58 protein-coding genes (2 of these 58 only partly in view) are annotated in these 55718 nt (G+C 70.9%); 12 read left to right on the top strand and 46 right to left on the bottom strand.

The window, feature by feature from the left end:
- The 10 genes from pheT to infC form a co-directional block, all read right to left on the bottom strand.
- Nucleotides 1–1638, bottom strand: the 5' portion of a protein-coding gene (pheT, locus tag AYL44_RS10430) for a phenylalanine--tRNA ligase subunit beta (RefSeq protein WP_064003218.1). It extends 873 nt beyond the left edge of the window; only the first 1638 of its 2511 coding nucleotides appear in the window; its start codon is at nt 1636–1638; its stop codon lies off the left edge, out of view.
- Nucleotides 1638–2678 (bottom strand): phenylalanine--tRNA ligase subunit alpha, encoded by a 1041-nt coding sequence (gene pheS / locus AYL44_RS10425; RefSeq protein ID WP_064003217.1) that lies wholly within the window; start codon nt 2676–2678, stop codon nt 1638–1640. The genes pheT and pheS overlap by 1 nt, the downstream gene beginning before the upstream one ends.
- Nucleotides 2679–2737: 59 nt before the next feature.
- On the bottom strand, nt 2738–3655 hold the full coding sequence (locus AYL44_RS10420) for an amino acid ABC transporter permease (RefSeq protein WP_064003216.1): 918 nt from the start codon (nt 3653–3655) through the stop codon (nt 2738–2740).
- Nucleotides 3652–4308: an amino acid ABC transporter permease gene (locus tag AYL44_RS10415; RefSeq protein WP_064003215.1), complete on the bottom strand. Its 657-nt coding sequence runs from the start codon at nt 4306–4308 to the stop codon at nt 3652–3654. Before AYL44_RS10415 ends, AYL44_RS10420 begins: the two co-directional genes overlap by 4 nt.
- Nucleotides 4309–4376: 68 nt before the next feature.
- Nucleotides 4377–5285 carry a glutamate ABC transporter substrate-binding protein gene (locus tag AYL44_RS10410; protein ID WP_064003214.1) on the bottom strand — a complete coding sequence of 303 codons (909 nt, stop codon included), beginning with the start codon at nt 5283–5285 and terminating at the stop codon, nt 4377–4379.
- 60 nt (nt 5286–5345) lie between these two features.
- Nucleotides 5346–6065 (bottom strand): amino acid ABC transporter ATP-binding protein, encoded by a 720-nt coding sequence (locus AYL44_RS10405; protein WP_197471643.1) that lies wholly within the window; start codon nt 6063–6065, stop codon nt 5346–5348.
- Between the two features lie 164 nt (nt 6066–6229).
- The gene (locus AYL44_RS10400; RefSeq protein WP_064003212.1) at nt 6230–7027 is read right to left on the bottom strand and encodes a TrmH family RNA methyltransferase; all 798 of its coding nucleotides are present in this window, start codon (nt 7025–7027) and stop codon (nt 6230–6232) included.
- Nucleotides 7028–7123: 96 nt separating this feature from the next.
- Nucleotides 7124–7504, bottom strand: a complete 381-nt coding sequence (rplT, locus tag AYL44_RS10395; protein WP_064003211.1) for a 50S ribosomal protein L20 — start codon at nt 7502–7504, stop codon at nt 7124–7126.
- Nucleotides 7505–7536: 32 nt separating this feature from the next.
- The gene (rpmI, locus tag AYL44_RS10390) at nt 7537–7731 is read right to left on the bottom strand and encodes a 50S ribosomal protein L35 (protein ID WP_064003210.1); all 195 of its coding nucleotides are present in this window, start codon (nt 7729–7731) and stop codon (nt 7537–7539) included.
- A gap of 47 nt (nt 7732–7778) precedes the next feature.
- The gene (gene infC / locus AYL44_RS10385) at nt 7779–8441 is read right to left on the bottom strand and encodes a translation initiation factor IF-3 (protein ID WP_082886179.1); all 663 of its coding nucleotides are present in this window, start codon (nt 8439–8441) and stop codon (nt 7779–7781) included.
- Nucleotides 8442–8651: 210 nt separating this feature from the next.
- Between infC and AYL44_RS10380 the strand changes: the two genes are divergently transcribed.
- Entirely contained in the window at nt 8652–9050 is a 399-nt protein-coding gene (locus AYL44_RS10380) for a DUF1844 domain-containing protein (RefSeq protein ID WP_064003209.1), read from the top strand.
- Nucleotides 9051–9053: 3 nt separating this feature from the next.
- Here the strand turns inward: AYL44_RS10380 and AYL44_RS10375 are convergent, their stop codons facing one another.
- Genes AYL44_RS10375 through AYL44_RS10350 form a run of 6 tightly spaced genes read right to left on the bottom strand, consistent with a single transcriptional unit; the run spans nt 9054 to nt 13399 of the window.
- A complete protein-coding gene (locus AYL44_RS10375) occupies nt 9054–9830 on the bottom strand; it encodes an SseB family protein (RefSeq protein WP_064003208.1) in 777 nt (258 codons plus the stop codon).
- Nucleotides 9814–10560, bottom strand: a complete 747-nt coding sequence (gene priA, locus AYL44_RS10370; protein WP_064003207.1) for a bifunctional 1-(5-phosphoribosyl)-5-((5-phosphoribosylamino)methylideneamino)imidazole-4-carboxamide isomerase/phosphoribosylanthranilate isomerase PriA — start codon at nt 10558–10560, stop codon at nt 9814–9816. The genes AYL44_RS10375 and priA overlap by 17 nt, the downstream gene beginning before the upstream one ends.
- Nucleotides 10561–10613: 53 nt before the next feature.
- On the bottom strand, nt 10614–11258 hold the full coding sequence (gene hisH / locus AYL44_RS10365; RefSeq protein WP_064003206.1) for an imidazole glycerol phosphate synthase subunit HisH: 645 nt from the start codon (nt 11256–11258) through the stop codon (nt 10614–10616).
- Complete coding sequence (gene hisB / locus AYL44_RS10360) at nt 11255–11866, bottom strand: imidazoleglycerol-phosphate dehydratase HisB (RefSeq protein ID WP_064003205.1); 612 nt, start codon at nt 11864–11866, stop codon at nt 11255–11257. The genes hisH and hisB overlap by 4 nt, the downstream gene beginning before the upstream one ends.
- A gap of 54 nt (nt 11867–11920) precedes the next feature.
- Nucleotides 11921–12994 (bottom strand): histidinol-phosphate transaminase, encoded by a 1074-nt coding sequence (locus AYL44_RS10355; protein WP_064003204.1) that lies wholly within the window; start codon nt 12992–12994, stop codon nt 11921–11923.
- 27 nt (nt 12995–13021) lie between these two features.
- A complete protein-coding gene (locus AYL44_RS10350) occupies nt 13022–13399 on the bottom strand; it encodes a LysM peptidoglycan-binding domain-containing protein (RefSeq protein WP_064003203.1) in 378 nt (125 codons plus the stop codon).
- Between the two features lie 277 nt (nt 13400–13676).
- On the opposite strand from AYL44_RS10350, the gene lexA reads away from it, so the two are divergent.
- Complete coding sequence (lexA, locus tag AYL44_RS10345; RefSeq protein ID WP_064003202.1) at nt 13677–14342, top strand: transcriptional repressor LexA; 666 nt, start codon at nt 13677–13679, stop codon at nt 14340–14342.
- A 57-nt stretch (nt 14343–14399) separates the two neighbouring features.
- Here the strand turns inward: lexA and metE are convergent, their stop codons facing one another.
- Together metE and AYL44_RS10335 are read right to left on the bottom strand one after the other, a co-directional pair.
- Complete coding sequence (metE, locus tag AYL44_RS10340) at nt 14400–16724, bottom strand: 5-methyltetrahydropteroyltriglutamate--homocysteine S-methyltransferase (protein ID WP_064003201.1); 2325 nt, start codon at nt 16722–16724, stop codon at nt 14400–14402.
- Nucleotides 16721–17677, bottom strand: a complete 957-nt coding sequence (locus tag AYL44_RS10335) for a methylenetetrahydrofolate reductase (RefSeq protein WP_064003200.1) — start codon at nt 17675–17677, stop codon at nt 16721–16723. Before AYL44_RS10335 ends, metE begins: the two co-directional genes overlap by 4 nt.
- A 210-nt stretch (nt 17678–17887) precedes the next feature.
- Between AYL44_RS10335 and AYL44_RS10330 the strand changes: the two genes are divergently transcribed.
- A complete protein-coding gene (locus AYL44_RS10330; protein WP_064003199.1) occupies nt 17888–19786 on the top strand; it encodes a S9 family peptidase in 1899 nt (632 codons plus the stop codon).
- 12 nt (nt 19787–19798) lie between these two features.
- On the opposite strand, the gene hflX is transcribed toward AYL44_RS10330, so the two are convergent.
- Entirely contained in the window at nt 19799–21313 is a 1515-nt protein-coding gene (hflX, locus tag AYL44_RS10325; RefSeq protein WP_064003198.1) for a GTPase HflX, read from the bottom strand.
- Between the two features lie 78 nt (nt 21314–21391).
- On the opposite strand from hflX, the gene AYL44_RS10320 reads away from it, so the two are divergent.
- Nucleotides 21392–22033: a class I SAM-dependent methyltransferase gene (locus AYL44_RS10320; RefSeq protein ID WP_064003197.1), complete on the top strand. Its 642-nt coding sequence runs from the start codon at nt 21392–21394 to the stop codon at nt 22031–22033.
- A 14-nt stretch (nt 22034–22047) separates the two neighbouring features.
- On the opposite strand, the gene dapF is transcribed toward AYL44_RS10320, so the two are convergent.
- The 18 genes from dapF to thyX all read right to left on the bottom strand — a co-directional run bounded on the left by dapF (nt 22048) and on the right by thyX (nt 39870).
- On the bottom strand, nt 22048–22914 hold the full coding sequence (dapF, locus tag AYL44_RS10315) for a diaminopimelate epimerase (protein WP_064003196.1): 867 nt from the start codon (nt 22912–22914) through the stop codon (nt 22048–22050).
- 38 nt (nt 22915–22952) lie between these two features.
- Nucleotides 22953–23879 carry a tRNA (adenosine(37)-N6)-dimethylallyltransferase MiaA gene (gene miaA / locus AYL44_RS10310; RefSeq protein ID WP_064003195.1) on the bottom strand — a complete coding sequence of 309 codons (927 nt, stop codon included), beginning with the start codon at nt 23877–23879 and terminating at the stop codon, nt 22953–22955.
- Nucleotides 23880–23883: 4 nt separating this feature from the next.
- Nucleotides 23884–25440, bottom strand: a complete 1557-nt coding sequence (miaB, locus tag AYL44_RS10305) for a tRNA (N6-isopentenyl adenosine(37)-C2)-methylthiotransferase MiaB (protein WP_064003194.1) — start codon at nt 25438–25440, stop codon at nt 23884–23886.
- 48 nt (nt 25441–25488) lie between these two features.
- The gene (locus AYL44_RS10300) at nt 25489–26367 is read right to left on the bottom strand and encodes an ABC transporter permease (RefSeq protein WP_064003193.1); all 879 of its coding nucleotides are present in this window, start codon (nt 26365–26367) and stop codon (nt 25489–25491) included.
- Complete coding sequence (locus AYL44_RS10295) at nt 26364–27284, bottom strand: ABC transporter ATP-binding protein (protein ID WP_064003192.1); 921 nt, start codon at nt 27282–27284, stop codon at nt 26364–26366. Before AYL44_RS10295 ends, AYL44_RS10300 begins: the two co-directional genes overlap by 4 nt.
- An 83-nt stretch (nt 27285–27367) precedes the next feature.
- Entirely contained in the window at nt 27368–28075 is a 708-nt protein-coding gene (locus AYL44_RS10290) for a regulatory protein RecX (RefSeq protein WP_064003191.1), read from the bottom strand.
- 2 nt (nt 28076–28077) lie between these two features.
- Nucleotides 28078–29136 (bottom strand): recombinase RecA, encoded by a 1059-nt coding sequence (gene recA / locus AYL44_RS10285; protein ID WP_064003190.1) that lies wholly within the window; start codon nt 29134–29136, stop codon nt 28078–28080.
- A gap of 226 nt (nt 29137–29362) precedes the next feature.
- A complete protein-coding gene (locus tag AYL44_RS10280) occupies nt 29363–29584 on the bottom strand; it encodes a DUF3046 domain-containing protein (protein WP_064003189.1) in 222 nt (73 codons plus the stop codon).
- A gap of 7 nt (nt 29585–29591) precedes the next feature.
- Nucleotides 29592–29912 (bottom strand): helix-turn-helix domain-containing protein, encoded by a 321-nt coding sequence (locus tag AYL44_RS10275; protein ID WP_064003188.1) that lies wholly within the window; start codon nt 29910–29912, stop codon nt 29592–29594.
- A 149-nt stretch (nt 29913–30061) separates the two neighbouring features.
- Nucleotides 30062–30598, bottom strand: coding sequence for a CinA family protein (locus AYL44_RS10270; RefSeq protein ID WP_064003187.1), 537 nt, complete (start codon nt 30596–30598; stop codon nt 30062–30064).
- Complete coding sequence (pgsA, locus tag AYL44_RS10265) at nt 30598–31164, bottom strand: CDP-diacylglycerol--glycerol-3-phosphate 3-phosphatidyltransferase (protein WP_064003186.1); 567 nt, start codon at nt 31162–31164, stop codon at nt 30598–30600. The genes AYL44_RS10270 and pgsA overlap by 1 nt, the downstream gene beginning before the upstream one ends.
- A gap of 33 nt (nt 31165–31197) precedes the next feature.
- Nucleotides 31198–33894, bottom strand: a complete 2697-nt coding sequence (locus AYL44_RS10260) for an FtsK/SpoIIIE family DNA translocase (RefSeq protein WP_064003185.1) — start codon at nt 33892–33894, stop codon at nt 31198–31200.
- A gap of 68 nt (nt 33895–33962) precedes the next feature.
- The gene (locus tag AYL44_RS10255; RefSeq protein WP_064003184.1) at nt 33963–34454 is read right to left on the bottom strand and encodes a GNAT family N-acetyltransferase; all 492 of its coding nucleotides are present in this window, start codon (nt 34452–34454) and stop codon (nt 33963–33965) included.
- A 21-nt stretch (nt 34455–34475) separates the two neighbouring features.
- Nucleotides 34476–36152 carry a ribonuclease J gene (locus tag AYL44_RS10250; protein WP_064003183.1) on the bottom strand — a complete coding sequence of 559 codons (1677 nt, stop codon included), beginning with the start codon at nt 36150–36152 and terminating at the stop codon, nt 34476–34478.
- Nucleotides 36149–37126 (bottom strand): 4-hydroxy-tetrahydrodipicolinate synthase, encoded by a 978-nt coding sequence (dapA, locus tag AYL44_RS10245; protein WP_064003182.1) that lies wholly within the window; start codon nt 37124–37126, stop codon nt 36149–36151. Before dapA ends, AYL44_RS10250 begins: the two co-directional genes overlap by 4 nt.
- 164 nt (nt 37127–37290) lie before the next feature.
- Nucleotides 37291–38136, bottom strand: a complete 846-nt coding sequence (locus tag AYL44_RS10240) for a type IV toxin-antitoxin system AbiEi family antitoxin domain-containing protein (protein WP_064003258.1) — start codon at nt 38134–38136, stop codon at nt 37291–37293.
- Between the two features lie 219 nt (nt 38137–38355).
- A complete protein-coding gene (locus AYL44_RS10235) occupies nt 38356–39105 on the bottom strand; it encodes an SDR family NAD(P)-dependent oxidoreductase (protein WP_064003181.1) in 750 nt (249 codons plus the stop codon).
- Between the two features lie 21 nt (nt 39106–39126).
- Complete coding sequence (thyX, locus tag AYL44_RS10230) at nt 39127–39870, bottom strand: FAD-dependent thymidylate synthase (protein WP_064003180.1); 744 nt, start codon at nt 39868–39870, stop codon at nt 39127–39129.
- Between the two features lie 82 nt (nt 39871–39952).
- On the opposite strand from thyX, the gene AYL44_RS10225 reads away from it, so the two are divergent.
- The 4 genes from AYL44_RS10225 to AYL44_RS10210 all read left to right on the top strand — a co-directional run bounded on the left by AYL44_RS10225 (nt 39953) and on the right by AYL44_RS10210 (nt 42352).
- Nucleotides 39953–40390, top strand: a complete 438-nt coding sequence (locus tag AYL44_RS10225; RefSeq protein ID WP_064003179.1) for a TlpA family protein disulfide reductase — start codon at nt 39953–39955, stop codon at nt 40388–40390.
- Entirely contained in the window at nt 40383–40949 is a 567-nt protein-coding gene (locus AYL44_RS10220) for a DUF4395 domain-containing protein (protein ID WP_064003178.1), read from the top strand. Before AYL44_RS10225 ends, AYL44_RS10220 begins: the two co-directional genes overlap by 8 nt.
- 94 nt (nt 40950–41043) lie before the next feature.
- Entirely contained in the window at nt 41044–41469 is a 426-nt protein-coding gene (locus AYL44_RS10215; protein ID WP_064003177.1) for an OsmC family peroxiredoxin, read from the top strand.
- Nucleotides 41462–42352: a TIGR01777 family oxidoreductase gene (locus tag AYL44_RS10210; protein WP_064003176.1), complete on the top strand. Its 891-nt coding sequence runs from the start codon at nt 41462–41464 to the stop codon at nt 42350–42352. The genes AYL44_RS10215 and AYL44_RS10210 overlap by 8 nt, the downstream gene beginning before the upstream one ends.
- Before the next feature lie 4 nt (nt 42353–42356).
- Here AYL44_RS10210 and AYL44_RS10205 read toward each other — a convergent pair whose 3' ends face one another.
- The 6 genes from AYL44_RS10205 to AYL44_RS10180 all read right to left on the bottom strand — a co-directional run bounded on the left by AYL44_RS10205 (nt 42357) and on the right by AYL44_RS10180 (nt 48601).
- Nucleotides 42357–42806: a tetratricopeptide repeat protein gene (locus AYL44_RS10205; RefSeq protein ID WP_064003175.1), complete on the bottom strand. Its 450-nt coding sequence runs from the start codon at nt 42804–42806 to the stop codon at nt 42357–42359.
- The gene (locus AYL44_RS10200; RefSeq protein WP_064003174.1) at nt 42803–43615 is read right to left on the bottom strand and encodes a 4-hydroxy-tetrahydrodipicolinate reductase; all 813 of its coding nucleotides are present in this window, start codon (nt 43613–43615) and stop codon (nt 42803–42805) included. Before AYL44_RS10200 ends, AYL44_RS10205 begins: the two co-directional genes overlap by 4 nt.
- 9 nt (nt 43616–43624) lie before the next feature.
- Entirely contained in the window at nt 43625–44446 is an 822-nt protein-coding gene (locus AYL44_RS10195; protein ID WP_064003173.1) for a sulfite exporter TauE/SafE family protein, read from the bottom strand.
- Nucleotide 44447: 1 nt separating this feature from the next.
- Nucleotides 44448–45047 (bottom strand): histidine phosphatase family protein, encoded by a 600-nt coding sequence (locus AYL44_RS10190; RefSeq protein ID WP_064003172.1) that lies wholly within the window; start codon nt 45045–45047, stop codon nt 44448–44450.
- A 65-nt stretch (nt 45048–45112) separates the two neighbouring features.
- Entirely contained in the window at nt 45113–46132 is a 1020-nt protein-coding gene (locus tag AYL44_RS10185; protein WP_064003171.1) for an aldo/keto reductase, read from the bottom strand.
- A gap of 204 nt (nt 46133–46336) precedes the next feature.
- Nucleotides 46337–48601: a polyribonucleotide nucleotidyltransferase gene (locus AYL44_RS10180; protein ID WP_064003170.1), complete on the bottom strand. Its 2265-nt coding sequence runs from the start codon at nt 48599–48601 to the stop codon at nt 46337–46339.
- 294 nt (nt 48602–48895) lie between these two features.
- Between AYL44_RS10180 and AYL44_RS10175 the strand changes: the two genes are divergently transcribed.
- A complete protein-coding gene (locus tag AYL44_RS10175; protein WP_064003169.1) occupies nt 48896–49078 on the top strand; it encodes a DUF5302 domain-containing protein in 183 nt (60 codons plus the stop codon).
- Nucleotides 49079–49150: 72 nt separating this feature from the next.
- Here AYL44_RS10175 and AYL44_RS10170 read toward each other — a convergent pair whose 3' ends face one another.
- The gene (locus AYL44_RS10170; protein ID WP_064003168.1) at nt 49151–50590 is read right to left on the bottom strand and encodes a cation:dicarboxylate symporter family transporter; all 1440 of its coding nucleotides are present in this window, start codon (nt 50588–50590) and stop codon (nt 49151–49153) included.
- 126 nt (nt 50591–50716) lie between these two features.
- On the opposite strand from AYL44_RS10170, the gene AYL44_RS10165 reads away from it, so the two are divergent.
- On the top strand, nt 50717–51982 hold the full coding sequence (locus AYL44_RS10165; RefSeq protein ID WP_064003167.1) for a sensor histidine kinase: 1266 nt from the start codon (nt 50717–50719) through the stop codon (nt 51980–51982).
- Nucleotides 51979–52659, top strand: a complete 681-nt coding sequence (locus AYL44_RS10160) for a response regulator (protein ID WP_064003166.1) — start codon at nt 51979–51981, stop codon at nt 52657–52659. Before AYL44_RS10165 ends, AYL44_RS10160 begins: the two co-directional genes overlap by 4 nt.
- A gap of 10 nt (nt 52660–52669) precedes the next feature.
- On the opposite strand, the gene AYL44_RS10155 is transcribed toward AYL44_RS10160, so the two are convergent.
- Nucleotides 52670–54622, bottom strand: a complete 1953-nt coding sequence (locus tag AYL44_RS10155; protein ID WP_064003165.1) for a glycosyltransferase — start codon at nt 54620–54622, stop codon at nt 52670–52672.
- Nucleotides 54623–54772: 150 nt separating this feature from the next.
- Between AYL44_RS10155 and AYL44_RS10150 the strand changes: the two genes are divergently transcribed.
- Complete coding sequence (locus tag AYL44_RS10150) at nt 54773–55369, top strand: DedA family protein (RefSeq protein ID WP_064003164.1); 597 nt, start codon at nt 54773–54775, stop codon at nt 55367–55369.
- 5 nt (nt 55370–55374) lie between these two features.
- On the opposite strand, the gene AYL44_RS10145 is transcribed toward AYL44_RS10150, so the two are convergent.
- A protein-coding gene (locus tag AYL44_RS10145) for an FMN reductase (RefSeq protein ID WP_064003163.1) crosses the window boundary here: on the bottom strand, nt 55375–55718 show its 3' portion. 301 nt of this gene lie beyond the right edge of the window; the window shows 344 of its 645 coding nt (coding positions 302–645); its start codon lies off the right edge, out of view; it ends in the stop codon at nt 55375–55377.

Below are 55718 nucleotides of genomic sequence, written 5' to 3'. Positions count from 1 at the left end.
GACGTGCTCCCCCGTCGCCGAGCCGTGGAGGTCGTTCTGCTCCTCGGTGGTGAACGGGAACGCGACGACCTCGACGAAGCCGGCCGCGGCGAGGGCGTTCGCGACGCGCCGGCGTCCGCGCTGGTGCGGCGTGAGTCCGCGCCCGGACGGCGGCGTCGGGAGGATGGAGGGGATGCGGTCGAGCCCGTGGATGCGGGCGACCTCCTCCGCGAGCGTCCAGCGGTCGGTGAGGTCGGGACGCCAGGACGGCGGGATGACCTCCCAGGCCGTGCCCTCATCCGCGACGTCGCATCCGATCGTCTCGAGGGCGCCGACGACCTCGTCGTCGGAGTAGTCGACGCCGATCAGGCCGGCGGTGAAGGTCTTCGGCAGCTCGATCGACGGGATGAACACCTCGGCGAACAGTGCGCCGCCGGTCTCGGTGTCGAGGGTGCCGCCGGCGAGCTCGACCATGAGGTCCGCGACGCGGCGGGCGGCGACGAACGGGATGAGCGGGTCGACGCCGCGTTCGAAGCGTCGCGACGCCTCGCTGGGCAGCTTGTGCCGGCGGGCCGTGCGCGCGATGGACACGGTGTCGAAGATCGCCGCCTCGATGAGGACGTTGCGCGTGGCATCCCCCATCTCGGTCCTGCCGCCGCCCATGACACCTGCCAGGCCGATCGGGCCGGACGCGTCGGTGATGAGCAGGTCCTCGGCGTGGAGCCGACGCTCCTTGCCGTCGAGGGTGGTGAGCTTCTCCCCCGCGGCCGCGCGACGGACGGTGATGCCACCGGTCAGCGTGTCGAGGTCGTAACCGTGGATCGGGTTGCCGAGTTCGAGCATCACGTAGTTCGTGATGTCGATCAGGATGCCGAGGGAACGGATGCCGGCGAGCGTGAGCCGCGCGGTCATCCACGGCGGCGTCGGGCGGGAGGGGTCGACGTCGCGCACGATGCGGACGACGAACTCGCTCGCGCCGGGGTTGCCGTGGATGGGCGCCGCGTCGTCGATCGCGACGGGGAATCCGCCGGTCGGCTGCTGGAGCTCCTCGAAGTCGCGCAGACCCGGGTCGCGGAAGGCCGCTCCCGTGGCGTGGGCGTATTCGCGTGCCACGCCGCGGATCGACAGCGCGTACCCGCGGTCGGGGGTGACGTTGATGTCGACGGCCACGTCGTCGAGCCCCAGGAGGGCGATCGCGTCGGTGCCGACGTCGGGGTCGAGACCGAGCTCGGTGAGGCGCAGGATGCCGGAGTGCTCGTCGCCGAGGCCCAGCTCCTTGGCGGAGGCGATCATGCCGTCGGAGACATGACCGTAGGTCTTGCGTGCCGCGATCGGGAAGGGCCCGGGAAGGACCGCACCGGGCAGGGTCACGACGACCTTGTCGCCCTCGAAGAAGTTGCCGGCACCGCAGACGATGCCGCGGATGCCGCCGTGCGCCTCACCGACGTCGACCTGGCACCACCGGATGGTCTTGCCGTTGGACTGCGGTTCGGCCTCGAACGAGACCACACGGCCGACGACGATCGGGCCGCTGAGGTCGAACGTGTGCACGTCCTCCTCCTCGAACCCGACCGAGACGAGCGACGCGAGGACGTCCTCGGGGGTCGTACCGGGCGCGACGTCGACGTACTCGCGCAACCAGGAGAGCGGGACGCGCATCAGACCACCATTCCGAACTGCTCGCTGAAGCGGACATCGCCTTCGGCCATGTCGCGCATGTCCTGCACATCGCTGCGGAACATGAGGGTCCGCTCGATGCCCATGCCGAAGGCGAAGCCCGAGTAGACCTCGGGGTCGATGCCCGCGGCGCGGAGGACGTTGGGGTTCACCATCCCGCATCCGCCCCACTCGATCCAGCGCGCGCCACCCGGGAAGGTCGGGTGCCACAGGTCGAGCTCGGCGGACGGCTCGGTGAACGGGAAGTAGTTGGTGCGGAACCGGGTCTTGGCCTCGGCTCCGAAGAGGACCTTCGCGGCGTGGTCGAGCGTGCCCTTGAGGTTCGCCATCGTGATGCCCTCGTCGATCACAAGGCCCTCGAACTGCGTGAACGCGGGCAGGTGGGTCGCATCGAACTCGTCGGTCCGGTACACCCGTCCCGGGCAGAGGATGTAGATCGGCACCTCGCGTTCGAGCATGGAGCGCACCTGGACGGGGCTTGTATGCGTGCGCATGACCAGGTGACGCGCCACCGGGTCGACGAAGAAGGTGTCCTGCATCTGACGCGCAGGGTGGTCGGGGGCGAAGTTCAGGGCGTCGAAGTTGAACCACTCGTGCTCGAGCTCGGGACCCTCCGCGATCTCCCACCCCATGCCGACGAAGAGGTCGGCAATCTCCTCCTGCAGGAGCGAGATCGGATGCCGCGCCCCGACGCGCGTCGCGGGGACGATCGCGGTGATGTCGACGCGCTCGGCCTCGAGCTTCGCCGCCGTCTCGGCCGCGGCGAGCTCGGCCTCACGGGCGGCGAGCGCCTGGTTCACACGACCGCGGGCCTGACCGACGAGCTTGCCGGAGGCGGCCTTCTGATCGTTCGGGACGTTCCGCAGCTCGGCGTTCAGACGCGCGAGCGGCGACCCCTCCGCAGTGTGGGCCGAACGGGCGGCTTTGAGCGCCGTGGTATCGGGAGCGGCGGCGAAGGCGGCCAGCGCCTCGGCGACGGCGGCATCCACCGCCTCGGGGGTGATCTGGGGTGCGTCGGACACGAGAGACGAGTCTACCGGCGGGCCGGAGTGCGGCCCGCCGGTAGGACGGCGTCAGAGGCTCAGCCGCCGCCGCCGGCACCCGGGTTGAACTTGCCGAGTCCCTTCTGAGCGGCGATCAGTTCGGTGTCGGTGGTCTCCTGCACCGGCCGCGCAGGTCCGACGGCGCTCTTCGGGATGCGGCCGAGGCGTTTCTCGACAACCCGAGCGAGACTCGACAGCGCGAGGCACAGCCCGATGTAGATGGCACCGGCCACGAGGGTCGCCTGCACGATGGGCCTTTCGAGCGAGTTCTGCGAGCCCAGGTACTTGGCGTAGAAGAGCAACTCTTCGTAGGTGATGATGAAACCGAGCGCAGTGTCTTTGAGCGTCACGACCAGCTGCGCAAGGATCACAGGCATCATGGCGCGGATGGCCTGAGGCAGCAGGACCAGACGCATCACACCGGACTTCGTGAGCCCCAGCGCGTATCCCGCCTCGGATTGGCCGCGGGGCAGCGATTCGACTCCCGCACGGATGACCTCGGCGAGAACGGAGCCGTTGTAGAGGATGAGCGCGACGACGACCACCCAGTACCCCTCCATGCGCACACCGACGACAGGGAGTCCGTAGTACAGGAGGAACATCATCACGAGGACGGGGACAGCGCGGAGGAACTCCACGACGGCCCCGACCGGCCAGCGCAGCCAGGCGTGGTCGGAGAGACGTCCGATCGCCAGGACGAACCCGAGGATGAGTGCCCCGACCGCGGCAGCCGCGAAGGCGGCGAGCGTGCGGCCGGCGGCCAGGAGGAACTGCTCCCAGATACGCGTGTAGGTGAAGGCGTTCCACTTCTCCGCCGAGAACTGTCCGGTCGCGGCCAGCCGCCACACGAGGAAGGCCACCACGGCGGCCACGACCAGGATCGTCACGACCCCGATCACGCGGTTACGTGCGACGGCGCGGGGACCAGGGACGTCATACAGCACACTGCTGCTCATCGCGCCACCTTCCAACGGTTCTCGAGCGATCGCTGACCCCACGAGAGGAGCAGGACGAGCGCGACGAAGATCACCATGACCCACAGGATGACGACGAGCTGATTCTCACCACGCTCGCTGAGCCAGTCGCGAGCCGATCCGAGGTTCATCACAGAGAACCCCGCGGCGACGGTCGTGTTCTTGAGGAGGGCGATGAAGACGCTCATCATCGGTGGGATCACCGAGCGGAAGGCCTGCGGCAGGACGACCAGGGACATGACCTGGCCGAACGTCAGGCCCAATGCACGAGCCGCTTCCGCCTGGCCGACGGGGACCGTGTTGATTCCGGATCGGACGGTCTCCGCGACATAGGTGGCGGTGTAGATCCCGAGGGCTGCGACCGCGAAGATCACCTGCACTCCCCCGCTCGATCTCACCTCGAGAAGAGGAGGGAGCGTGAAGGCGAACCCGAAGAAGACGAGGGTGAGCGGGGTGTTCCGGATCGTATTGACGTAGACGGTGCCCACGGCCCGCGCGATCGGTACGGGCGACACCCGCATCGCCCCGACGATGATGCCGAGGATCAGCGCGAGCAGCCCTCCGCCGAAGAAGAGCACGAGCGTGCCCCGGAGCGCTTCACCCCAGAAATCGAGGTTGTCGGTGATGACGCCCATGCGGTCCTTTCGAACGTCTCAGGTGGGGGAAGCCCGGGAGGCGCATACGCGCCTCCCGGGCGTGACGGTCAGTCGACCTCGGGCTGCTCGGCCTTCACGCCAGCCGGCTCGAGGTACTTCTCGTAGAGCGCGGTCCAGACGTCGCCGCCGTCGGTGAACAGCGTGTTGATGTGGTCCTTCAGCACGGTGTCTCCGTCGGCGAGGCCGACGCCGTAGCGCTCCTCGCTGAACGGCTCGCCGGCGAGCTTGAGGTTGTCCGGGTCCTCCGCGACGTAGCCGGCGAGGATCGCCTCATCGGTCGTGATCGCGTCGACCTGACCGTTGAGCAGCTGCTCGACGCACTCGGAGTAGGTCTGACGCTCGGTGACCTCGCCGTTGTACTCGTCACGGATGCGCTGCAGCGGGGTGGATCCCGTCACGGAGCACGTGACCTTGTCGGCGAGGTCTTCCGGCCCGTTGATCGAGTCGTCGTCCGCGGCGACCAGCAGGCCCTGCCCGGTGATGAAGTAGGGGCCGGCGAAGTCGATGACCTCGTCGCGCGCGTCCGTCATCGAGTAGGTGCCGACGTAGTAGTCGATGTTGCCGTTGACGATCTCCTGCTCACGGTTGGCAGAGGGGATCGTCTGGAAGTCGATCTGGTCCTCGTCGAAACCGAGCGAAGCGGCGATCCACCGTGCGATGTCGACGTCGAAGCCGGTGCGCTCACCGGACACCGCGTCCTCGTAACCGAGACCGGGCTGGTCGCTCTTGACACCGACGACGATCTTGCCGGCCTCGGAGGCGCGGTCGAAGGTGGGGCTGCCGTCGAGCGACACGTCGCTGGCGACCTCCCAGAGGGCCTCGCTGCCCTCGGTGCCTTCGCCGCCGGTGCCGCCCTCGGCGCCGGGAGCGGTGGGGCTGCCGCTGTTGCAGCCGGCGAGCGCGAGCGCCGCGATCGCGATGCCGGCGAACGTGCCGGCGAGTCGAGTCTTACGCATGTGATCCTCCTGGTTTCGTGTCGTGCTTCGTTCGTCGCGCCGGTGCAGGGCGCGGACGTCTCAGTGGGTGATGAGCTTCGAGAGGAAGTCCTTCGCGCGATCGCTCTTCGGATTCGTGAAGAACTCCTGCGGCGCGGCCTCCTCGACGATCTGGCCGTCCGCCATGAAGACCACGCGGTCCGCCGCCTTGCGGGCGAAGCCCATCTCGTGGGTGACGACGATCATCGTCATCCCGTCCTGCGCGAGGCCGACCATGACGTCGAGGACCTCGTTGATCATCTCCGGGTCGAGCGCGGACGTCGGCTCGTCGAAGAGCATCACCTTCGGCTTCATCGCGAGCGCACGGGCTATCGCCACGCGCTGCTGCTGGCCGCCGGAGAGCTGCGCGGGCAGTTTGTCGGCCTGGTGGCCGACACCCACGCGGTCGAGCAGCTCACGGGCGAGCTTCTCGGCATCCGCCTTCTTCATGCCCTTCACCTTGATCGGCCCGAGCGTCACGTTGTCGAGGATCGTCAGGTGCGAGAACAGGTTGAAGGACTGGAAGACCATGCCGACGTCGGCACGGAGAGCGGCGAGTGCCTTGCCCTCCGCCGGGAGATCGGCGCCGTCGATCGTGATGCGGCCGCTGGTGATCGTCTCGAGACGGTTGATCGTGCGGCAGAGGGTCGACTTGCCGGACCCCGACGGGCCGACCACGACGACGACCTCGCCGCGGTTCACCGACAGGTTGATGTCGGTGAGCGCCTGGAAGTCGCCGTAGTGCTTCTGCACGTCGGACATGACGACGAGCGGCTCGCCTCGACGAACGTCGATGTTCGACGTGCGCGGCGCGGGATCGGCAGCAGGAGTGGTCATGGAACTCACCCTAGGCAACGCCCGCCCCGGTGAACGAGCGGATGCCGCGGGGTTTACAGTTCCGTAATCAACCCTCGAGAATGGTCGCTTCAGGTCGCGCGCTGCGCGAAAGCCGATTCGTAGAGGCAGACGCTCGCCGCCGTCGCGAGATTCAGCGACTCGGCGCGGCCGTAGATGGGCAGCCGGAGCGATAGGTCCACGAGCTGGAGGTCGTCCTCGTCGAGTCCGCGCGCCTCGTTCCCGAAGACCCACGCGGTCGGCTCCGCCAGGGTGGCCCGGTGGTCGACGAAGTCCTCTCCCCCGACGTCGGCCGCGACGATGCGGAGCCCCGCGGAGCGCGCCCGCCCCGTCGCATCCGCGAGGTCCACCCCCACCGCGACGGGCAGGTGGAAGAGCGAACCGGTCGTCGCGCGGACGACCTTGGGGTTGAAGGGGTCCACCGTGCGCCCGGTGAGGATGACCGCGTCGGCACCGACGGCATCCGCTGCTCGGATGATCGTCCCGAGGTTGCCCGGGTCGCGCACCTCCTCGCAGATCACGATGAGGCGGGGCTCGCCGTCGAAGACGTCGCGCACCGAGGTCGGCACCTGGCGGGCGACGGCCACGATGCCCTGGGGCGTCACCGTGTCGGCCATGGCGTCGATGACCTGCTCGCTCGCGAAGGCCACCTCGACACCGGCCTCGGATGCCGCATCGCGGATGTCCTGATGCTTGTCCCATGCCGTCGGGGTCGCATAGAGCTCGAGCAGGGTGTCCGGCCGCCAGAGCAGAGCCTCCCGGGCGGCCTGCGGCCCCTCGAGGAGGTAGAGGCCGGTCTCCTGCCGCGCCGTGCGCTTCGTCAGCTTCGCGACCGCGCGGACGCGCGGTGAACGTGGGTTCTCGAGCACGCTCTCAGTGTAGGGCGGCGCGCGGCGAGCACCGGCATCCGGGAACGCGAAAAGGCGCCCTCCGAAGAGGACGCCTTCTCACGGATGCTGAGGCGATCAGGCCTTGGGCGCGTTGACGTCGGCCGGCAGCGCAGCCTTCGCCGTGGCGACGAGCGACGCGAAAACGGCCGGCTCGTTGACCGCGAGCTCGGCGAGCATGCGGCGGTCGACCTGGACACCCGCGAGGCCGAGGCCCTGGATGAAGCGGTTGTACGTGATGCCGTTCTGGCGGGCAGCGGCGTTGATGCGCTGGATCCAGAGGCGACGGAAGTCGCCCTTGCGCTTGCGACGGTCGCGGTACGCGTAGACGAGCGAGTGGGTGACCTGCTCCTTCGCCTTGCGGTACAGACGCGAACGCTGTCCGCGGTAACCGGAGGCGCGCTCGAGGATGACGCGACGCTTCTTGTGGGCGTTGACAGCCCGCTTGACTCTAGCCATTTCTTCTACTTCCTAGGGTGTTGCGTCGGCGCTCAGAGGCCGAGGAGCTTCTTGGCGACCTTGGCGTCGCCGGGAGCCAGGATCTTGTCGGCGGACAGGCGGCGGGTGCGCTTCGTGGGCTTGCCCTCGAAGTTGTGACGGAGGTTCGCCTGCTGCTTCTTGATCTTTCCGCTGCCGGTGACCTTGAAGCGCTTCTTGGCGCCCGAGTGGGTCTTCTGCTTGGGCATATCTCTTCCTTCGTTGTGGTTCCCGCCGGGCGGGGGTCTGGGGCCGCTTACTCCGCCGGAGCGGAGGCGGGGGTCTCGTCGGCCTGACCGGTGCGCGCCTCGCGGGCGGCCTGCTTCGTCGCGGCGCGGGCCGCGTTCTGCTCGGTCTTGACCTCGGACTTGTTCTTGTGGGGAGCCACCACCATCACCATGTTGCGGCCGTCGATCGTGGGGTTGGACTCCACGGTGCCGAACTCGGCGACGTCCTCCGCGAACTTGCGGAGCAGACGCACACCCTGCTCGGGACGCGACTGCTCGCGACCGCGGAACAGGATCATCGCCTTCACCTTGTCGCCGGCCTGGAGGAAGCCCTCCGCGCGCTTGAGCTTGGTGATGTAGTCGTGCGCCTCGATCTTCAGACGGAACCGGACCTCCTTGAGGACGGTGTTCGCCTGATTGCGCCGCGCTTCCTTGGCCTTCTGCGCAGCCTCGTACTTGAACTTGCCGTAATCCATGATCTTGACCACGGGGGGCTTCGAGTTCGGGGCTACCTCGACGAGATCGAGGTCGGCCTCCTGGGCCAGGCGCATGGCCACCTCGATGCGGACGACGCCGACCTGCTCACCCGCGGGTCCGACGAGGCGGACCTCGGGGACGCGGATGCGGTCATTGGTGCGGGGATCGCTGATGCGGAACTCCTCTTTCGTGCGGTGGACGGCCTCCGGTGACACGGAAATGTGTCGCCGGGCGGAAGATCGTCACGTCCACCCCGCACGATGCACGCATCGGCGTTCTGTGTTCTGCACCCTGGACAACCTCGCGGAACGAGGCGGAGTGCGGGACCCGGTAGCCTGGAGCGGCAAGCGCGGGTGGGATGTGATCCTCTTTCGACACGGAGCAGAACACTCCGGTGCCCGCAGAAGTCTAGCAGAGAGCAGCACGTGAGCACTATTCCGGCCGACCACAGCGACCACGACCCCGAGCGCCTCTCGCGCTGGGACGAGCAGGAGCGCGTCGCACAGTCCGCCACGCGGGACATCGCGGACGTCCCCGCCGTCGAGGTGATCACGACCACCTCGGTGCACCTCATGAGCGCCGCGGCCGTGAAGCTCGGCCTCGCCGACGACCCCGACACCCAGAAGGACCTCGACGAGGCGCGCAAGCTCATCAACGCCCTCGCCGGCCTCATCACCGCCGCCGCCCCCGAGGTGAGCGACATGCACGCCCGATCCCTCCGCGACGGGCTGCGCACACTGCAGCTCGCCTTCCGCGAGGCATCCAGCATCCCCGACCCGATCGGCAAGGGGCCCGGCGAGAAGTGGACCGGCCCCGTCACCTGACGATCAGGCGCGGACGAGTTTGACCGTCAGCGAGTCCACCAGGACCGCGACGCGGTCATCCGCCGCCCATCGCGAAGCCAGACGCTGCAGGATCGCGTCGAGCGCCGCCTGATCCAGGCCGTCCACGAGGTGGAGACTGACGATCAGTTCCGGCCCGCGCAGCCGCGAGTGCGGGTCGCCCGTCGCGACGGACAGGTCGAGTACACCGAGCTCGGTGCCGATCGACTCCTGCAGGCCGGCGAACACCTCGGGCGAGGTGTGCGGCGGCTCCCAGCTCTGCCCCTGACCGATCGCCCAGACCGCCGGACGGCGCAGGACGAACTCAGTCTCACTGCCGGGGTCGATCACGATGAGGTCGGTGTCGTCGGCGGCGGCCGACAGCGCCGTGCGGACGCCGTCGGCGGGGACCGGACGGGCCGCGGGATCCCACCGCGACATCGCCTGCACGGAGGAGAACACCGGCAGGACGCGGCGGCCGTCGGGCGCGGCGACGGTGACGATCGAGAGCTCCTGCGTCTTGTCGACGGTGAGGCCCGTCGGGCCGACACCCTCCTCGCCCTTCTCGGCGACGAGGGGGATCAGCAGGCGTGCCGTGCGATACGCGTCGACGACCGCCGCGGAATCCCCCTCCCCCGCGTGGAACGCAGTGAGCGCGGCCAGCAGCGCGGGGTCGGCGCTCCCGTCGTCGCCGCTGTGGGGGTTGGGCTGGAAGCTCCGCCCCTCCCAGGGCACGCCGGCGGAATCCGCCGCGTGCGCGTGCGGGTCAGTGTCCGGCGACATCCAGCGCCTCGGCCAGCGTGAACGCGCCGGCGTACAGGGCCTTGCCGACGATGGCGCCCTCGACGCCGAGGGGGACGAGTTCGCGCAGCGCCGCGATGTCGTCGAGGCTCGAGATGCCACCGGAGGCGACGACGGGCTTGTCGGTGCGGACGGCGACCTCGCGCAGCAGCTCGATGTTCGGGCCCTGCAGCGTGCCGTCCTTCGTCACGTCGGTGAGGACGTAGCGGCTGCACCCGGCATCCTCGAGGCGGTCCAGCACCTGCCACAGGTCGCCGCCGTCGCGGGTCCATCCGCGCGCCGCGAGCGTGGTGCCCCGGACGTCGAGGCCGACGGCGATCGCCTCGCCGTAGCGCAGGATGACGTCGGCCGCCCACTCCGGGTTCTCGAGCGCCGCGGTGCCGAGGTTGATGCGCGTGGCGCCGGAGTCGAGCGCCGCGTCGAGCGACTCATCGTCGCGGATGCCGCCCGAGAGCTCGACCTTCACCCCGCGGAGCGACTTGATGACCTTGCGCAGCAGGGCCGCGTTCGACCCGCGACCGAACGCGGCGTCGAGGTCGACGAGGTGGATCCACTCGGCGCCCTGACGCGCCCACTCCTGGGCTGCGTCGACGGGGTCGCCGTAGCTCGTCTCGGTGCCGGCCTCACCCTGCGTCAGTCGGACGGCCTTGCCGTCGGCGACGTCCACAGCGGGCAGCAGGATCAGTTCGGGCGTGGATGCGAATTCGTTCATGGCTCCGGGTGGGACGATGTGCGCACCGGGCGCGCGCACAGAGGGACACGTTACTAGGACGCGGGAAGCGACCCGATCCAGTTCGACAGCAGACGGATGCCGGCCGCGCCCGACTTCTCGGGGTGGAACTGCGTCGCCGACAGCGGGCCGTTCTCGACGGCCGCGAGGAACGGCGCCCCGTAGTCGCACCAGGTGAGCACCGGCTCGCGGAACGGCTTGATGACGTCGAGGGTCCAGTCCTGCGCGCCGTAGGAGTGCACGAAGTAGAAGCGTTCGTCCTCGAGTCCGGCGAAGAGCGTCGACCCCTCGCCGGCGCGGACGGTGTTCCAGCCCATGTGGGGCAGCAACGGTGCCTGCAGCTCGGTGACCGCGCCCGGCCACTCCCCCAGCCCCTCGGTGTCGACTCCGCGTTCGACACCCAGCTCGAACATCACCTGCATCCCGACGCAGATGCCGAGGACCGGCATCCCCCCGGCGAGACGGCGACCGATGAGCTCGTCTCCGCGGCTCGCGCGCAGAGCCGACATGACGGCGGAGAAGGCCCCGACACCCGGGACGAGGAGTCCGGCAGCGTCGGCGATCAGGCCGCGATCCTTCGTCAGCCGCGCGTCGGCGCCTGCTTCGCTGAGCGCCTTGACGGCCGAGTGGACGTTGCCGGAGCCGTAGTCGAGGACCGCGACGAGCGGTGCATCCGTCACAGGGCGCCCTTGGTGCTCGGGATGCCGGCGACGAGGGGATCGAGCGCCTTCGCCTGCCGGAACGCGCGGGCGAAGGCCTTGTACTCCGCCTCGGCGATGTGGTGCGGGTCGCGGCCGGCAACGAGCGTCACGTGCATGGTCAGGCCGGCGTGGAAGGCGATCGCTTCGAAGGTGTGGCGCACGAGCGAGCCGGTGAAGTGGCCGCCGATGAGGTGGAACTCGTAGCCCGCCGGCTCACCGGAGTGGACGAGGTAGGGCCGGCCACTGATGTCGACGACCGCCTGCGCGAGCGCTTCGTCGAGCGGGACGAGCGCGTCGCCGTACCGCGAGATGCCGGACTTGTCGCCGAGGGCCTGGCGGATCGCCTGACCGAGCACGATGGCCGTGTCCTCGACGGTGTGGTGCGCATCGATGTGTGTGTCGCCCGTCGCGCGGACCGTCAGGTCTGTGAGCGAGTGCTTCGCGAACGCCGTGAGCAGGTGATCGAAGAACGGCACGGTCGTGTCGATCGTGCTCCGACCGGTGCCGTCGAGGTCGAGCTCGAGCTCGATGGTCGACTCGCTGGTCGCCCGCCGGACGGAGGCGGTGCGGGGCGCAGGGGTGCTCATGCCCCGAGTCTACCGAGGCGTGATGGCCCGACCGCGCCCGTGACCGACGTCGGCTCAGAGGGAGGCGAGCGCCTCGAGGAACGCCGTCGACTCCTCTTCACTGCCCGCCGTGACGCGGAGGGTGTGCGGCAGGCCGACGTCGCGGATGAGGACGCCGCGGTCGTAGAGGCCCTGCCAAGTCGCCGCCGGGTCGTCCACGCCCCCGAAGAGGACGAAGTTCGACCAGCTCTCGTACGGCGAGTATCCGAGAGCCGACAGGGTCGCCGAGATGCGGTCGCGCTGCGCGACGATGTCGTCGACCATGCGGAGCATCGTCGGGGCGTGGCGGAGGGCGGCCGTGGCCGCAGCCTGGGTGAGCGCGCTGAGGTGATACGGCAGGCGCACCAGGCGGAGGGCGTCGATGAGCGCGGGATCGGCGGCGAGGTAGCCGACGCGCGCCCCGGCGAAGGCGAAGGCCTTGCTCATCGTGCGCGACACGACGAGACGCTCCCGGTCGTGGAGCAGCGTGAGTGCGGACGGCTCGTCCCGGGGGGCGAACTCCTGGTACGCCTCGTCGACGATCACGATTCCCCGGGAGGCCTCGTAGACGGCCTCGATGACCTCGAGCGACAGTGGCGTGCCGGTGGGGTTGTTCGGTGTGCAGAGGAAGACGACGTCCGGCTGCGCACGTTCGATCTGCTCGGCGGCATCCGCTGCGGAGAGGGTGAAGTCATCGCCCCGCGTACCGCTCACGTAGGTGGCGCCCGTGGCGCCCGTGAGCAGCGGGTACATGGAGTACGTCGGCGCGAATCCGAACGCTGTGCGTCCCGGGCCACCGAACGCCTGCAGGATGTGCTGGAGGACCTCGTTCGACCCGTTGGCCGCCCAGATCTGATCCGGCTCGAGACCGTGGCCCAGGTAGTCCGCGAACCCCTCGCGCAGAGCCGTGAACTCACGGTCGGGGTAGCGGTTGATGTCGCGCAGCGCCTGCGCGATGCCGTCGAGGATGTCGTCCGCGACCTCTTCGGGAACCGGGTGGGTGTTCTCGTTGACGTTGAGCGTCACGGGCAGCGACGCCTGCGGGGCGCCGTAGGGGATCTTGCCGCGCAGGTCGTCGCGGAGGGGGAGGTCGTCGAGACTGGCACTCACCCCGCCATCGTAGGACGTGGCGCGGCCTTACTCGCCCGCCTGCGCCGAGTAGGCGGCCGGGATCGCGATCGACTGCCCGGCGTCCACGGCGGAGGACGACAGCGCGTTGAGGCGGACGATCTCGTCGATCACGTCGCGCGGGTCGCTGTCGGGCGCGATGTCCTGCGCGATGGTCCACAGCGATTCGCCGGGCATCACCGTCACGGTGTCGAAGGACCCCGCGGACGCCCCCGCGTCGCCGCTGGCGAGAGCTCCACCGCCGGAGAGGATGCCGACGCCCAGAGCGACGACCGCGGGCAGCGCGGCGAGCGTGGCGAGGACACGGCGACCGCGCGTGGTCATGCGCAGGCGCGTGCGCACGACGGGGGTGGCTGCGGTGTTGCTGGTGGCGGTGATCGAGTTCATGGTGTCCTCCTCGGGGTGACCCCGGTCAGATGAGATCTTCGCCCCCGCCCGTCGGCCGGGACGGACGGGTGCGAAGTTCTCTTCCGAACCTATCTTCGATATTCGTAGACTGTCAAGGGTGCGGTTGTCCGCAGATCGATCGAAGACGACACGCGGTCGGCTACGGGACGATCCGATCGACACCGGATACGGTTTCGATGATCAGAGCCCATCACCAACCTCCGACATTCGAAGGCGAGTGCTCCCGGAGGGACCCCGGGGTGACGAAAGGAACGACATGAGCGACAAGCCGCAGACGCGTCGGCGCAAGAGCCTGAGCGACAAGCAGCTCGCCATCCTCGAGGTGATCCAGCGCTCCATCGCCCGTCACGGATACCCGCCGAGCATGCGCGAGATCGGCGACGCCGTCGGCCTCAAGTCGCTCTCGAGCGTCACCCACCAGCTCAACCAGCTCGAGCTGAGCGGCTACCTCCGTCGCGACCCCGGCAAGACGCGCGCCATGGAGGTCCTCATCGACCTGCCGGGCTCGGCGGGCGAGAACCCGGCGGACGTCGCCCCGAGCGTCGGCGACGCGGCGATGGTGCCGCTGGTCGGCCGCATCGCCGCCGGCGTCCCCATCACCGCCGACCAGCAGGTCGAGGAGATCTTCCCCCTCCCCCGTCAGCTCGTCGGCAAGGGCGAACTGTTCATGCTGAAGGTCTCGGGCGACTCGATGATCGATGCCGCGATCTGCGACGGCGACTGGGTCGTCGTCCGCTCGCAGGCCACCGCCGACAACGGCGAGATCGTCGCCGCCATGCTCGACGGCGAGGCGACGGTGAAGACCTTCCGCCAGCGCGACGGTCACACGTGGCTGCTCCCGCGCAACTCGGCCTTCGAGCCGATCCTCGGCGATGACGCGGTCGTCCTGGGCAAGGTCGTCGCGGTCCTGCGCGCCGTGTGACGGCGCGCACACGAAGAGAGGGGATGCCGGACGGCATCCCCTCTCTTCGTTGCGGCCTCAGACCCCGGCGCCCACCTCGGCGCGGACCGCGCGAGCCGCCGCGACGATGTGGCGGAGGGAAGCGACCGTCTCGTCGTACCCGCGCGTCTTCAGACCGCAGTCCGGGTTCACCCACAGGCGACGGACGTCGAGCTCCGCGACGGCGCGCTCGAGCAGCGACGACACCTCGTCGACGGACGGCACGCGCGGCGAGTGGATGTCGTAGACGCCCGGTCCGATGCCGTGGGCGAATCCGGATGCCGCGACCTCCGAGATGACCTCGCCCCGACTACGGGCAGCCTCGATCGACGTGACGTCGGCATCGAGCGCCGCGATCGCGTCGATCACGACCCCGAACTCGGAGTAGCAGAGGTGCGTGTGGATCTGGGTCTCGTCGGCGGCGCCCGCAGTGGCGAGCCGGAAGGACCCGACCGACCAGTCGAGGTACGCCGGCTGGTCGGCGGTCCGCAGCGGCAGGAGCTCCCGGAGTGCCGGCTCGTCGACCTGCACGATCGCGATGCCCGCCCGCTCGAGGTCGGCGATCTCGTCGCGGAGTGCGAGGGCGACCTGGTCGGCCGTCTCGCCGAGCGGCTGGTCGTCGCGGACGAAGGACCAGGCGAGGATCGTGACGGGTCCGGTCAGCATGCCCTTGACGGGCGCGTCCGACAGCGACTGCGCGTAGGCCGCCCACGGCACCGTGATGGGTGCGGGGCGCGAGACGTCCCCCCACAGGATCGACGGGCGCGTCGCGCGGGAGCCGTAGGACTGCACCCACCCGTTGCGGGTGACGGCGAACCCGTCGAGGTTCTCGGCGAAGTACTGCACCATGTCGTTGCGCTCGGGCTCGCCGTGCACGAGGACGTCGAGCCCGATGTCCTCCTGCAGAGCGATGACGCGCGCGATCTCGTCACGGAGGAACCCCTCGTAAATCGCCTGATCGATCTCGCCGCGCGTCGCGCGGGCGCGCGCCCGGCGGATCTCGGCGGTCTGCGGGAAGGATCCGATCGTGGTCGTCGGGAGCGCCGGCAGACCCAGCACTGCATCCTGTGCGGCGGCACGCACCTCGAACGGTGTGCGGGACCGGTCCGCCGGGGTGAGCGCGCCGGCACGGGCGCGGACGGCGCCGTCCCGGACGCCGGGCGCCGAGCTGCGGTCGGCGAGGGCGGCCGTCGCGGCATCCAACTCCCCGGCGATCGCGTCGCGACCATCGGCGAGCCCGCGCGCCAGGGTCGTCACCTGGGAGACCTTCTGATCGGCGAAGGCGAGCCAGGACACGAGGCGGGGATCGAGGTCGGGCTCGTCGGCGAGGTCGTGCGGCACGTGCTGCAGCGACGTCGACGTGCCGACCGCGACGGCTGCGGCACCGAGCCCGCCGACCGCGTCGAGCACGTCCGCCGCGCCGGCGAGGTCGCCCCGCCAGACGTTCCGGCCGTCGACGACGCCCGCGACGATCACCTTGTCGTCGAGTCCCGCGACGGGCGACGGCACGCCGCCCCGCGTCAGGTCGATCGCGAGACCCTCGGCGGCGGAGGCGGCGAGCGCGCGCCAGGCGGGCTCGGAGAGCGCGCCGTATCCGGCGGCGACCAGGATCTCGGGACGGTCGCCCGAGGCGGTGAGGACCTCGAGCGCGCGGGCGGCGGCGGTCGCGAGCTCGCCGTCCGAGTAGCCGAGCGACTGGCTCACGAGGGCCGGCTCGTCGATCTGCACCCAGTGCGCCCCCGCCGCGCGGAGAGCGGCGAGCAGCTCGACGTACACGGGCAGCAGGTCGTCGAGCCGGTCCAGTGGGCGCGCGCCGGGGGCGGCGGCATCCGTCCCCTTCGCGAGGGCGAGGAAGGTGACCGGGCCGACGAGCACCGGACGGGTGACGTACCCGCCCGCGACGGCCTCCGCCACCTGCCGCGCGAACCGATCGCTCGAGAGGGCGAACCGCGTATCGGGGCCGATCTCGGGCACGAGGTAGTGGTAGTTCGTGTCGAACCACTTCGTCATCTCCAGCGGCGCGGCCTCACCCACGCCGCGGGCGGCGGCGAACAGGGCCGACAGCGGCACCGACCCGTCCTCCGCACGCAGGTGCGCGAACCGCTCGGGAAGGGCGCCGACGGCCGCGGCGACGTCGAGGACCTGGTCGTAGAAGGAGAACGTCTCGGGGATCGACGAGTCGTCGCGACCCAGTCCGAGCTCGGCGAGGCGGGCGCGGGTGGTCCGGCGCAGGTCGGCGGCGACGGACTCGAGTCCCGCCTCGTCGAGCGCACCGCTCCAGTGGGCCTCGACGGCGCGCTTGAGTTCGCGGCGACGGCCGATGCGGGGGTAGCCGAGGATCGTTCCGGCGGGGAAGGCGGTCATGAGGTCTCCTCTGTCGCGGGGATGATGCCCGCCTCGCGCAGGGTGGCGAGGACGGTGTCGTGGTTGTTGAAGGCGTAGAGATGGATGCCGGGGGCACCGCCCGCGAGGACGGCTCGGCAGAGATCGGCGGCGTGTCCGACGCCGATCTCGCGGCGACCGTCGGCGGTGGGCTCGACATCGAGGTCGACGGCGAGGGAACCCGGGACCTGCTCGCCCGTCAGCTCGATGACGCGGCGCAGCCGGGAGGGCGAGGTGATCGGCATGATGCCCGGCAGGATCGGGATCTCGACCCCGGCACTGCGGGCGCGGGCGACGAACGCGAGGTAGTCGTCGGCGTGGAAGAACAGCTGGGTGATCGCGAGGGTCGCCCCCGCGGCCTGCTTCGCGAGGAGGGCGTCGATGTGCTCGGCGGGGTACCGCGAGCGCGGGTGGCCGTTGGGGAAGGCGGCGACGGCGATGTCGACGCTCGGCCGCCGCTCGACGCGGGCGGCACCGGGGACGCCGGGGATGGGCTCCTCGGTGTACGGGGACGTCTCCGCCTGCACGCGGTCGATGAGCTGCACCAGCTGTGCCGCGCTTTCGAGGTCGCCGAGCGCCGCCGCATCCTCTCCGGCTCCCGCCGGCGGATCCCCCCGCAGCGCCAGGAAGGAGCGTATGCCCGCGTCGAGGAACTCGCGGATGAGGGCCGTCGCCTCGGCGTACGAGCTGCCGATGCAGGTCAGGTGCGCCAACGGCTCGACGCGCGTCTCGCGCAGGATGTGCGTGAGCACCTCGAGGGAGCGACCGCCGCCGGAGCCGCCGGCGCCGTAGGTGACGGAGATGAAGGCGGGGTCGACGGCGGCGAGCCGGTCGATCGTCTCGTAGAGGGCGGCGTAGGACGCGTCGCTGCGCGGCGGGTAGACCTCGAACGAGACCGGCACCGTCGTGACCGACGGGGGCTGGATGATCGACATGGCGGTGCTCCGGAGACGGGACGGGAAGGCCTGGCGGCCGCGGACCGCACACACGGGTGCGGGGACATCGCGGGCGGGTGCCGGGCTCGGCTGTCGCTCCGGGCCCGGGGTTCCGGGCCACTGTTGATGCCCTCATGCTGCCACGCGGGTCGGCGCCGTGACGGGCATGTGACGCCCGGTTTCGATCCGGCCGCCGCGTACCGTGGAGCCATGACGACGATCGCCCCCTACGGTTCCTGGATCTCGCCACTGTCCGCCGCCGACGCGTCTGCTGCGGCCGCGCGGTTCGACGGCGCGCGGTACGTCGGCGACGAGATCTGGTGGGGCGAGTCCCTGCCCGACGAGGGCGGCCGGACGACGGTGCGCCGCGCGGCCGACGACGGCAGCGCGATCGACGTGCTGCCCGCGCCCTGGAGCGCCCGGTCCCGCGTGCACGAGTACGGCGGTGGGTCGTGGACGACCTCCGACGACGGCCGTCTCTTCTTCGTCGAGAAGACCGACCAGCGCGTCTGGATGCTCCGCCCCGGCGGCGAGCCCGAGGCCCTCACCCCCGTCGACGACCGCGCCCGCCACGGCGGCCTGCGCTGGCAGGCGGGCACCCTGCTAGCCGTCCGCGAGGTCCACGGAGACTCCCCCGTCCCCCGCAGGTCGATCGTCGCGATCCCGCTCGCGGGCGGCGAGGTGCGTGAGCTCGTCGCCGGGAGCGACTTCCTCGCTCAGCCCGCCCTGTCGCCCGACGGCCGGCGGCTCGCCTGGGTCGCGTGGGACCACCCGGACATGCCGTGGGACCGCACGCAGGTCCGCGTCGCGGAGCTCGACGACGGCCTCGTGTCGACCTGGCGGACGGTGACGTCGGGCGCGACCGCCGCGCTGCAGCCGGAGTGGGATGCCGCGGGCCGCCTCGTCTTCGTCGACGACCCGACGGGGCGGTGGAACCTCCGCCGCGAGGACGCGGCATCGGCCGAGGGATCCGTGCCGGTCGCACCCGCGGACGCGGACACCGGCGGCGGCCTGTGGGTGCTCGGCGTGCGGTGGTACGCCCCGCTCGCCGACGGCGGATTCGTCGCCGTCCGCACGAACGGCGCCGACGAGGTCGTGCGGATCGGCGCGGACGGCGTCGTCGCCGCCACGGACATGCCGGCGCGATCCCGCGTCGTCGTCGAGGACGTGGCGGGTTCGCGCGCGCTCGTCTCGGGGACGGGCCCTGGGATCACCGGCATCTGGGAGATCGCCCCGGACGGACGCGCGCGCCTCGTCCGCGGCACACCCTCGGGTCTGGGCGCGGAGTGGATCCCGCCGGTACGCCCGCTGACCGTCCCCGGACCGCACGGCGAGGTCCACGCTTACGACCACCCGCCGACGAGCCCGGACTTCGCCGCCCCCGAGGGCGAACTGCCGCCGTACCTCGTCCTCGTGCACGGCGGCCCGACGGCGCACGTCGGCGGCGTCGCCGACAGCCGAATCACCTTCTTCACGAGCCGCGGCATCGGCGTCCTCGAGGTCAACTACGGCGGCTCGACCGGGTACGGACGCGCCTACCGCGAACGATTGCGGGGGCAGTGGGGCGTCGTCGACCGCGACGACGTGGCGGCCGCGGCATCCGGTCTCGCGGCGGAGGGACGAGCGGATGCCGCCCGCATCGCGATCGGCGGTGGTTCTGCCGGCGGGTGGACCGTCCTCGCCGCCCTCGTCGGGACGGACGTGTTCAGCGCGGGCATCTCCCGCTACGGGGTGGGGGATGCGCGGCTGCTGGCGACCGACACCCACGACTTCGAGGCGCGCTACCTCGACGGGCTGATCGGGCCCCTGCCCGAGGCCGAGGCGCTCTACCTCGAACGCTCACCCCTCGGCCACACGGAGGGCTTCCGCGTGCCGGTGCTCCTGCTGCAGGGCGCCGACGACGCGGTGGTGCCGCCGTCGCAGGCCGAAGCGATCCGGGACGCGCTGGCGGCGAAGGGCGTGCCCCACGCCTACGTCCTGTACGACGGCGAGGGGCACGGCTTCCGACGGGCGGAGAACGTCATCCACGCGCTCGAGTCCGAACTCGCCTTCCTGGGCGAGGTGTTCGGTTTCGAGACGCCCGGCGTCCCGGCGATCACGCTCAGCTGACCGCGGGCGCGCTCAGCGGGTGAAGGGCGCGAGCTCCGCGGCGAGTCGCTCCGACACGTGCGCGTGGACGGCGGTGCCGCCCTCCTCGTGGCGCGTCGACAGGATGTGTCCGGACTCGTGGACCGCGTTGACGAGGTCGCCGCGGTCGTACGGCACGAGCGCCCGGACCTCGACGGCCGGCAACGGCAGGGCGTCCTCGATCGTCGCGCGCAGCTCGGCGACGCCTTCGCCTGTCCGCGACGAGACGAAGTGCGCCTTCGGCTCGAGCCCGCGCAGCACGAGCCGCGTGTCGGGGTCGATGAGGTCGGCCTTGTTGAACACGACGATCTCGTTCGTCGAGCGAGCGCCCACGTCGCCCATCACATCGCGCACGGTCGCCAGCTGCGCCGCCGGATCGGGGTGCGACCCGTCGACGACGTGCACGATGACGTCGGCGTCGCCGACCTCCTCGAGCGTCGAGCGGAACGCCTCGACCAACTGGTGCGGCAGGTTGCGGACGAACCCGACGGTGTCGGTCAGCGTGTAGACGCGTCCGTCGGCGGCCTGGGCCCGGCGCACCGTGGCATCCAGCGTCGCGAACAGGGCGTTCTCGACGAGGACACCCGCGCTCGTGAGCTTGTTCAGCAGGCTCGACTTGCCGGCGTTCGTGTACCCCGCGATCGCGACCGAGGGGATCGTGTTGCGCTTGCGCTCGGCGCGCTTGGCGTCGCGGGCGGGCGCGAAGTCGCGGATCTGCCGGCGCAGCATCGCCATGCGGGTGCGGATGCGGCGACGGTCGAGCTCGATCTTCGTCTCACCGGGACCGCGCGAGCCCATACCGGCACCGCCGGCACCGACCTGGCCACCCGCCTGACGGCTCATCGAGTCACCCCACCCGCGCAGGCGCGGGAGGAGGTACTCGAGCTGGGCGAGCTCGACCTGCGCCTTGCCCTCGCGGCTCTTCGCGTGCTGGCTGAAGATGTCGAGGATGACGGTCGTGCGGTCGATGACCTTGACCTTGACGACGTCCTCGAGCGCACGCCGCTGGCTGGGGGCGAGCTCGGTGTCGGCGATGACGGTGTCGGCGCCGACGGCGACGACGAGGTCGCGCAGTTCCGCGGCCTTCCCGCGGCCGATGTAGGTCGCCGGGTCGGGGTGCGGACGCCGCTGCAGCACGCCGTCGAGGACGACGGCACCGGCGGTCTCGGCGAGCGCCGCGAGCTCGCGCAGCGAGTTCTCGGCATCCTCCGTCGATCCCTGCGGGTAGACGCCCACGAGGACGACGTTCTCGAGGCGAAGCTGCCGGTACTCGACCTCGGTGACGTCCTCGAGTTCGGTCGACAGGCCGGGGACGCGGCGCAGCGCGGCGCGCTCCTCGCGGTCCCATTGCTCGCCGTCGGTGTCGCCGTAAGCGACGGTGCTCTCGTCCTGCAACGCCTGTGCGGCGCCGAACACGCGCACCCCCGAACGCGCTTCGGCGCGCGCGAGCACGCGGTCGACCGGGTCCACCGGTTCGTCCGTCGTGGCAGGGGTGGTGGTGTCTGTCATGTGATCCTTTCGCGGCCTCGCGGCCATCCGTGAACTCTAGCTTCCCGCGCCCGGGACCGCCTCCGCTACGCTCGTCGCATGGGGAGCGACCATTACTTCAGCGCGTCCCCGTCCAGCTCTGAGAACCTCCGCCGCATCCGTGTGTCCCTCGCCGGTCGCGATGTCGAGGTGACGACGGCGGGCGGGGTGTTCAGTCCCGACCACATCGACGGAGGGACGGCGGTGCTCCTGGCGAACACTCCCCCACCACCGGCCGGCGGTCATCTGCTCGACCTCGGATGCGGCTGGGGTCCGATCGCGCTGTCCCTCGCCCTCGACGCCCCGCGCGCCACGGTCTGGGCCGTGGACGTCAACGAGCGGGCTCTCGACCTCGTCCGCCGCAACGCGGAGGAACTCGGCCTCGACAATGTCAACGCCGTGCAGCCCGAAGATGTTCCGGAGGGTGTCGCCTTCCGCACGATCCGCTCGAACCCCCCAATCCGGGTGGGTAAGGACGTCCTGCACGGGATGCTCGAGACCTGGATCCCCCGGCTCGCCGAACGCAGCGACGCGTGGCTCGTCGTCCAGCGCAACCTCGGCTCCGATTCCCTGCAGCGCTGGCTCGCCGCCTCGCTGGACCGCGGCTATTCGGTCAGCCGCGCGGCGACCGGACGCGGCTTCCGCGTGTTGAAGGTGCGTCGCCACGGCACGCCCGCGACGGGCACGATCACGCTCCCCTGACGTCGCCGTCCGGCTCAGGCGAGGGTGATCTCGCCGGAGAAGACGAGGGATGCCGGTCCGGAGAGGAGCACCCGCTCCCCCGCATCCGTCCGGACCACACGGACCCCCAGGCGACCGCCCGGCACATCGACGGTCCAGCGGTCCGGCGCGCCGGTGCCGGCCCAGTGACGGACGGCGAGCGCGGATGCCGCGACCCCCGTCCCGCACGAGAGGGTCTCGCCCACGCCGCGCTCGAACACGCGCATGCGGATGGCGCCGACGCCGTCGGTGACGAGGGGCTCCTCGGGGACGACGAACTCGACGTTCGCGCCGGCGGCGGGCTCCGGGTCGAGGAGGGGCTGCACGGACAGGTCGAGCCCGGCGAGCTCGTCCTCGCTCGAGAGCGCGACGACGACATGCGGGTTCCCGACGTCGATGCCGAGACCGGGTCGGGCGACCTTGAGCCCGCGGGCGCGAACGAGGACCTCGTCCGCCATCGGTCGCCACAGGCCCAGGTCGACCTCGAAGCCGTTGTCGGCGAGGGTGACGGTCTTGGTGCCGGCGCGGGTGCCGATGCGGAGGGTCTCGCCCGGCGCGAGCGTCGCGAGCCCGGCGCTGAGCAGGTACTTCACGAAGACGCGGACCCCGTTGCCGCACATCTCGGCGACGGATCCGTCGGCGTTGCGGTAGTCCATGAACCATTCGGCGTCGGGCGTCTGCGCGCCGGCGTCGACGGCCGAGGAGCGCACGACCCGCAACAGCCCGTCACCGCCGATGCCGAAGCGACGATCGGTGAGGGCGGCGATCTGCTCGCCGGTCAGGTGCAGGTCGCCGTCGGGATCGGCGACCACGACGAAGTCGTTGCCCGTCCCGTGGCCCTTCGTGAATGCGATCGTCGACACCCGACCAGTCTAGGCGCGGGCCGCGGCGCGGACGCCGGTCACCGCGAGTGCGGTGCCGCCGCCACCAGGCGGGCGCCGGGGGTCCCGGCATCCACCCACCGGATCCCGGGGTACCGGCGGAACCACGACACCTGACGGCGGGCGTACCGCCGCGTCAGCGCCTGGGTCTCGGCGATCGCCTCGTCCTCGGTCATCCGGCCGGCGAGCTGCGCGAGGGCCTGCGCGTAGCCGATCGCGCGGGGCGCGGTCGGGCCCGACTCGAGCCCATGCGCCCGCAGCGCCTCGACCTCGGCGAGCAGACCGTCCCGCCACATTCCGCGCACCCGCTCGTCGAGTCGCGCCACGAGCTCCTCGCGCTCGAGGTGCACGCCCACGATCGTCGTGTCGGGATGCCACAGTACGGGCGCGTCCGGAAGCGCGGCGCCGTGCGTGTCGGCGCCCTGCAGGAGCACCTCGAGGGCGCGGACGACGCGTCTGCCGTTGCGCGGATCGAGGCGGTCGGCGGCATCCGGGTCCACTTCCCGGATGCGGGCGACCAGCGCCTCGGCGCCGTCCGCGTCGAGGTCCGCCTCGAGACGGGCACGCAGGGCGGGATCACGCGGCGGGAACCGGAAGTCGAAGACGACACTCGAGACGTAGAGGCCCGACCCGCCGACGAGGATCGCGTCACCGCCGCGGTCGAAGACCCCGCGGATCGCCGCCCGCGCGCGCTCCTGGTAGACGGCGACGGCGACGTCCTCGGTCACGTCGAACTCGTCGAAGAGGTGATGCGGGATGCCGCGACGCTCCGCCTCGGGCAGTTTGGCCGTCCCGATGTCCATGCCGCGGTAGAGCTGCATGGCGTCGGCGTTCACGATCTCGGCAGGCCGACCGCGACGGATCAGCTCCTCGGCGATCTCCAGCGACAGCGCGGTCTTTCCGGTGCCGGTCGCGCCGACGATCGCCCACAGGCGCGCCGCGCCCACGGGGTCAGAGCCCGGGCGTCGCGGTGCGCAGCGCCGGCAGGCCGAGCGAGACCGCGCGGGGCCCCGCCTCCCCCGCCGGGGCGGGCACGCCGCAGGAGTCCGCCTGCGCGCGGTCCCACGCGTCGCCGGCCCGCGTGCGGCGGATGCGCAGCGGCGCGCCGTCGGGGCTGTCGGCGAGCAGGTGGAACGGAGCGGCGTGGGTGATCACCGTCGTGACGACGTCGCCGGGGCGCGGCGTCGGCGATCCGTCGGGAACCTCGAAGTGCACGAGGCGGTTGTCCTCGGCGCGACCGGTCAGGCGGCGCGTTGCGGCATCCTTCTTCCCCTCCCCGGTGGACACGAGCACCTCGACCGTGCGACCGAGCTGGGCCTGGTTCTCCTCGAGGGAGATCCGCTCCTGGAGGGCGACGAGGCGGTTGTACCGCTCCTGCACGACCTCCTTCGGCACCTGGTCGGGCATGGTCGCCGCAGGCGTGCCCTCGCGGATCGAGTACTGGAAGGTGAACGCGCCGGCGAACCGCGCCTGCTCGACGACACGCATCGTGTCCTCGAAGTCCTCGTCGGTCTCGCCGGGGAACCCGACGATGATGTCCGTCGAGATCGCGGCGTGCGGCATCTTCTCGCGCACCCGGTCGAGGATGCCGAGGAACCGCTCGCTGCGGTACGAACGACGCATCGCCTTGAGGATGCGGTCCGATCCCGACTGCAGGGGCATGTGCAGCTGCGGCATGACCGCGGGGGTCTCGGCCATCGCGTCGATCACGTCGTCGGTGAAGGCCGCCGGGTGCGGGCTCGTGAAGCGCACCCGCTCGAGACCGGGGATCTCGCCGGCGGCGCGCAGAAGCTTGCTGAAGGCCTGCCGGTCGCCGAACTCGACGCCGTAGCTGTTGACGTTCTGACCGAGCAGGGTGACCTCGATCGCGCCGTCCTCGACGAGCAGCCGGATCTCGTTCAGGATGTCGCCGGGGCGACGATCCTTCTCCTTGCCGCGCAGGCTCGGGACGATGCAGAACGTGCACGTGTTGTTGCAGCCGACTGAGATGGAGACCCAGCCGCTGTGCGCGGAGTCGCGCTTGGTGGGGAGGGTCGAGGGGAACACCTCGAGGGACTCCAGGATCTCGAGCTCCGCCTCGCCGTTGTGGCGGGCACGCTCGAGGAGGCTCGGAAGCGACCCCATGTTGTGGGTGCCGAAGACCACGTCGACCCAGGGTGCCTTCTGCTGGACGGCATCCTTGTCCATCTGGGCCAGGCACCCGCCGACGGCGATCTGCATGCCGTCGTGCTTGTCCTTGCGGCTCTTGAGGTGACCGAGCGTGCCGTACAGCTTGCCCGCCGCGTTGTCGCGGACCGCGCACGTGTTGATCACGACGACGTCGGCCTCGGTCCCCGCATCGGCGCGCACGTACCCGGCCGACTCGAGCGATCCTGAGAGCCGCTCGGAGTCGTGGACGTTCATCTGGCACCCGAACGTCCGCACCTCGTAGGTGCGCGGCCGGCCGTCGGCGGCGCGCGCGGCGGCGGACGGGGCGATGAGGGTGGGGGCAGCGGAAGGGCTGGTCATGATCAGGCCATTCTACGAGCCGTGTCGCGGTGCCGGAGGCGGCGCCGCTCAGCGCAGGAGCGAACGGATGCGGCCCGCCGAGATCGCGCTGAAGACGACCGCCACGGCGAGCAGGATCGTGACGGCCGCCCACGCGGGCACCGTTGCGGACCCGACGGCGATGTCGATGCCGTAGAACTCCGACAGGTCGGCGACCGCCTTCGTGTCGCCTCCCGTCACCGCCTGGAGCGTGCCCTCGGTGAAGGGGCGCCGCAGCAGCATCGCCCCCTGCGCGAAGGGCAGCGCGTTGATGACGTCGGCCACGGTCTCGGGCAAGGAGCCGACCGGGATGTACGAGCCCGCGACGAACCCCAGCACGGTGCCCACAACGGTGGAGAACGCGGAGTAGGCCCCCGTCGTGGTGAGGAACGATGCTCCGAAGCACCCCAGCGTCGTGAACGCCGCGCAGCACAGGAGCATCGCCCCGAGGGCAGCGGCGATCTGCTCCGGCGGCAGCCACGTGCCGCGGACGAGACCGAGGTGCAGGACGGTGAGGACGAAGATGATGCCCGACATGAGCACGGCGACGGTGACCGAGGAGATGAGGTAGCCGAGCACAAGGTGCGTTCGCCGGATCGGGGCGACCAGGAAATCGCCGAACCGCCCCGTCGCCCGATCGTCCACGAACACCGAGACGGCGCCGATGCCCGAGGTGACCGTCGTGAGCAGGACGATGCCCGACAGCATCCAACTGTCGACGAACGCCTCGATCTCGCCGCGGCTCGCGCGAGGCAGGGACTGCTCGAGCCCGTCGACCTGCAGCCGCGCGAGGAAGAGCGTGTACAGGAGGAAGAGGATGAGACCGCTCAGCAGCGAGAAGAAGACGTTGAGGCGGTCGCGGGAGAAGAGGGTGAGGTTGCGGCGCACGATCGCCGCGACGATCCTCACGCCGCATCCTCCGTTTCGTCCCGTCGGCCCGTGAGCGCGAGGAACACGTCGTCCATGCGCCCGTGCCGGAACTCGAAGTCGCGCACGCCGTCGCCCAGGACGGCGAGGATGCGGCGCGCCTGGTCCGCGCCCGCCACGGGGACGACCAGCACCTCGCCGTCGCGTTCGACCGTCGCGGCGTCGACGTCGGGATGGGCGAGCACGGCCGCGGGGTCGTCGGTCGTCACAGTGAGGATGCTGCGGCTGAACCGGGCGCGCAACGCGGTCGGCGTCCCCTCGGCCACGATGCGGCCCGCGTCGATGATGCTGACCTGATCAGCTTCCTCGGTCTCTTCCATGTAATGGGTCGTGAGGAAGACGGTGAGTCCCCGCTCGCGGCGGAGTCTGCCGATCGCGGCCCAGACCGCGACGCGGCTGGCGGGATCGAGGCCCGCCGTCGGTTCGTCGAGGAAGAGGATCGCCGGCTCGTGCAGGAGAGCGCGGGCGATGTCCGCACGACGGCGCTGGCCGCCGGACAGCCGTCCGTACGGGCGCCCGAGGACGTCCTCGAGCTCGATCAGCTCGGACAGTTCGGACAGACGCACACCGAAGCGCCGCCGGGACACGCCCGACAGGGTCGCCCGCAGGGCGAGGTTCTCCCGCACCGTGAGGCCGTCGTCGAGGAGCGAGCGCTGGAAGACGACGCCGATCTCGGACCGCACCGCCTCACCGTCGGCCGCCACGTCCCGGCCGGCCACCCGCACGCGACCCGCATCGGCCCGGAGCAGCGTCGTGAGGCATCCGATCGTCGTCGACTTGCCCGCGCCGTTGGCGCCGAGGAAGGCGAAGAGCTGCCCGTCGGGGACGGTCAGCGAGATCCCGTCCACCGCCCGCACCGCCCGGTACGACTTGACGAGTCCCTCGACCTCGATCGCCACTGCACGCCCTCTCCGACGTGCGATGCGCACGTGGGGCCGAGTCTGTCAGACGAGGCCGCACGACGACACCGTCGACACGGGAGTCACGGCTCGAAACGAACCCCGCTCCGTGGAGACACGCTGAGTTCATCCAGCGCCTGACGCGCCACCGACAGCGCGACGGCGCCGTACCCCCGTCGGGCGAGCTGACCTGCCAACCGCCGCAGCGCGGCATCCCGCTCCACGCCCACCAGTCCGCGCGCCTTGGTGCGGGCGAACTCGAGCGCGCGCTCCGCCTCGTCGTCGGGAAGCTGTGCGAGCGCCTCGTCGACGACCTCTCGCGGGATTCCTCGCTGCGAGAGCGTCTGCGCGATGGCCTGACGACCCTGCGCCTTGCGGGAGGTCGCCTTGTCGATCAGCTGCTCCGCCAGGGCGGCGTCGTCGAGGTACCCCAACGACAGGAACCTGTCGATGATGCCCTCGGATGCGGCCTCGTCGAGGTCGTGCTCTCGGAGAGCCGATCGCGCCTCCCGGACGGACAGCGACCGCGTGCGGAGTTTTCGCAGCAGCGTCCGCTCCGCCGCCGCAGCGGCCTCATCCTCCTCGGCGGGGACGAGCACGGGAAGGGTTCCCGTCGCCGGATGGGCGGCACGCGCGGCCCGCTCCGATTCCGATCGCTCGCCGATCCACGTCGCATGCCACGGCTGCGCCTCGGTATCGCCGGAGGATACGGATGAGCGCTCGACCCGCTGTCCGAAGAGGGGGATGACGGGGGCGAGCGAGTCGCGCTCGCCCCCGTTCCGGTCCGTCATGATCAGGCCGGGCGGCGAGCCGCCAGCTCGTCGGGCGTCGCGGCATCCGCTGCAGCCTGCTTGGGCTGGCCGATGCCGAGCTTCTGCTTGATCTTGGTCTCGATCTCGGCTGCCACATCGGTGTTCTTCAGCAGGAAGTTGCGGGAGTTCTCCTTGCCCTGACCGAGCTGCTCGCCTTCGTACGTGTACCACGCACCCGACTTCTTGACGATGCCGTGCTCGACGCCGAAGTCGATGAGACTGCCTTCGCGCGAGATCCCGACTCCGTAGAGGATGTCGAACTCCGCCTGCTTGAAGGGAGGCGCCATCTTGTTCTTGACGACCTTCACACGCGTGCGGTTGCCGACGGCCTCGGAGCCGTCCTTCAGCGTCTCGATGCGACGGATGTCGAGGCGGACGGACGCGTAGAACTTGAGCGCCTTACCGCCGGCGGTGGTCTCGGGCGAACCGAAGAACACACCGATCTTCTCGCGGAGCTGGTTGATGAAGATCGCGGTCGTCTTCGTCTGATTCAGACCACCCGTGATCTTGCGGAGGGCCTGCGACATGAGGCGCGCCTGGAGACCCACGTGGGAGTCACCCATCTCACCCTTGATCTCGGCCTCGGGGACGAGCGCGGCGACGGAGTCGATGACGACGAGGTCGATGGCGCCGGAGCGGATCAGCATGTCGGCGATCTCGAGCGCCTGCTCACCCGTGTCGGGCTGCGAGACGAGCAGGGCGTCGATGTCGACGCCCAGCTTCTCGGCGTAGGCGGGGTCGAGGGCGTGCTCGGCATCGATGAAGGCGGCGATGCCACCGGCGCGCTGCGTGTTCGCGATCGCGTGGAGCGTCAGCGTCGTCTTACCCGAGGACTCCGGACCGTAGATCTCCACGACACGGCCGCGGGGGATGCCGCCGATGCCGAGGGCGACGTCGAGCGCGATGGAACCGGTCGGGATGACCTCGACGGGAGCGCGCTCGTCGCTGCCCAGTCGCATGATCGATCCTTTGCCGAACTGGCGATCGATCTGGGCGAGGGCCGATTCGAGGGCCTTCTCGCGGTCGGCAGGTGATGGCATGTCGTGCTCCTTCGTGCTCGCGGTTCCGTCGCCCGTAGGCTGTCGCGATCGTCACCGACGGTTCGGATTCTGCGACAGGGCGGGGGTGTCATCTGACGTCGTTCACGTTAGGAGGACCCTCCGACATCCATCTGTCGGCGCCTGCTTCCGTGGATGACGTCTCTACGACACCCGCTGTGAAGGAGACTACGCCCGCATCGAACGCATCTTCGATACGACACGCCGGTCAGCGGCGCGGATCGAGCCGCCCTGCCCCGTGTCGGCGGGCGACGGGGACGTCGGTCTCCGCGCAGAGCGCGTACCAGACCTCGCGCGGCGGGACGCCGGCGTCCAGCGCTTCGCGGGCCGTCTTGTTACCCACGGCGGAGAGCACGAGATCCGAGACGAGGGCGGACCCCCCGGCACCGAACTCGTCCGAGACGGCGCGATCGAACTCGCTGTGACGCATCGAGCGGTCAGCGCAGCGACAGCTCGGGAGCGGGGACGTCCTCTCCCAGCGACGCGAGGTCGTCCGGGACGACGTCGCTCAGCGAGTGCAGGCCCTCGAGCACGGAGATGCGCTCGCCCACCTCGCGCATGATGGCGGAGATCGGCACATCCAGTGCCTCGGCGACGGCGGCGAGGATCTCGCTCGACGCCTCCTTCTGCCCGCGCTCGACCTCGCTCAGGTAGCCGAGGGCCACACTGGCCTTGCCGGACACCTGGCGGAGGGTGTGACCCTTCTGCAAGCGGAAGTCGCGGAGGACGTCACCGATCTCTTGACGAACCAGGATCATGCGTGGGCCCTCCCTCTGCTGCGATCCACCGAATCCCTTGCGGGGGAACCACGGTACAACACGTTCGATGTCACCCTAGACCCCGAGCGCTGGGGAATGGATGGGAATCACCGAGACGTAACGTGCTCGGAACGAGCGCTATTCCCGCCTCAGAGAGCGTCGACGGCGAGCGTGATCGCACGGGCTGCCGCAGCCGTGCGGATCTCGTCCCGGTCGCCCTCCAACAGGAGCGACTCGACCCGTGATCCGAGCGGCGTGGAGACGGCGATGTGCACCGTCCCCACCGGCTGCCCGTCCGACGACACCGGGCCGGCGATCCCCGTCGTGGCGATGCCGACGTCGGCGGGCTCAGCGCCGCCGACGGTCCGGCGGACGCCGTCCGCCATCTGGCGCGCCACGCGCGGATGCACGGGACCGTGGGCCTCGAGGAGGGTCGTGTCGACCCCGAGGAGCCGCTCCTTCAGATCGGTGGCGTAGGCGACGACGCCGCCGCGGAAGACGGCCGACGCACCCGACACCGAGACGACGGATGCCGCGACGAGGCCGCCCGTGAGCGACTCGGCGACGCCGAGGGTCCACCCCAGTTCCTTCAGCCGCTCGACGAGCCGCTCGGACTCGGAGCGGGGTCCGCTGGCGACCGCGGTCTGCTCGAGCTCCTCGGGGAGTTCGCTGGGGGTCCGGCGCATCATGGCTTCCTCGAGGTGCGGGAGCGGAGCGCGGTGACGACGTAGTCGATCCCGCTGGCGACGGTCAGGACGACGGCCATGCTCATCGTGATCGTGTTGACGACGTGGATCCACTCCCCCACGACCGTCCAGAGCGGCAGGAGGGCGAGCGAGAGGGCGACGGCCTGCGCGACCGTCTTCAGCTTCCCCATCCAGGCGGCCGCGACCACGTGGTCGGTGGCCACGACGAGGCGGTGCACCGTGATGCCGAGTTCGCGCACGAGGACGAGGACGACGACCCAGACGGGCAGTTCCCCGAGAATGGACAGCGACACGAAGGCGGCCCCGGTCAGCACCTTGTCGGCGATCGGATCGAGCAGCTTGCCGAGGTCCGTCACGATGTCGTGCTTGCGGGCGAGATACCCGTCGATGCCGTCCGTCGCGATCGCGACGATGAACAGCACCGCCGCCCACCACCGGAGCGGGCCGTCCGAGCCGCCGTCGGCGAGGAGCATCCAGACGAACACCGGCGCGCACAGGATGCGCAGAATCGTGATGGCGTTCGGGAGCTGCCGCGGGATCGTCACGGTCCGAGCCTATCGAGCCGCGGACACCCGACCTCAGTCGCGGCCCGTGAGACCCCAGGCATCCTCATCGCCCTCGGACTCGACGACCTCGTAGCCCTCGAACTGCTGCGTCACCGCGTCGGGACCGTACGGGTCGGCCGCAGGAGTCGACAGGGGCGTCGCGTCCGCCGGGGGCTCCTCGCCGCGGAGGCGGGCGAGGACCGCGGGCAGCTCGTCGGGGGTGACGAGCACGTCGCGGGCCTTGGAACCCTCGGAGGGACCGACGATCTCGCGCGCCTCGAGGAGATCCATGAGGCGACCCGCCTTCGCGAAGCCGACCCGGAGCTTGCGCTGCAGCATCGACGTCGACCCGAACTGGGTCGTGATGATCTGCTCGGCGGCGGCGAGGAGCAGCTCGAGGTCGTCACCGATATCGGCGTCGATCTCCTTCTTCTCGACGATCGCCTCGACGTCCTTGCGGTACTCAGGTCGCGCCTGGTTCTTGACGTGCGCGACGACCTTCTCGATCTCCTTCTCGGCGACCCACGCGCCCTGCACACGCACGGCCTTGGACGCACCCATCGGGAGGAAGAGCCCGTCGCCCTGACCGATGAGGCGGTCGGCGCCAGGCTGGTCGAGGATGACGCGCGAGTCGGTGACGCTCGTCACCGCGAACGCGAGACGGGACGGGACGTTGGCCTTGATGAGACCCGTCACGACGTCGACCGACGGCCGCTGCGTCGCGAGGACGAGATGGATGCCGGAGGCACGGGCCAACTGCGTGATGCGGACGATCGAGTCCTCGACGTCGCGGGGGGCGACCATCATGAGGTCCGCGAGCTCGTCGACCACGACCAGCAGATAGGGATAGGGCTTCAGGACGCGCTCACTGCCGGCGGGGAGCTGGATCTCGCCCGCCACGACGGCACGGTTGAAGTCGTCGATGTGGCGGAATCCGAACGACGCGAGGTCGTCGTACCGCATGTCCATCTCCTTCACGACCCACTGCAGCGCTTCGGCCGCCTTCTTGGGGTTCGTGATGATGGGCGTGATGAGGTGCGGCACGCCGGCGTACGAGGTGAGCTCGACCCGCTTGGGGTCGATGAGCACCATGCGGACGTCCGACGGCTTCGCGCGCATCAGCAGACTCGTGATCATCGAGTTCACGAAGCTCGACTTGCCCGAACCGGTCGAGCCCGCGACCAGGAGGTGGGGCATCTTGGCGAGGTTCGCGACGACGTAGCCGCCGCCGACGTCCTTGCCGATGCCGATCGTCATGGGATGCGTCGCCTGCTGCGCGTTGGGCGAGCGCAGGACGTCGCCGAGCGTGACGATCTCGCGGTCGGTGTTGGGGATCTCGACACCGATCGCGCTCTTGCCCGGGATCGGGGCGAGGATGCGGACCTCGTTGGAGGCGACGGCGTACGCGATGTTGTTGGTGAGCGCGGTGATGCGCTCGACCTTGACCCCGGACCCCAGAGCGATCTCGTACTGGGTCACGGTCGGTCCGCGCGAGAAGCCGGTCACCTTCGCGTCGATGGAGAACTGCTCGAAGACGCCCATGATGGCGCGGACCATCGCGTCGTTCGCCTCGGAGCGCGCCTTGTGCGGCGTGCCGGCGGCGAGCGCGTCGGCGGACGGCAGCCGGTAGTCCGCGGCATCCGGGTCGACGGAGTCGAGGTTCGCGGCCACGAAGTCCGGCAGCGGCGGAACAGGCGGCACGTCCCCGTCCGCGGCGTCGCGTTTGCGGCCCGGCGTACGGGGCGCGGCGGGCGCGATGATCTCCGTCACGGCATCCGGCATCACCTCGGGCGTCGGCGTCGTCACCGGGTTGTCGAAGCTGCCGTCGCCGCTGGCCTCGAGGAGCGCCGTCAGGTCGTCGGCGCCGAGTCCGCCGTCGGCGTCCTCTTCGCGGCCGGACTTGTTGCGCCGCCACCAGGGCAGCGACGCACCCTCGTCCTCGGGTGCGTCGAAGGCGACCGTCGGTCCGGTCCGACCCTGGGACGGCGCGTCGTCGGCCTCGGAGCGCTCGGCGCCGAACATCCAGGCGTACAGGTCGCCGAGGCGCCGCCCGATGCGGTTCGGCGGGGTCTTGGTGAGGATGAGGACGCTGAGGAACGCGAGCAGGCCCAGCACGACGCCGGCCCCGATCTCGGTGAGCACCGTCAAGGGTTCGCCGATGGCCCACCCGAAGAGGCCGCCCGCGGCGCTCAGCGCGGCGAGGCCCTCGCTCGGCTGCGGCCGGTCCGCGACGACGTGGCAGAACCCGGCGACCGCGAGGATGAACAGGCCCGCGCCGATGCCGATCCGGCCGTTGTCGTGGACGGAGGGCGGATGCCGGAAGAGCCACCCCGCGAGCAGGAGCAGGATGACGGGGAAGACGAACGCCTCGCGGCCGATGAGCGCACCCACGGTGTAGGCGCTGATGCTGGTGCCGACCTCGGTCCCGATGAGGAACCACTCGACGACGGCGCCCGCGATCGCCATGAGGACGAGGAGGAACGGGAACCCGTCGCGCCGCTGGTCCTTCTCGAGCGATTCGGAGCCGAAGGCGCGGAACATGCCGCCCGCCACGTGCGCGAGCCCCAGCCAGGCGCGGACCAGGACCGGGGGACGCTCGACGTCGTCGACGTAGCGCTTCGGGGCCGGTTCGGCCTTCCGACGAGGCGTGGGCTCGGCTTTCTTCGCGCGTGCCGAGGAGCCCGACGCGGAGGCGCGGGGTTTGCTGGCCGGACTGCTGCTCCTGGGCATACCTTCCACGGTAGGCGCGAGGACCGACATGTGCCCGGATTGACGCGACCCCTGGCCGGTATCCGCGGTCAGCCGAGGCGCATGACCATCGTGTCGCGGCCGAAGCCGCTGCGGGTGACCGCGAACCCCTCACTCCGGTAGAGGACCCGGGCGAAGTTCCCCCGCTCGACGGACAGGCAGATGCGCGCGCGGCCCTCGGTGCGGGCCTCGTCGCACAGTCGCCGCAGGAGCGCACGCCCGACGCCGTGCGAACGCCACAGCGGTTTCACCCCAATGATGAGCTCGGGCACCCCCGTGCCGACGTACCCGAAGCCGGGATCGTTCGGCGGCATCGTCCGGTACCACGCGGCCCCGATCTGTTCCGCCCCGGCGACGGCGACGAACCCGACGTCACCGGGCCGCATCCACCCCGACAGATACCTGCTGTAGTCGGGGTGCGACAGGATCTCGTGTCGCGGGCGCGCCGCACCGGCCCGCCAGTTGGCGGCCTCGACGACCATGTCGCCGAGGAACACCCCGTCCGCCTGAACGGCCGGGCGCAGCGACCACGACTCGGGCATGCCCGAATGGTAGCGGCCTCGTCAGGCTTCGATCACCATGGGGACGATCATCGGCCGGCGACGCAGCGACTGGTTGACCCAGCGCCCGATCGTGCGGCGCACGACCTGCTGCAGGGCGTGCTGGTCGCGGACACCCGACTGGGCGGCCTCGGTGAGCGCCTGGGCGATCTTCGGCTTCACGGAGTCGAACACCGCGTCGTCCTCCGCGACGCCGCGCGCGTGGATCTCAGGACCCGTGACGATGCGGCCGGTCGCGGCATCCACCACGACGATGACGGAGATGAACCCCTCCTCACCCAGGATGCGACGGTCCTTCAGGTCGGCGTCCGTGATCTCGCCGACAGACGACCCGTCGACGTACACGAACCCGAGGTCGAGCTGACCCACGACACGAGCCACCCCGTCCTTCAGGTCGATGACAGTGCCGTTCTCGGCGAGGATCGTGTTCTCGGCGGGGATGCCGCTGTCCTGCGCGAGCTTGGCGTTGGCCATCAAGTGGCGGTACTCGCCGTGCACGGGCAGGACGTTCTTCGGCTTCAGGATGTTGTAGCAGTAGAGGAGCTCACCGGCGGCGGCGTGGCCCGAGACGTGGACCTTCGCGTTCGCCTTGTGGACGACGTTCGCCCCGAGCTTGGTCAGCCCGTCGATCACGCGGTACACGGCGTTCTCGTTGCCCGGGATGAGACTCGAGGCCAGGATGACCGTGTCACCCTCGCCCGGCTCGATCGCGTGGTCGAGGTTCGCCATCCGCGACAGCACGGCCATCGGCTCGCCCTGCGAACCCGTCGACATGTAGACGATGCGGTCGTCGGGGAGGTCCTTGGCCTTCTTGTAGTCGATCAGCACGCCGTCGGGGACGTGGAGGTAGCCGAGCTGCTCGGCGATCGTCATGTTGCGGACCATGGACCGGCCGAGGAACGCGACCCGCCGTCCGTGCGCGGCGGCGGCGTCGATGACCTGCTGGACGCGGTGCACGTGGCTCGAGAAGCTCGCGACGATGACGCGGCGCGGCGCCTTGCCGATCACCTGGTCGAGCACCGGCCCGATGGCGCGCTCGAGCGGGGTGAAGCCGGGCACGTCGGCGTTCGTGGAATCGACGAGGAAGAGGTCGACTCCCTCCTCGCCGAGACGGGCGAACGCGCGGAGGTCCGTGAGGCGACCGTCGAGCGGCAGCTGGTCCATCTTGAAGTCGCCGGTCGCGAGGACGAGGCCCGCGGGGGTGCGGATGCCGACGGCCAGCGCATCCGGGATGGAGTGGTTCACCGCGACGAACTCGAGGTCGAAGGGACCGACCTGCTCGCGCTGCCCCTCCTTCACCGTGAGCGTGTACGGCTTGATCCGGTGCTCCTTGAGCTTCGCCTCGACGAGGGCGAGGGTCAGCTGCGACCCGATGAGGGGGATGTCGCCTTTGCGCTTGAGGAGGTAGGGCACCGCACCGATGTGGTCCTCGTGACCGTGCGTGAGGACGACGCCGACGATGTCGTCGAGCCGGCCGCGGATCGCCTCGAAGTCGGGCAGGATCAGGTCGACGCCGGGCTGGTGCTCCTCGGGGAACAGCACGCCGCAGTCGACGATGAGCAGCTTGCCGTCGAACTCGAAGACCGTCATGTTGCGGCCGACCTCACCGAGTCCGCCGACGGGGGTCACCCGCAGCGTGCCGGGCGCGAGTGCTTCAGGGGCGGAGACGGGAGTGGTCATCGAGTTGTTCCATGCACCTTCGGGAGGGCGCCGCCGGCGGCGGCATTGCGGTCAGGTCGGAAGTTGGAGAAGTCGGCACCGTCGACATCCGCGACGAGGGCAAGCTCGTCCTCGATGAGGGCGGCTTCCCACTCCTCCGGCCCGACGAGCGGCAGACGCACGCGCGGGCTGGAGATGCGGCCGAGTCCGTGGAGGATGTACTTCGCACTCACGGTGCCCGGGACGTGGGTCATCACGGCGCGGACGAGGGGTTCGAGCTTCTGATGCGCGGCGGTCGCGGTCTTGAGGTCGCCCCGGTTCACGGCATCCACGATCACCCGGTAGGGAGCGGACGTGATGTTCGCCGTGACGCCGATGAGGCCGGCGGCGCCGATCGAGAGGTGCGGCAGGACGTTGGCGTCGTCGCCCGAGAAGTACAACAGGTCCGTCTGGTTGAGGACGCGGCTGACCTCGCTGAAGTCGCCCTTGGCGTCTTTCACCGCGAGGATGTTCGGGTGCTTGGCGAGGCGCAGGATCGTCTCGTACTTGATCGGCACACCCGTGCGCCCGGGGATGTCGTAGAGGATGACGGGCAGGTCCGTCGCGTCGGCGACGAGGCGGAAATGCGTCAGGATGCCGGCCTGGGTGGGCTTGTTGTAATACGGCGTGACGATCATGATGCCGTCCGCGCCGGCCTTCTCGCTCGCCTTGTAGAGCTCGATCGCGTGGGCGGTCTCGTTGGAGCCGCCGCCCGTGATGATCTTGGCGCGACCCGAGGAGACGGACTTGCCGACCTCGACGAGCTTCAGCTTCTCGGCATCCGTCAGCGTGCTGGTCTCACCGGTCGTGCCGGTCACGACGATGCCGTCGGCGCCACCGGTGATGACGTCGTCGATGTGCTTCTCGACCGCGGGCCAATCGACCTCGCCGTCGGCCGTCATCGGAGTGACGAGCGCGACGAGCACCTGACCGAACGGATTGGCGGAGTGCGTCATGGTTCCCAGGGTACCGGTCGGGGTCCGTCGGTCGTGCGGGGTGGTGGTCGGGAGGCTGGGTCGGGCGCGCGGTCGGGGTCGGGCAGAGAAGACCGGTCAGGTGGAGGGCGCGCCCGGATGACCGCCGAGTGAGCGGCGCGCCGGCCCGTTCACCGGTCTTTCGATCAGAAGGCGGCACGGACGCGACGGCCGAAGTCGGACTCGTGACCGCCGCGTGCGAGGACCCCGAGGAAAGCGGACTCGACCGTGGGCCAATCGTGGAGGATCATCGCCGCGTCGAATCTCAGGGTCACGAAGCCGAGGGTCGTCGCGACCGCATCGCGAACGAGGTCGCGGTGCCTGCCCTCGCCTTCATGCGTTCGACCGTCGGCCTCGATGATGAGGCAGTCCCCCACGACCAGGTCGACTCTGCCGACGCCGGGAATAGCGACCTGGGAGAGGCAGGGGATGCCGAGGAGGTGTAGTCGATACCGGATGAGCGTTTCGAGCCCGCTGTCCGCATCCGCTCGCGCGAGATCGACCAGCGGACGGATGCCGACGGGTACCGCGGTTCGCAGCTCTTCCCGTTCGCCGTGCGTGAGGAGTCCCTGCCGCAGCGCGGATTCGAGCGCGCAGAGAAAGGCCTCCGCGCCGGCGCATCGGGCAATCTGGCTCAGGCAGTGGGCGAGGTCGACCGTCTCGAGGCGACGCGGTGCACGGTGGCCGTCTCGGTGGACGACGACGCCGACGGGCGCGGGGACGGTGTGTCGGTCGGGATCGACCCAGATGTGAGTCTGCGAGTGCGGTCCCCCGTCGAGGGTCCAGAGCCCGTGATGTCGCGCGGCGCTGAGGCAGGCGACCCGACCCCGCCCTCGCAGTGCCTCTAGTACGGCGGGGGCGGTATCGGGGAGGGCGTACACGCCCTGTCGTGCCCGAAGGAGGAGACCCGCCTCGACCGCGGCACGGAGTGCGGCATCCGTCACTCCTGCGTTCCGAAGGGTCCGCGTCCTCGCGACTCCCCCTTGGGACACGACGGTGGCAACGGCGGTGGGAAGCACCCGATCGAGCGTGGCGGCGTCCGGCCTGGATCCGCAGCGGAGTCGCCGCACCTGTGGACACCGGGAGCGGGCGGATCTCGTGGGAGGAGGCGATGCCACCCGGCATCCGGAGGCAGATGACCGGTAGACCGGAGACACGCCGCAGAGAACGGCCGCGCGGCGGCGTGTCGGCGGGGAGAGCGGTCTTCCGGGTCAGCGGCCGCGGGAGGCGGCGGGTACCACCACGCGGTCGGGCAGCAGGCGCGAGACGGCGACCAGCGCCTTGTACCGGAACGAGGGGATGCTGACGGCACGGCCGCGAGCGGCATCGCGCAGCGAGGTGCGCACCACTTGAGGGGCTTCCAGCCACATCCATCCGGGGACGCCCTCCTGTCCGGGCGGCAGGCCGAGCCGCTCGTGGAAGTTCGTGTGGACGAAGCCCGGACACACCGCCGTGACCGTCACGCCGCGGGGCGCGTAGACGGCGTTCGCCCACCGGCTGAAACTCACGACCCACGCCTTGGCGGCTCCGTAGGTGCCCCGCGGGACCAGCCCCGCCACCGAGGCGACGTTCAGGATGCGGCCACTGCCGCGCTCGAGCATGGCGGGCAGCGCGGCACGGGTGAGACGCATCGTCACCTCGGCGTGGAGCTCGAGGTGACGGGCCTCCTCGTCGATGTCGCTCTCCTCGAACGCGCGGCGCAGGCCGTAGCCAGCGCAGTTGACGAGCACGTCGACACCCGCCGCGCGCTCCTCGACGCGCCGCCGCTCGGCGGGATCGAGCAGGTCGGCCACGAGGAGCTCGGCCCGCCCTCCGGCCGCCGCGATCTCGTCGACGAGAGCGCGCAGCGCGTCGGCGTCGCGGCCGACGAGGACGACCTCGGCGCCGCGGGACGACAACTGACGGGCGTACTCGGCGCCGATCCCGGAGCTGGCTCCGGTGACGAGGGCGGTGCGACTCATGCGCGCCAGCCTAGGAGCGGGTCAGGGGGCGACGCGACCGTTCGCGTTGAAGGCGGCGTACGTGAGCGGCATGAGCTCGCGCCACACGTTCTCCATCTTCTCGGCGCACATCTCGATCTCGCGCTGCGGGAACGACGGGAAGTGCGTGCCCTCGCGGGTGGTGCGCAGCGACAGGAAATTCATCAGCGACCGAGCGTTCACCGTCACGTACATCGAGGACATGATGTTCAGCGGCAGGACGATGCGGGCGACCTCGCGGGCGATGCCGGCATCCAGCATCCGCTGATAGCTCTCGAAAGCGGCGACGGATGCCGCGCGCGACTCGCGGGCGACGAGCTCGACCTGCTCCTCGGACCCGGGAAGGAACTGGTAGGCGCCGGGCTTGCCGACCTGGACGAGATTGCGCTCGGGGGCCGGGACGTAGAAGACGGGACGCAGCTCGCGGTAGCGGCCCGACTCCTCGTTGTAGGACGCCATGCGGTGCCGCATGAACTCGCGGAACACGAAGATCGGCGCCTGGACGTAGAAGGTCATCGAGTTGTGCTCGAACGGCGAACCGTGGCGGTCGCGCATGAGGTAGTTGATGAGGCCGCGGTCGCGTCCCGTCGCCTCGGTGCCCTCGGCGGCGGCCTCGAGGGTCTGCTCGCCCTGGGTCGAGACCCGGGCCGCGAAGAGCACGTCACTGTCGGATGCCGACGAGCGCACCAGCTCGACGGTGACATCGCTGCGGAACTCGATCTCGGGGCTGTCGGCGCGCTCACTCACGGCTCACACACTACCCGCCGGGGTGACGCCGGATGACGCCGCGGCGCCCCGGCACCGCGGCCGGCATTACTGTGGAGCGGTCATGGAACTCCTCCCCGCCATCGTCGTGCTGACCGCGCTGCTCGCGGTCACCGTCGGCATCGGTCTCACGCTGCGGTGGCGGCAGAACCGGCCGCGTCCCTTCGACCCGCAGGAGGTCGTCGAGCCGACCCGCCTGGGCGCGGAGCGGCTCGGCGACGAGGCGACCCTGCTGCAGTTCAGCACCGAGATGTGCGGCCGGTGCCCGGGCGTCCACCGCACGCTCCGCGAGATCGCGGACGAGCGGGACGGGGTCATCCACCTCGACGTCGACCTCACCCACCGCGTCGACATCGCGCAGCACTTCCGGGTCCTGCAGACCCCGACCACCCTCATCCTCGACAAGCACGGCGTCGTGCGCTCCCGGTTCGGCGGCACACCCGGACGCCAGGTCGTCGAGATGGAGCTCGACCGGGTGACCACGGGAGCCGGCCGTGGCTGAGGTGCGCGGGATCGATCCGCGCGGGCCGCGGTTCGCGGCATCCGTCACGGCGATGCTGTTGCTCGTTGCGACGCTGCTGGCGCTGCTGGGGAGCTCGACCGCTCACACCGACGCCGGATTCGGCTGGCTCTCCCCGCTGGGCGGCGGCATGTTCATCGTTCCGATCAGCGGATGGGTGCTTCCGTTCACGCCGCTGCCCATGCGAATCCTCGACCTCGGCTTCCTCGCCGTCCTCGTCATCGCGCTGCTGTTCCTGTGGGGTGTCGCCTCTCCCCGCACCGCGCCGTGGGGTGTGCTCTACCGCCGCCTCATCCAGCCCCGCCTCGCTCCCCCGACCGACCTCGAGGACCCCCGTCCACCCCGTTTCGCCCAGGGCGTCGGACTCTTCGTCACCACCGTCGGTCTGCTGCTCCACGTGATGGGCGTCCCGGTGGCGCTCCCGATCGCCGCGGGCCTCGCCTTCATGGCCGCGTTCCTCAACGCCGTGTTCGGGCTGTGCCTCGGATGCCAGTTGTGGCTGGTCCTGCAGCGCGTCGGCCTCGTGGGCCGTACCGCCTGACGCTCCGCTGCGGCCGCGTCAAGTCATATCGCACGCTCATGGTCGAGGTTTAGGCTCGGCAGCGATCCGTCACGACCACGACCGAGGAGACACCATGAGCGTCACGAGCGAAGCCACCACCAGCTGGAAGGGCACCCTGTTCGAAGGGTCGGGCGAGGTCGCCCTCGAGAGCTCCAACCAGGGACCGTTCGCGGTCAACTGGAAGGCGCGGAGCGAGGGGTCCACCTCGGTGACGACGCCCGAGGAACTCATCGCCGCCGCGCACTCGTCGTGCTTCAGCATGGCCCTCTCCAACGCCCTCGCCGAGAACGGCACCCCGCCCGAGAGCGTCGAGACCACGGCATCCGTCACCTTCATCCCCGGCACCGGGATCACCGGCTCGCACCTGAACGTCAACGCGTCGGTGCCCGGCCTCTCGGCGGAGGACTTCGACCGCATCGCCAACGAGGCGAAGGCGGGATGCCCCGTCTCGGCAGCCCTCTCCGGCATCGAGATCACGCTCGAGGCGACGCTTGCCTGATCGCCGCGTCGTTGTCTCGGGGGCGTCGGGTCTGATCGGACGGGCGCTCGTCGATTCGCTGCGGGCCGACGGGTACACCGTCACGCGACTCGTCCGCCACGAGGCGCAGGCCCCCGACGAGGTGACCTGGGCGCCGGGCGAATCGCCGCTCGACCCCCAGGTGCTCGCTGGGGCTACGGCCGTCGTGAACTTCAACGGCGCGACGATCGGGCGCTTCCCGTGGACGCCGTCGTACAAGAAGACGCTGGTGTGGTCGCGCATCCATCCGACGCAGACACTCGCCCGCGCCCTCCGCGAGCTCGCGGACGAGGCGCCGCTGTTCGTGAGCTCCTCGGCGACCGGGTACTACCCGCCCGACGCGCACGGCCGGACCTTCGACGAGTCGGGTCCGCGCGGCGACGCGTTCCTGTCGGACCTCTGCGGCGAGTGGGAGTCCGCGGCGACCGCATCGGGTGTCCGCACCGCACTGCTGCGCACCGCCCCCGTCGTCCACCGGGACGGCGTGCTGAAGCCGCTGCTGCTGCTCACCAAGCTCGGCCTGTCGGGGCCGCTCGGCCGCGGCACGCAGGTGTGGCCGTGGATCTCGCTCGAGGACGAGGTCCGAGCGATCCGCCACGTCATCGACCGCGGGATCACGGGACCGGTCAACCTGACGGGGCCCGAACGCGCCACCGCGAACGACCTCGGGTTCGCCCTGGCACGCCGCCTGAACCGCCCGTACGTGCTGCGCGCGCCCCTGTGGGCGGTCCGGCTCGTGCTCGGCAAGGACGCGGTCGAGGCACTGCTCGCCAACGACACGCACGTCGTCCCGGCGGTGCTGCTCGAGTCGGGCTTCACGTTCCGGCATCCGACCGTCGAGGACGCCGTGGCGGCGGCCGTCTGACCGGTCAGCCGCGACGGTCGGCGCGCTCGCGCGAGATCGCGGTGCGGATGGCGCTGCGTGCGCGCCGGCGGTCGCCCGCACCGTCGTAAAGGAGCCCCATCCGGTACCAGGCGCGCCAGTCGTCGGGGTCGCGCTCGACGGCGTCGCGGTACGCCGGGAAGAGCGCATCGGCCTCGGCCTGCACGGGGCGCCCGCTCGGGCGCAGCGAGAGTTCCTCCTCCGGCAGGCCACCCTCGGCCTCGAGTCGTCGGCCGAGCCGCTGCGCGCCCAGACCGAAGCTCAACTCGCGCCACAGCGCCCACATCGCCACGACGGGCAGGAGCACGAGGGCGATCCCCATCGCGATGCCCACCGGATCGCCGCTCGCCACGAGCAGCACGGCGCGCTGCGCGACGAGGGCGATGTAGAGGACGAGGACGACGGCGACGATCCCGACGCCGATGCGGGTCCTCATCGGGCGGTCGTCGCGGCGACCTGGCCCGAGACGTCCCCGTCGGCGACCGGCACGGTGCGGGCGGTGTGCGGCATCCGGATCCCGATGTCGATCATCGCGTCGAGACCGACGACGATCCCCGACGCGTCACGGGCGGCATCGAGTGCCACGCGGATGCCGGGGGCATAGGCCGCGGCAGGGTCCACGGTGTCGTGGACGATCGTGAGCGACTCCCCCGGCCCCGACAGGATCGTCTCCTGGCGGGCGATGACACCCGGTCGGCGGAGCGAGTGGACGGGGACGCTGGCGATCTGCTGACCCCGCGCGCGCTGGTCGACGTGCGGCGCCTCGACGGGTCCGACCTCCGACCGCGCCGCGGCGATGAGCTCCGCGGTGCGGACGGCCGTGCCGCTGGGCGAATCGACCTTCGTCTCGCGGTGGGTCTCGACGATCTCGATCGAGGGGAAGAAGGGAGCGGATGCCGCGGCCAGCGCGGACCCGATCACCGAACCCAGCGAGAAGTTCGGGATGAAGACGGCGCCCGTGCCGGCGGCATCCACCAGCGGACGGACGAGCGCGATGCGCTCGGCGGACCATCCGGAGGTGCCGACGAGGACGTTCCTGCCGCGCTCGATCGCGGCGCGGACGACGTCGATCGAGACGGCCGGGGTCGAGGCGTCGACGACGAGATCGGCTCCGTCGAGCTCGGCGAGGTCGCTCGAGGACCCGAGGACGGCGACCGTCTCGTATCCGTCGGTCGCTGCGATCACCTGGGCGATGATCCCGCCGAGTTTGCCGGTCCCGCCCACGAGGGCCACGCGCGTCGTCATGCCACCAGCCTAGGCGGGCAGGAACGACACGATCGTGTCCCACGCGAGCTTGACGACCAGCAGGCCGAGGACGACGAGGAACACGACGCGGACGAAGCCGTTGCCGCCGCGGGTGGCCATCCGCGCGCCGAGGAGGCCACCGGCGATGTTGGCGCACGCCATCAGCAGACCCAGGGCGAGGATGATCTCGCCGTGAACGCCGTAGACGATGAGCGCGGCCAGGTTCGTCGTGAGGTTCGCGATCTTGGCGTTCACACTCGCCTGCAGGAACCCGAAGCCGAGGACGCCGACGAGGAGGATGACGAAGAACGACCCGGTGCCCGGCCCGAGGATGCCGTCGTAGAAACCGACGCCGAGACCGATGACGCCCGAGCGCCACACCACCGCCCGGCGATCCGTGTGTCGCGGCTCATGGTGCAGCCCCATGCGCGGCCGCAGCAGCGTGTATACGCCGACGGCGACGACGGCGACGAGCACGACGGGGGTCAGGAGCTCACGCGGCACGTACCGCGAGAGGGCCGCACCCACGGCGGACCCGGCGAACGCCCCGGCGACGAGCGGGATCAGGAGGGTGAGGTGGACCCGGACCCGACGCAGGTAGACCCAGCTGGCCGAGAGCGTGCCGAAGAAGGATGAGAGCTTGTTCGTCCCGAGGATGAACGGCGTCGCGACGTCCTTCGGCACCCCGATCACGAGGGCGGGGAGCTGGATGAGGCCGCCTCCCCCGACGACGGCGTCCACCCAGCCGGCGACCCCGGCGGCGACGACGAGGAACAACAGGGCGCTCGCGGAGACGGGGAGCCACTCGGCGAGGAGAGGGCCGGTCAGCACCTCACACCGAGAGGATGTCGGGCAGACCCGTCCGCAGCTCGACCGGGAGGTGTGCGAGGTCGTTGTGGGCCACGAGGGTCCACGGGCGACCCGGACGCTGCGCCAGGACCGTCAGACCGCAGTGCGCCTGGTTGATCGTGAGCCAGCGCCACTCCGGCGCCTGCAGGACCTCGCGGACGAACCAGGCGATGACGAAGTTGTGCGTGATGAGGAGTTCGTGCGCGTGGGGACGGTGGGCGAGGAACTCCACCCCGGCATCCGCCATCTGCGCGGCTCCCGCGTCGGCCTCGGCCTCGGTCACTCCCCCGAAGAACGGCTCGTACACGTGCGGGGTGTCCGGCGTCATGCCACTCGGCACGCAGTCGAAGAGCAGAGCGGTGGGCTCGGGGTCGACCGCGGGCAGGCGCTCGGCGACAGCGCGAGCGGTCTCGGCCGCACGCACCAGCGGTGAGTGCCACACAGCGGTGAGCGGGACGCCCGAGAGGCGGTCGGCGAGAAGCTCGGCCTGCCGACGACCGCGCGGCGAAAGCGGCCCGTCGGCGAGCCCGTGCTCGGCATCGAGGTGCTCGCCGTGGCGCACCAGATACAGATAGTGCGTCACGTGTCTGCTCGCTTCGTCGAAAGTGCACCGGGCGTTGCCCCGGCTCCTTCCACCCTAAACCAGCCTCAGTCGGTGGCCCGCGCGATCTCGGCGAGGTGCGCTCGACTGAGGTGCACGCCGACACCCTGCACGAGTTCGTCGACGTGGGCGACGGCGTAGGCGTTGACGATCGGCGCCGCGACGATCCGTTGCGCGAGCAGCCAGGCGATGGCGACAGCGGCGGGCGGCACCGCGAGCTCGCCCGAGATGCGGTCGAGCGCCCGCAGGGTGCGCGCGCCTCGACGGTTCATACTCGCCGCCAACTGGCGACCGCGCACCGTGCCCCCGACGTGGTCGCGGTCGCGATGCATTCCCGACAGGTACCCGTGCTCGAGGGCCTGCGACGGCGTGACGGCGATGCCCTGCGCTCCGGCGACCAGTCGCAGATCGCCGTCGAACTCGTCGCGCCGGAGCACGTTGTACGGCACGTCGAGCACCGTGAAGCGGGGGTATCCGGCCGCCGACAGGATGCGAGCCTCCACCAGCTGCGCGGCGCGGTAGCCCGCGGCGCCGATGGCGCGCACCTTGCCCGACTCGACGAGCCACTCCGCCGTGGCGAGGGTGTCCTCGAGCATGGTGGTGCGGTCGGAGGTGCCGTCGAGGGACAGCACGTCGATCCGGTCGGTGCCGAGTCGGATGAGGGATGCCTCGACGGCCCGCACGAGGTTGACCGGGCCGAGACCGGGGTTGTCGGCACCGCGACCGACCCGGACCGTGAGGACGATGTCGTCGCGGTTGCGCCGGGCCGCCATCCATCTGCCGATGGCGTGCTCGCTGCGACCGGCGGCGTAGCTGTCGGAGGTGTGGAGTGCATTGCCGCCGCGGTCGACGTAGCGGTCGAGGATGGCGTGGGCCGCCGCGATGTCGACGTGCCAGCCGAACTCGCCGCCGCCGAGGATGAGCGGGAACACCGAGAACCCGGTCTCGCCCAGGGGGACGCGCACGGTGCGGCCCACGGGAGCGCCGTGGACGGGCAGCGGACCGGAGGGGTGCAGGGTGGGCGCGGCGCTCGGCGACGTCGGATCCGCCGTTTCGAACGCTGCCATGCCCGTCTCCTTGCAGAGCGCTCGGGGAGACATGCGTCCATGCGCCGCCGGGTGCGCTCACTCCGAGGGTAGAACAGCCCTCGGACGCGGCGTGCACAGCCGCCCCGTGGACGATGACGTTTCGATAACGGTTGCGCAACGGGGCCGGCCGGCGAACGGCGAACGCCCGCCCTCCGAAGAGGACGGGCGTTCGTCAGAGGAGGATCAGGCCTCGGCCGGCGCCTCGGCGGCCGCGTCGCCGGCAGGAGCCGACTCCTCGACCACGGGCTCGAGCGACAGCTTGCCGCGGTCGTCGATCTTGGTGATGCGGACCAGGATCTTCTGACCGACACCGAGGACGTCCTCGACGTTCTCGACGCGCTTGCCGCCGGCGAGCTTGCGGACCTCGCTGACGTGCAGCAGACCGTCCTTGCCGGGCAGGAGCGAGACGAACGCACCGAAGGTCGCGATCTTGACGACCGTGCCCAGGAACTGCTCGCCGACCTCGGGGTTGGTCGGGTTCGCGATGGCGTTGACCTGCGCGCGCGCGGCCTCGGCCGAGGGTCCGTCCACGGCGCCGATGTAGACCGTGCCGTCGTCCTCGATCGAGATCTGCGCGCCGGTCTCGTCCTGGATCGCGTTGATCGTCTTGCCCTTGGGGCCGATCAGCTCGCCGATCTTGTCGACCGGGATCTGCACGCTGATGACGCGCGGCGCGGTGGGCGCCATCTCGTCGGGCGCGTCGATCGCCGAGTTCAGGACGTTGAGGATCGTGAGGCGGGCGTCCTTCGCCTGCGTCAGCGCGGCGGCGAGCACCGACGACGGGATGCCGTCGAGCTTCGTGTCGAGCTGGATCGCGGTGATGAACTCGCTCGTGCCGGCGACCTTGAAGTCCATGTCGCCGAGGGCATCCTCGGCACCGAGGATGTCGGTCAGCGCGGCGTAGCGCGTCTGGCCGTCGACCTCGTCGGTCACGAGACCCATCGCGATGCCGGCGACGGGTGCGCGCAGCGGCACACCGGCGTTCAGCAGCGACAGGGTCGAGGCGCACACCGAACCCATCGACGTCGAGCCGTTGGAGCCGAGCGCCTCGGACACCTGACGGATCGCGTACGGGAACTCCTCGCGGCTGGGCAGCACGGGCACGAGGGCGCGCTCGGCGAGGAAGCCGTGTCCGATCTCGCGACGCTTCGGGCTGCCGACTCGGCCGGTCTCACCGGTCGAGTAGGGCGGGAAGTTGTAGTGGTGCATGTAGCGCTTGCTCGTCGTGGGCGACAGCGAGTCGATCTGCTGCTCCATCTTGAGCATGTTCAGCGTGGTGACACCCAGGATCTGGGTCTCGCCGCGCTGGAAGATCGCCGAGCCGTGGACGCGCGGGATGACCTGCACCTCGGCGTCGAGCGGACGGATGTCGGCCAGCCCGCGGCCGTCCATGCGGACGCCCTCGGAGAGGATGCGGCCGCGGACGACGACCTTCGTCACCGACTTGTACGCGGCGGAGAACTCGATCGGGGCGCCGGCGGGCAGCTGCTCCGCCTCGACGGCCGCGATGAGCTCGGCCTTGACGCGGTCCTTCACGGCGTCGTCGGCAGCCTGACGCTCCTGCTTGTCGGCGATCTGGTACACGTTCACCAGGTCGTCGTAGGCGCGGCCGGCCACGAAGTCGTAGACCTCGGAGCTGTACGGCGGGAAGACGGGGTAGACGCCCGGCTCGCGCGAGGACTCGGCGGCCATCTGCGCCTGCGCCTCGACGAGCTGCTTGAGGAACGGCTTGGCGGCCTCGAGGCCACCGGCGACGATGTCCTCGCTCGGCTTGACGGCGCCGCCCTTGATGAGGTTCCACGAGTTCTCGGTGGCCTCGGCCTCGACCATCATGATCGCGACGTCGCCGTCGGGCAGGACGCGACCGGCGACCATGAGGTCGAACACGGCCTCCTCGACCTGCTTCTGGTTCGGGAACGCGACCCACTGGTCGGCGTGCTCGCCGTGACCGGGGATGAGCGCGAGGCGCACACCGGCGATCGGGCCCGAGAACGGCAGACCCGAGATCTGCGTCGACGCGGAGGCCGCGTTGATCGCGAGGGCGTCGTAGTACTCGCCGGGCGCGATGGACAGCACCGTCACGACGATCTGGACCTCGTTGCGGAGGCCGTCGACGAACGACGGACGCAGCGGCCGGTCGATGAGGCGGCAGACGAGGATCGCCTCCGTCGAGGGACGACCCTCGCGACGGAAGAACGAGCCGGGGATCTTGCCCGCCGCGTACGAACGCTCTTCGACGTCGACGGTCAGCGGGAAGAAGTCGAAGCCCTCACGGGGGTGCTTGCCGGCGCTGGTGGCCGACAGGAGCATCGTCTCCTCGTCGAGGTAGGCGGCGACGGCGCCCTGCGCCTGCTGGGCGAGGCGTCCGGTCTCGAACCGGACGGTGCGGGTGCCGAAGCGTCCGTTGTCGAGGACGGCTTCGGCGGCGGTGATTTCAGGACCTTCCAAGAGGTCTCTCCTTCTTTGTTTAGACTCGCACGCGCGTTTCGCGAGCGAGATCGTGCGAAGGAGCAGGAACAGGCAGATATGGGCGCGCGGAGAATCCGCGAGGACCGCCTGCGCTGGCCACCAGTCGAAGACCACCATCCGCGGGAACGGGATGGGAATCCACCACAGGGGACCAGCTTCCTGCCGGGCCTGCTCCATGAGCTCACTGTGAAGTTGAGCGGATGCCGCGATGAGAACCGCGGGCAACCCGACCCAGCCTATCAGCGGACCCTTCGGAGTGCGTATCGTGGCGGCATGAGCGACGACGAGAAGACCGCGGACGCGGCATCCGAAGACATGAAGCGGAAGTTCCGCGAGGCGCTCGAGAAGAAGAACGCGCAGAGCCGGAAGGGTGAAGCCCACCTGGACGGGGACTCCGCCGTGCACGGGACGCACGGCGCCGTCACCAAGCGCGAGTTCCGACGCAAGAGCGGCTGAGCCCGAGCGGCCCGACATGACGGCGGGCCCGGACGCCTTCTGGCTGTCCGGGCCCGCCGCGTTCGTGTCGCGTCAGTGCGAGGCCACCTCCGCGCGGCGGCGTGCGCGCTCCTCCTTGGCCGCCGCCTCGTCGAGGGCGGCGTCACCGAGGCCCGTCGTGTCGACGGCGCCGGTGTCGTCCGAGACGCCGTGACCCGTGAGCGTCGACTCGTCGAAGGGTCGCTGCCCCGCGAGGACCGCGGCGACCTGCTCGCGATCGATCTGCTTCGTCCACGTGCCGATGAGGAGCGTCGCGACGGCGTTGCCGGTGAAGTTCGTGAGCGCACGGCCCTCGGACATGAACCGGTCGATGCCGACGATGACGCCGACGCCGTTGACGAGGTCGGGGCGGTAGGCCTGCAGACCGCCCGCGAGGGTCGCCAGGCCCGCACCGGTGACACCGGCGGCGCCCTTGGAGGCGATGATCATGAAGACCAGGAGACCGATCTGCTCGGGGATCGACATCGGCGCGCCCATGCCGGCGGCGATGAACAGCGACGCCATCGTCAGGTAGATCGCGGTGCCGTCGAGGTTGAACGAGTACCCGGTGGGGACCGTGATGCCCACGACGGGCTTGGAGACGCCGAGGTGCTCCATCTTGGCGATCAGGCGCGGCAGTGCCGACTCGCTCGAGGAGGTGCCCACGATGAGCAGGTACTCGCGGCCGAGGTACTTCATCACCTGGAAGATGTTGATGCGGGCGACGGCGTACAGGAGGGTGCCGAGGACGCCGACGATGAACACGATGCACGTGATGTAGAAGGCGATCATCAGGAGGCCGAGGCTCAGGATCGCAGCGACACCGGTCTTGCCGACGACGGCGGCGATGGCGCCGAACGCACCGATCGGGGCGAGCCAGAGGATCATGCCGAGGATGCGGAACACGAGGGCCTGGAGGTTCTTGACCGCGTTCATGATGGGCTCGCCCTTGGCACCCATCTTCTGCAGCGCGAAGCCGACCAGGAGCGCGATGAACAGGACCTGCAGGACGCTCTCTCCGGTGAACGCCGAGAAGAAGGTCGTCGGGATGATGCCGATGAGGAACTCGCTCGTCGTCTTGGCCTCGGGCAGCGAGTCCGTGTCGTAGGTGGCGCTCTGCATGTTGAGGCCCTCACCCGGGTGGATGATGTTGCCGACCACGAGACCGATCCCCAGGGCGAATGTCGACATCGCCATGAAGTAGAGCAGCGCGAGGCCGCCGATGCGACCGACCGTCGCGGCCTTGGCGATGGAGCCGACCCCGACGACGATCGTGCAGAAGATGATCGGCGCGATCATCATCTTGATGAGGTTGACGAACGCCTTGCCGACCGGTTCCAACTCGACGGCGAAGGTCGGCCAGATGAGCCCGACGACGCAGCCGAGGACCACCGCGATGATCACCGAGACGTATAGCCAGGTGTGCTTGTCCCAGGCCTGCTTGCCGCGGCGGGGGTTGTATCCGGGGAGCCGGAACGAGGTTGTGAGGGCCATGATCTCTCCTGCGTGACAGTCTTTGTCGTGAGCCGACGGCGGTGTCGACGAGGATCAGCGTGCGCCTCGCGGACCGGCATCCGCAGTTGTGGTCGTATTGTTCGCAGAACGGGAGAGGAGTGCAGGGTGGCGCGACCCCGGCCGACGAGTGCGGCATCCCGTGTCTTCGTCGCCGTCTCGGCTGCCGTCGTCGTCCTGTCCCTCGCGATCGCCGGGATCCTGCTCTGGGAGGGGCAGCGCGCCGTCCGCGCGGAGGCCGAACGGGTGACGCGGGCGGTGGCGGAGACGATCGCCGACAGCGGCGGCGTCGTCGACGCCCTCGCGCAGGGGGACCGTGACACGGCCTCGCGCGTCCTGCAGCCCGAGATCGAGGCGATCATCGCCGACGCCGACGTCGACTTCGTGACCGTGATGGACCCCTCCGGCATCCGGATCACCCATCCTGATCCCGCCCGGATCGGCGAGCGCTACCTCGGGACCATCCCCGATGGCACCGCGACCCTCACGGAGGAGTTCACCGGGACCCTCGGGCCGTCCGTCCGGACGATCGTGCCGGTCGACTCGGACGGCGAGGTCGTGGGTCGCGTGTCGGTGGGCGTCACGATCGGCTCGATCGCCGAGACGCTCGGCCCGCGCGTGCTGGTGGCGGTCGGCATCGCGGTGGTCCTCGCCGCGGCGGGGCTCGCCGGAGCGATCTTCGCGCGGCGGGCGACCCGGCGGGTGACCGGCGACCTCCCCGCCGGCGCCGTACGCGACGCCGTCTCGTCGTACGAGTCCATGCGCACCCTCGGCGAGGCGCTCCGGGCGCAGACGCACGAGCACGGCAACCGGCTGCACACGGCCATCGCCCTGCTCGAACTGGGTCGCACGAGCGAGGCGATCGAGATCCTCTCGGAGGACGCCCGGCAGAGCCAGTTGCTCGTCGACCAGGTCGCGGCCCGCCGCGAGGGCGACCCGACGGTGGGCGCCCTGCTGCTCGGAAAGGCGTCGCAGGCCGCCGAACGCGGTGTCGAGTGGCGCGCGCGCATCGACGCCGACGCGCCGCGATCGGTGCTCTCCCCCGTCGACGCGGTGTCGGTCGTCGGGAACCTCATCGACAACGCGCTGGATGCCGCGGCGTCGGGCGCCGCGCCGCGGTGGGTGCATGTGCGCATGACCCGCACCGCGGAGGACGAGCTCGCCGTCGAGGTCGCCGACAGCGGGGACGGCATCCCGGCCGAGATCGCGGACCGCATCTTCGCGCACGGCTTCTCGACGAAACCCGCGGGCGAGCTCGGCCGGGGCGTGGGCCTCGCCCTCGTGCGCTCGATCGTGGAGGAGGCCGAGGGCACGATCTCGGTGGCATCCGACCCGACGACGTTCCGCGTCATCCTCCCCCGGAGGAACGGATGATCGGCGTCCTGGTCGTCGACGACGACGCCCTCACCCTCGAGCTCCACCGGCACTACGTCGAGCGGCTGGACGGCTTCGAGGTGGTCGCCGAGTGCACGGGCGCCCGCGCCGCCGTCGCCGCCCTGCTCGACAGTCCCCGCGCCGCCGACATCGACCTCGTCCTGCTCGACATGACGATGCCTGACGGGTCGGGCCTCGATGTCCTCCGCCACCTGCGCGCCCGCGCCGGGACGGTCGACGTCATCGCGATCACGTCGGTCCGCGATGCGGAGGTGGTGCGGCAGGCGATCACCCTCGGCGCGGTGCAGTACCTCGTTAAACCCTTCACGTTCGGCGACTTCCAGGATCGGATGCAGCAGTACCGCCGCTTCCGCGACCAGGTGTCGCAGACGGCGGGCGCGGCGACGCAGGCCGAGATCGACGCGATGCTCGGGACCCTACGCACCGCGCCCGCGCCGACGCTGCCGAAGGGGCTGTCGCCCGAGACCCTCGGCCGCGTGAGCGGGCTACTGCGGACGGGGCCGGCGTCGGCACGGGAGGCGGCGGACCGGCTCGGGATGTCGCGAGTCGCCGCGCGGCGATACCTGGAGCACCTCGCCGAGGCGGGCCGGGTCGAGCGGGTGCAGCGGTACGGGACCCCGGGTCGCCCCGAGACGGAGTACCGCTGGAAGCAGTGAGCGGCGCCGCTCAGCGCACGCCGGCCCGCCCACCGGGCCGGCCGACGAGGACGTAGTCGGGGACCTTCGCCGTCAGCCCGTCCCCGGCCGTCCGGCCCCGCAGCCGGCGCCAGACCCACGGCAGCGCGTCGCGGCGCAGCCACGAGCCGGTCGGGGGCTCCTCGTCGACGTGGAAGGCCTCGTCGAGACCGGCGAGCGCCTCGGCGTCGGGCATGCCGAGCGCCTCGGCGGCGCGATAGGCGACGAAGCGATGCCCCCGCGAGCGCAGGTGCACCTTGTCGTCGGCCCAGAGCTCGACGCGCGACAGCTCGGGGAGGGCCGCGAGGTCGAGGAGGATCGCGCCGGTGCGCGCGGCCGCCCGGCGCAGGTGCGCGTTGTAGACGGCGAAGCGTCGGGTGAACACGCCCGCCGCCCACCTGTCCGGGAGGAAGACCGTCGCCAGCAGCACGTCGCACCCCGCGTCGCGGAGGCGGGTCACGGCATCCTCCACCTGCGCGGCCAGCGCGACCGGGTCGCACCGCACCTGCGTGAGGTCGTTGGCGCCGATCAGCACCGACACCAGGTCGGGGCGCATCTCGAGACAGCGGGGCAGCTGCTCGTCGACGAGGTGCGCGACGCGCCGACTGCGGACGGCCAGGTTCGCGTAGCGGAATGGACGACGCTCCCCGCCGCTCAGCGCCAGCAGGTGCGCGAGCCGGTCGGCCCATCCGCGGAACGCCCCCCGCGGCATGCGGGACGCATCGCACAGCCCCTCGGTGATCGAGTCCCCCAGCGCGACGTACCGGGACCAGGAGCGCCCGCCCGCGGCACCGGGGGCGGCGACGTCCGGGCGGGGCCACGCGAGGGCCCTGCGCCCGGCATCCGTCCGGTGCAGCATCGCAGCACGGTCGTAATGCTCGACGAGGCGGTCCGCGAGCGCCTCCCAGGTGCGTCCCGACACCGCGTCGCGGGCAGCACGGGCGAAGGCGCGGCGCTTCGCGTCGTCGCCGGCGAGGTCGGCGACCCGCGCGCGCAGGTCGTCCGCGTCGCCCGGGCGGTAGAGCCACCCGTCGACGCTGCTGCGGACGAGGTCGACGGGACCCCCGGTCCCCGTCGCCACGACCGGGACGCCGCTGGCCTGCGCCTCCTGGATCGTCTGGCCGAAAGTCTCGCTCTCGCCGGGGTGGACGAAGACGTCGAACGACGCGAGCGCGGTCGCCAGCACGTCGCCGTCGAGGTGGCCGAGGAAGACCGCGTCCGGCAGGAGCTGCTCGAGGACCGGTCGCGCGGGCCCGTCCCCGACGATGACGAGACGGATGCCGGGGATCCCCCGCAGCGCGGCGAGGTCGTCCACCTGCTTCTCGGGAGCGAGCCTCCCCACGTACCCGACGATCACCTCGCCGGGGGCGACGCTTCGCCGCCACCGCTCATCGCGCCGGCTCGGCGTGAACCGCGCGCCGTCGACGCCGCGCCCCCACAGCGCGACGCGGTCCACGCCGAACCCCTCGAGCTGCGCGCGCGCCGACGCGGAGGGGGCGAGGGTGAGCGTCGCTCGGCGGTGCAGCCGGCGCACGTGCGCCTCGGCCAGGGCGGCCCCCTGCGGGAGTCCGTACCGTCCCGCGTACGACACGACGTCGGTCTGGTACACGGCGACGCTCGGCAGCCGGCGCGCCTCCGCGGCGAGGAGCCCCTGCCACCCGAGCAGGAACGGCGAGGCGAGGTGGACCACGTCGGCGTCGAAGCGGGCGAGGTCGCGGGCGAGCGAGGCGACCGGCGGCACGGCGAGACGGACGGCGGGGTACCGCGGCAGCGGGACGGACGGCACGGCGCGGCCCGGCATCCCGAGCTCCCGGCGTCCGGCGGCGGGCGCGATGACGAACACGTCGTGCCCGCGTCGCTCGAGGTGGTCCCGGATCTGCAGGACGGATCCGGTGACCCCGTTAATGTGCGGGAGGAAGGACTCGGTGACGACCGCGACTCTCACAGCACCAGGGTGACGGGCGGCGGAGCCCTGACACAGCGCGGAAGGCCCGGATCGCGGAGTGTTCATCCACCCCTCCCCGCGCGTCCACCGACCGGTTCCGCGCCGTCCCCCGTTCGCGCGTCGTTCACCCCCGCCTGCTACACAGGCGCCGTGTTCGCCGACCTGTTGACGAGCGTCGCGGCGGGCCCGTGGGCGCTGCCGGCGCTCTTCGCCCTCGTCCTCGCCGACGCCGTCCTCGTCGTCGTCCCGGGCGAAGTGGCCGTCACCGCGGCGGGAGCGCTCGCAGCCGCCACCGGGACGCCCCCGCTCGCCGCCGTCGTCGGGGTGGCCGCCGTCGCCGCCTTCTGCGGCGACGCGCTCTGCTACGGCGTGGGGCGGTTCGCCGGCGTGGAGCGGTGGCGATGGATGCGGCACCGCCGCATCCGTGCCGCGTTCGAGTGGGCGGGAGCCCGCCTGTCGCGCGGGACGGCGACGGTGGTGTTCACGGCGCGGTTCATCCCCTTCGCGCGGCTCGCGGTCAACCTCACCGCGGGAGCGACGAGGGTGCCCGCGGCCCGGTACCTGGGCATGGTCGCGGTCGCGGCGACCGCCTGGGCGCTCTACCAGGCGGTCGTGGGTGCCGCGGTCGGCGGTCTCCTGCCGGGGAGCCCCGCGCTGGCCGTCGTCGTCTCCATCGCCGTTGCGATCACCCTGGGCGTGACGATCGACGCGGCGGCGGCCCGCTGGACGGGCCGCCGCTCACGCTGACGGGGTCACTCCCCCGTGAGACCGCCGAGCAGGTGACCGAACGAGCCGCCCTTGCCGAGGTAGGACTCTGGGTCGAACGGGTCGAGCGTCTCGCCGGCCGGGCGCCGCGTCACGGCATCCGCCAGCTCCCGTGCGCCGCGCTCGATGCGAGCCGACAGCGGCGAGACGTCGTCGGCGCGGGCGCCCCAGTCCGAGGACGCGGCGAACACACCGGTCGAGACCGCCTCGGCGTGCAGGTAGGCGAACAGCGGACGGATCGCGTAGTCGATCGCGAGCGAGTGCCGCGCCGTGCCCGCGTTCGCCCCGATGAGGACGGGCTTGCCCTGCAGCGCGTCGGGATCGAGCACGT

Origin of the sequence: Microbacterium oleivorans (genome assembly GCF_001644225.1) — a bacterium.
GTDB lineage: Bacteria > Actinomycetota > Actinomycetes > Actinomycetales > Microbacteriaceae > Microbacterium > Microbacterium gawkjiense.
The sequence above is the reverse complement of the archived record's forward strand: the minus strand, read 5'-3'. Positions and strand labels throughout refer to the sequence as shown.

What these genes read in the sequence shown, in the direction of transcription:
- AYL44_RS10420 (WP_064003216.1), bottom strand. Translation starts at nt 3,655, where the DNA reads ATGAGCAGCAGTGTGCTGTATGACGTCCCTGGTCCCCGCGCCGTCGCA.
- AYL44_RS10415 (WP_064003215.1), bottom strand. Translation starts at nt 4,308, where the DNA reads ATGGGCGTCATCACCGACAACCTCGATTTCTGGGGTGAAGCGCTCCGG.
- AYL44_RS10410 (WP_064003214.1), bottom strand. Translation starts at nt 5,285, where the DNA reads ATGCGTAAGACTCGACTCGCCGGCACGTTCGCCGGCATCGCGATCGCG.
- AYL44_RS10405 (WP_197471643.1), bottom strand. Translation starts at nt 6,065, where the DNA reads ATGTCCGACGTGCAGAAGCACTACGGCGACTTCCAGGCGCTCACCGAC.
- rplT (WP_064003211.1), bottom strand. Translation starts at nt 7,504, where the DNA reads ATGGCTAGAGTCAAGCGGGCTGTCAACGCCCACAAGAAGCGTCGCGTC.
- rpmI (WP_064003210.1), bottom strand. Translation starts at nt 7,731, where the DNA reads ATGCCCAAGCAGAAGACCCACTCGGGCGCCAAGAAGCGCTTCAAGGTC.
- AYL44_RS10375 (WP_064003208.1), bottom strand. Translation starts at nt 9,830, where the DNA reads ATGTCGCCGGACACTGACCCGCACGCGCACGCGGCGGATTCCGCCGGC.
- priA (WP_064003207.1), bottom strand. Translation starts at nt 10,560, where the DNA reads ATGAACGAATTCGCATCCACGCCCGAACTGATCCTGCTGCCCGCTGTG.
- hisB (WP_064003205.1), bottom strand. Translation starts at nt 11,866, where the DNA reads ATGAGCACCCCTGCGCCCCGCACCGCCTCCGTCCGGCGGGCGACCAGC.
- AYL44_RS10350 (WP_064003203.1), bottom strand. Translation starts at nt 13,399, where the DNA reads ATGAACTCGATCACCGCCACCAGCAACACCGCAGCCACCCCCGTCGTG.
- lexA (WP_064003202.1), top strand. Translation starts at nt 13,677, where the DNA reads ATGAGCGACAAGCCGCAGACGCGTCGGCGCAAGAGCCTGAGCGACAAG.
- metE (WP_064003201.1), bottom strand. Translation starts at nt 16,724, where the DNA reads ATGACCGCCTTCCCCGCCGGAACGATCCTCGGCTACCCCCGCATCGGC.
- AYL44_RS10335 (WP_064003200.1), bottom strand. Translation starts at nt 17,677, where the DNA reads ATGTCGATCATCCAGCCCCCGTCGGTCACGACGGTGCCGGTCTCGTTC.
- AYL44_RS10330 (WP_064003199.1), top strand. Translation starts at nt 17,888, where the DNA reads ATGACGACGATCGCCCCCTACGGTTCCTGGATCTCGCCACTGTCCGCC.
- hflX (WP_064003198.1), bottom strand. Translation starts at nt 21,313, where the DNA reads ATGACAGACACCACCACCCCTGCCACGACGGACGAACCGGTGGACCCG.
- AYL44_RS10320 (WP_064003197.1), top strand. Translation starts at nt 21,392, where the DNA reads ATGGGGAGCGACCATTACTTCAGCGCGTCCCCGTCCAGCTCTGAGAAC.
- miaB (WP_064003194.1), bottom strand. Translation starts at nt 25,440, where the DNA reads ATGACCAGCCCTTCCGCTGCCCCCACCCTCATCGCCCCGTCCGCCGCC.
- AYL44_RS10290 (WP_064003191.1), bottom strand. Translation starts at nt 28,075, where the DNA reads ATGACGGACCGGAACGGGGGCGAGCGCGACTCGCTCGCCCCCGTCATC.
- recA (WP_064003190.1), bottom strand. Translation starts at nt 29,136, where the DNA reads ATGCCATCACCTGCCGACCGCGAGAAGGCCCTCGAATCGGCCCTCGCC.
- AYL44_RS10280 (WP_064003189.1), bottom strand. Translation starts at nt 29,584, where the DNA reads ATGCGTCACAGCGAGTTCGATCGCGCCGTCTCGGACGAGTTCGGTGCC.
- AYL44_RS10275 (WP_064003188.1), bottom strand. Translation starts at nt 29,912, where the DNA reads ATGATCCTGGTTCGTCAAGAGATCGGTGACGTCCTCCGCGACTTCCGC.
- AYL44_RS10270 (WP_064003187.1), bottom strand. Translation starts at nt 30,598, where the DNA reads ATGCGCCGGACCCCCAGCGAACTCCCCGAGGAGCTCGAGCAGACCGCG.
- AYL44_RS10260 (WP_064003185.1), bottom strand. Translation starts at nt 33,894, where the DNA reads ATGCCCAGGAGCAGCAGTCCGGCCAGCAAACCCCGCGCCTCCGCGTCG.
- AYL44_RS10255 (WP_064003184.1), bottom strand. Translation starts at nt 34,454, where the DNA reads ATGCCCGAGTCGTGGTCGCTGCGCCCGGCCGTTCAGGCGGACGGGGTG.
- AYL44_RS10250 (WP_064003183.1), bottom strand. Translation starts at nt 36,152, where the DNA reads ATGACCACTCCCGTCTCCGCCCCTGAAGCACTCGCGCCCGGCACGCTG.
- dapA (WP_064003182.1), bottom strand. Translation starts at nt 37,126, where the DNA reads ATGACGCACTCCGCCAATCCGTTCGGTCAGGTGCTCGTCGCGCTCGTC.
- AYL44_RS10235 (WP_064003181.1), bottom strand. Translation starts at nt 39,105, where the DNA reads ATGAGTCGCACCGCCCTCGTCACCGGAGCCAGCTCCGGGATCGGCGCC.
- AYL44_RS10225 (WP_064003179.1), top strand. Translation starts at nt 39,953, where the DNA reads ATGGAACTCCTCCCCGCCATCGTCGTGCTGACCGCGCTGCTCGCGGTC.
- AYL44_RS10215 (WP_064003177.1), top strand. Translation starts at nt 41,044, where the DNA reads ATGAGCGTCACGAGCGAAGCCACCACCAGCTGGAAGGGCACCCTGTTC.
- AYL44_RS10205 (WP_064003175.1), bottom strand. Translation starts at nt 42,806, where the DNA reads ATGAGGACCCGCATCGGCGTCGGGATCGTCGCCGTCGTCCTCGTCCTC.
- AYL44_RS10200 (WP_064003174.1), bottom strand. Translation starts at nt 43,615, where the DNA reads ATGACGACGCGCGTGGCCCTCGTGGGCGGGACCGGCAAACTCGGCGGG.
- AYL44_RS10185 (WP_064003171.1), bottom strand. Translation starts at nt 46,132, where the DNA reads ATGGCAGCGTTCGAAACGGCGGATCCGACGTCGCCGAGCGCCGCGCCC.
- AYL44_RS10175 (WP_064003169.1), top strand. Translation starts at nt 48,896, where the DNA reads ATGAGCGACGACGAGAAGACCGCGGACGCGGCATCCGAAGACATGAAG.
- AYL44_RS10170 (WP_064003168.1), bottom strand. Translation starts at nt 50,590, where the DNA reads ATGGCCCTCACAACCTCGTTCCGGCTCCCCGGATACAACCCCCGCCGC.
- AYL44_RS10160 (WP_064003166.1), top strand. Translation starts at nt 51,979, where the DNA reads ATGATCGGCGTCCTGGTCGTCGACGACGACGCCCTCACCCTCGAGCTC.